Origin of the sequence: Stenotrophomonas sp. Pemsol (genome assembly GCF_003586545.1) — a bacterium.
GTDB classification, from domain to species: Bacteria; Pseudomonadota; Gammaproteobacteria; order Xanthomonadales; family Xanthomonadaceae; genus Stenotrophomonas; species Stenotrophomonas sepilia.
Window position 1 is genome coordinate 4268281 of sequence record NZ_CP025780.1, and the last position, 55440, is coordinate 4323720.

General features: G+C 66.0%; 59 protein-coding genes and 1 tRNA gene (1 of these 60 only partly in view). 45 read left to right on the forward strand and 15 right to left on the reverse strand.

Annotated features, from left to right (window positions below; all coding sequences use genetic code 11):
* Window positions 1-468, reverse strand: the 5' end (the start) of a protein-coding gene (locus PEM_RS19645; RefSeq protein WP_069138079.1) for a cation transporter. 489 nt of this gene lie to the left of the window's left edge; 468 of the gene's 957 nt are visible here — the first part of the coding sequence; the start codon lies at window positions 466-468; the stop codon falls past the left edge of the window.
* Between the two features lie 378 nt (window positions 469-846).
* Here PEM_RS19645 and PEM_RS19650 point away from each other — a divergent pair, with 378 nt between their 5' ends.
* From PEM_RS19650 to PEM_RS19785, 27 genes are all read left to right on the forward strand, one after another.
* A complete protein-coding gene (locus PEM_RS19650) occupies window positions 847-1359 on the forward strand; it encodes a head-tail connector protein (protein ID WP_111128876.1) in 513 nt (170 codons plus the stop codon).
* Window positions 1356-1706 (forward strand): head-tail adaptor protein, encoded by a 351-nt coding sequence (locus tag PEM_RS19655; protein ID WP_069138077.1) that lies wholly within the window; start codon window positions 1356-1358, stop codon window positions 1704-1706. Before PEM_RS19650 ends, PEM_RS19655 begins: the two co-directional genes overlap by 4 nt.
* A gap of 23 nt (window positions 1707-1729) precedes the next feature.
* On the forward strand, window positions 1730-2086 hold the full coding sequence (locus PEM_RS19660) for a DUF3168 domain-containing protein (protein WP_069138076.1): 357 nt from the start codon (window positions 1730-1732) through the stop codon (window positions 2084-2086).
* Between the two features lie 70 nt (window positions 2087-2156).
* Window positions 2157-2816, forward strand: coding sequence for a phage tail protein (locus PEM_RS19665; protein WP_069138075.1), 660 nt, complete (start codon window positions 2157-2159; stop codon window positions 2814-2816).
* On the forward strand, window positions 2816-3124 hold the full coding sequence (locus tag PEM_RS19670) for a phage tail assembly chaperone (RefSeq protein WP_069138074.1): 309 nt from the start codon (window positions 2816-2818) through the stop codon (window positions 3122-3124). Before PEM_RS19665 ends, PEM_RS19670 begins: the two co-directional genes overlap by 1 nt.
* 50 nt (window positions 3125-3174) lie before the next feature.
* Entirely contained in the window at window positions 3175-3432 is a 258-nt protein-coding gene (locus PEM_RS19675; protein ID WP_069138216.1) for a DUF1799 domain-containing protein, read from the forward strand.
* A gap of 222 nt (window positions 3433-3654) precedes the next feature.
* Entirely contained in the window at window positions 3655-4869 is a 1215-nt protein-coding gene (locus PEM_RS19680) for a phage tail tape measure C-terminal domain-containing protein (RefSeq protein ID WP_240431566.1), read from the forward strand.
* Window positions 4866-5195, forward strand: a complete 330-nt coding sequence (locus PEM_RS19685) for a phage tail protein (protein ID WP_069138072.1) — start codon at window positions 4866-4868, stop codon at window positions 5193-5195. Before PEM_RS19680 ends, PEM_RS19685 begins: the two co-directional genes overlap by 4 nt.
* Window positions 5196-5234: 39 nt before the next feature.
* The gene (locus PEM_RS19690) at window positions 5235-6386 is read left to right on the forward strand and encodes a hypothetical protein (protein WP_111174903.1); all 1152 of its coding nucleotides are present in this window, start codon (window positions 5235-5237) and stop codon (window positions 6384-6386) included.
* 33 nt (window positions 6387-6419) lie between these two features.
* On the forward strand, window positions 6420-7571 hold the full coding sequence (locus tag PEM_RS19695; protein WP_146256623.1) for a hypothetical protein: 1152 nt from the start codon (window positions 6420-6422) through the stop codon (window positions 7569-7571).
* Between the two features lies 1 nt (window position 7572).
* Window positions 7573-8025 (forward strand): hypothetical protein, encoded by a 453-nt coding sequence (locus tag PEM_RS19700; RefSeq protein ID WP_111128883.1) that lies wholly within the window; start codon window positions 7573-7575, stop codon window positions 8023-8025.
* A gap of 12 nt (window positions 8026-8037) precedes the next feature.
* Complete coding sequence (locus PEM_RS19705) at window positions 8038-9177, forward strand: hypothetical protein (RefSeq protein WP_111128884.1); 1140 nt, start codon at window positions 8038-8040, stop codon at window positions 9175-9177.
* Window positions 9178-9217: 40 nt separating this feature from the next.
* Entirely contained in the window at window positions 9218-10354 is a 1137-nt protein-coding gene (locus PEM_RS19710; RefSeq protein ID WP_111128886.1) for a hypothetical protein, read from the forward strand.
* Window positions 10355-10505: 151 nt separating this feature from the next.
* Window positions 10506-11201, forward strand: coding sequence for a phage minor tail protein L (locus PEM_RS19715; RefSeq protein ID WP_111128888.1), 696 nt, complete (start codon window positions 10506-10508; stop codon window positions 11199-11201).
* A gap of 62 nt (window positions 11202-11263) precedes the next feature.
* The gene (locus PEM_RS19720; RefSeq protein WP_111128890.1) at window positions 11264-12004 is read left to right on the forward strand and encodes a C40 family peptidase; all 741 of its coding nucleotides are present in this window, start codon (window positions 11264-11266) and stop codon (window positions 12002-12004) included.
* The gene (locus PEM_RS19725; protein WP_087921215.1) at window positions 11997-12599 is read left to right on the forward strand and encodes a tail assembly protein; all 603 of its coding nucleotides are present in this window, start codon (window positions 11997-11999) and stop codon (window positions 12597-12599) included. The genes PEM_RS19720 and PEM_RS19725 overlap by 8 nt, the downstream gene beginning before the upstream one ends.
* Window positions 12596-16084 carry a host specificity protein J gene (locus tag PEM_RS19730; RefSeq protein ID WP_111128892.1) on the forward strand — a complete coding sequence of 1163 codons (3489 nt, stop codon included), beginning with the start codon at window positions 12596-12598 and terminating at the stop codon, window positions 16082-16084. Before PEM_RS19725 ends, PEM_RS19730 begins: the two co-directional genes overlap by 4 nt.
* The gene (locus PEM_RS19735; protein WP_069138062.1) at window positions 16084-16413 is read left to right on the forward strand and encodes a hypothetical protein; all 330 of its coding nucleotides are present in this window, start codon (window positions 16084-16086) and stop codon (window positions 16411-16413) included. The genes PEM_RS19730 and PEM_RS19735 overlap by 1 nt, the downstream gene beginning before the upstream one ends.
* Window positions 16413-17123 carry a hypothetical protein gene (locus PEM_RS19740; RefSeq protein WP_111128894.1) on the forward strand — a complete coding sequence of 237 codons (711 nt, stop codon included), beginning with the start codon at window positions 16413-16415 and terminating at the stop codon, window positions 17121-17123. Before PEM_RS19735 ends, PEM_RS19740 begins: the two co-directional genes overlap by 1 nt.
* 209 nt (window positions 17124-17332) lie before the next feature.
* The gene (locus PEM_RS19750; RefSeq protein ID WP_111128896.1) at window positions 17333-18787 is read left to right on the forward strand and encodes a SulP family inorganic anion transporter; all 1455 of its coding nucleotides are present in this window, start codon (window positions 17333-17335) and stop codon (window positions 18785-18787) included.
* 421 nt (window positions 18788-19208) lie between these two features.
* Window positions 19209-19820 carry a lysozyme inhibitor LprI family protein gene (locus tag PEM_RS20385; RefSeq protein WP_162911608.1) on the forward strand — a complete coding sequence of 204 codons (612 nt, stop codon included), beginning with the start codon at window positions 19209-19211 and terminating at the stop codon, window positions 19818-19820.
* A 349-nt stretch (window positions 19821-20169) separates the two neighbouring features.
* On the forward strand, window positions 20170-20763 hold the full coding sequence (locus PEM_RS19760; RefSeq protein WP_095378616.1) for a lysozyme inhibitor LprI family protein: 594 nt from the start codon (window positions 20170-20172) through the stop codon (window positions 20761-20763).
* 28 nt (window positions 20764-20791) lie between these two features.
* Entirely contained in the window at window positions 20792-21115 is a 324-nt protein-coding gene (locus PEM_RS19765) for an XVIPCD domain-containing protein (RefSeq protein ID WP_240431567.1), read from the forward strand.
* Window positions 21116-21204: 89 nt separating this feature from the next.
* Window positions 21205-22236, forward strand: coding sequence for a tRNA dihydrouridine(20/20a) synthase DusA (gene dusA / locus PEM_RS19770; protein WP_111128900.1), 1032 nt, complete (start codon window positions 21205-21207; stop codon window positions 22234-22236).
* Between the two features lie 212 nt (window positions 22237-22448).
* The gene (locus PEM_RS19775; protein WP_005420623.1) at window positions 22449-22823 is read left to right on the forward strand and encodes a hypothetical protein; all 375 of its coding nucleotides are present in this window, start codon (window positions 22449-22451) and stop codon (window positions 22821-22823) included.
* A gap of 73 nt (window positions 22824-22896) precedes the next feature.
* Complete coding sequence (locus PEM_RS19780; protein WP_004136763.1) at window positions 22897-23580, forward strand: response regulator transcription factor; 684 nt, start codon at window positions 22897-22899, stop codon at window positions 23578-23580.
* A gap of 25 nt (window positions 23581-23605) precedes the next feature.
* A complete protein-coding gene (locus PEM_RS19785; protein WP_111128902.1) occupies window positions 23606-25030 on the forward strand; it encodes a sensor histidine kinase in 1425 nt (474 codons plus the stop codon).
* A 127-nt stretch (window positions 25031-25157) separates the two neighbouring features.
* On the opposite strand, the gene PEM_RS19795 is transcribed toward PEM_RS19785, so the two are convergent.
* Window positions 25158-25949: a M90 family metallopeptidase gene (locus PEM_RS19795; RefSeq protein ID WP_162911609.1), complete on the reverse strand. Its 792-nt coding sequence runs from the start codon at window positions 25947-25949 to the stop codon at window positions 25158-25160.
* Window positions 25916-26200 (reverse strand): hypothetical protein, encoded by a 285-nt coding sequence (locus PEM_RS19800; protein ID WP_014645622.1) that lies wholly within the window; start codon window positions 26198-26200, stop codon window positions 25916-25918. The genes PEM_RS19795 and PEM_RS19800 overlap by 34 nt, the downstream gene beginning before the upstream one ends.
* Window positions 26201-26344: 144 nt before the next feature.
* Between PEM_RS19800 and birA the strand changes: the two genes are divergently transcribed.
* The 4 genes from birA to PEM_RS19820 all read left to right on the forward strand — a co-directional run bounded on the left by birA (window position 26345) and on the right by PEM_RS19820 (window position 29015).
* A complete protein-coding gene (birA, locus tag PEM_RS19805) occupies window positions 26345-27313 on the forward strand; it encodes a bifunctional biotin--[acetyl-CoA-carboxylase] ligase/biotin operon repressor BirA (protein WP_111128906.1) in 969 nt (322 codons plus the stop codon).
* Window positions 27310-28041: a type III pantothenate kinase gene (locus PEM_RS19810; protein WP_111128908.1), complete on the forward strand. Its 732-nt coding sequence runs from the start codon at window positions 27310-27312 to the stop codon at window positions 28039-28041. The genes birA and PEM_RS19810 overlap by 4 nt, the downstream gene beginning before the upstream one ends.
* A 9-nt stretch (window positions 28042-28050) precedes the next feature.
* On the forward strand, window positions 28051-28899 hold the full coding sequence (locus PEM_RS19815; RefSeq protein WP_111174937.1) for an SPOR domain-containing protein: 849 nt from the start codon (window positions 28051-28053) through the stop codon (window positions 28897-28899).
* A 40-nt stretch (window positions 28900-28939) separates the two neighbouring features.
* Window positions 28940-29015, forward strand: a tRNA-Thr gene (locus tag PEM_RS19820).
* A gap of 84 nt (window positions 29016-29099) precedes the next feature.
* On the opposite strand, the gene PEM_RS19825 is transcribed toward PEM_RS19820, so the two are convergent.
* The 3 genes from PEM_RS19825 to PEM_RS19830 all read right to left on the reverse strand — a co-directional run bounded on the left by PEM_RS19825 (window position 29100) and on the right by PEM_RS19830 (window position 31536).
* On the reverse strand, window positions 29100-30224 hold the full coding sequence (locus tag PEM_RS19825) for an XVIPCD domain-containing protein (protein WP_111128912.1): 1125 nt from the start codon (window positions 30222-30224) through the stop codon (window positions 29100-29102).
* A 22-nt stretch (window positions 30225-30246) separates the two neighbouring features.
* Entirely contained in the window at window positions 30247-30846 is a 600-nt protein-coding gene (locus tag PEM_RS20390; protein WP_146256624.1) for a hypothetical protein, read from the reverse strand.
* A 288-nt stretch (window positions 30847-31134) separates the two neighbouring features.
* The gene (locus tag PEM_RS19830) at window positions 31135-31536 is read right to left on the reverse strand and encodes a hypothetical protein (protein WP_111128914.1); all 402 of its coding nucleotides are present in this window, start codon (window positions 31534-31536) and stop codon (window positions 31135-31137) included.
* A 596-nt stretch (window positions 31537-32132) separates the two neighbouring features.
* On the opposite strand from PEM_RS19830, the gene PEM_RS19835 reads away from it, so the two are divergent.
* On the forward strand, window positions 32133-32903 hold the full coding sequence (locus PEM_RS19835; protein ID WP_111128916.1) for a DUF3011 domain-containing protein: 771 nt from the start codon (window positions 32133-32135) through the stop codon (window positions 32901-32903).
* 55 nt (window positions 32904-32958) lie between these two features.
* Here the strand turns inward: PEM_RS19835 and PEM_RS19840 are convergent, their stop codons facing one another.
* The gene (locus PEM_RS19840) at window positions 32959-33408 is read right to left on the reverse strand and encodes a hypothetical protein (protein WP_005420595.1); all 450 of its coding nucleotides are present in this window, start codon (window positions 33406-33408) and stop codon (window positions 32959-32961) included.
* A 275-nt stretch (window positions 33409-33683) separates the two neighbouring features.
* On the opposite strand from PEM_RS19840, the gene rocF reads away from it, so the two are divergent.
* From rocF to PEM_RS19855, 3 genes are all read left to right on the forward strand, one after another.
* Window positions 33684-34604 (forward strand): arginase, encoded by a 921-nt coding sequence (rocF, locus tag PEM_RS19845; RefSeq protein WP_005420594.1) that lies wholly within the window; start codon window positions 33684-33686, stop codon window positions 34602-34604.
* A 163-nt stretch (window positions 34605-34767) separates the two neighbouring features.
* A complete protein-coding gene (locus tag PEM_RS19850; RefSeq protein WP_005407710.1) occupies window positions 34768-34905 on the forward strand; it encodes an entericidin A/B family lipoprotein in 138 nt (45 codons plus the stop codon).
* A gap of 207 nt (window positions 34906-35112) precedes the next feature.
* Complete coding sequence (locus PEM_RS19855; protein WP_004153772.1) at window positions 35113-35334, forward strand: CsbD family protein; 222 nt, start codon at window positions 35113-35115, stop codon at window positions 35332-35334.
* Window positions 35335-35407: 73 nt separating this feature from the next.
* Here PEM_RS19855 and PEM_RS19860 read toward each other — a convergent pair whose 3' ends face one another.
* Window positions 35408-36208, reverse strand: a complete 801-nt coding sequence (locus PEM_RS19860; RefSeq protein WP_065185634.1) for a hypothetical protein — start codon at window positions 36206-36208, stop codon at window positions 35408-35410.
* A gap of 108 nt (window positions 36209-36316) precedes the next feature.
* Between PEM_RS19860 and PEM_RS19865 the strand changes: the two genes are divergently transcribed.
* The 4 genes from PEM_RS19865 to PEM_RS19880 all read left to right on the forward strand — a co-directional run bounded on the left by PEM_RS19865 (window position 36317) and on the right by PEM_RS19880 (window position 40920).
* Window positions 36317-37612: a tryptophan--tRNA ligase gene (locus PEM_RS19865; RefSeq protein ID WP_111128918.1), complete on the forward strand. Its 1296-nt coding sequence runs from the start codon at window positions 36317-36319 to the stop codon at window positions 37610-37612.
* A 204-nt stretch (window positions 37613-37816) separates the two neighbouring features.
* Window positions 37817-38119 (forward strand): hypothetical protein, encoded by a 303-nt coding sequence (locus PEM_RS19870; RefSeq protein ID WP_032954673.1) that lies wholly within the window; start codon window positions 37817-37819, stop codon window positions 38117-38119.
* A 110-nt stretch (window positions 38120-38229) separates the two neighbouring features.
* Entirely contained in the window at window positions 38230-39162 is a 933-nt protein-coding gene (locus PEM_RS19875; RefSeq protein WP_111128921.1) for an MBL fold metallo-hydrolase, read from the forward strand.
* Window positions 39163-39267: 105 nt separating this feature from the next.
* The gene (locus PEM_RS19880) at window positions 39268-40920 is read left to right on the forward strand and encodes a M28 family metallopeptidase (protein WP_053498772.1); all 1653 of its coding nucleotides are present in this window, start codon (window positions 39268-39270) and stop codon (window positions 40918-40920) included.
* 127 nt (window positions 40921-41047) lie between these two features.
* On the opposite strand, the gene PEM_RS19885 is transcribed toward PEM_RS19880, so the two are convergent.
* Both PEM_RS19885 and PEM_RS19890 read right to left on the reverse strand, forming a co-directional pair.
* On the reverse strand, window positions 41048-41380 hold the full coding sequence (locus PEM_RS19885; protein ID WP_240431628.1) for a hypothetical protein: 333 nt from the start codon (window positions 41378-41380) through the stop codon (window positions 41048-41050).
* A 31-nt stretch (window positions 41381-41411) separates the two neighbouring features.
* Entirely contained in the window at window positions 41412-42746 is a 1335-nt protein-coding gene (locus PEM_RS19890; RefSeq protein WP_005420583.1) for an MFS transporter, read from the reverse strand.
* Between the two features lie 223 nt (window positions 42747-42969).
* Here PEM_RS19890 and yedA point away from each other — a divergent pair, with 223 nt between their 5' ends.
* Together yedA and rarD are read left to right on the forward strand one after the other, a co-directional pair.
* The gene (gene yedA / locus PEM_RS19895; RefSeq protein WP_005420582.1) at window positions 42970-43875 is read left to right on the forward strand and encodes a drug/metabolite exporter YedA; all 906 of its coding nucleotides are present in this window, start codon (window positions 42970-42972) and stop codon (window positions 43873-43875) included.
* Window positions 43872-44768, forward strand: coding sequence for an EamA family transporter RarD (gene rarD / locus PEM_RS19900; RefSeq protein WP_065178981.1), 897 nt, complete (start codon window positions 43872-43874; stop codon window positions 44766-44768). The genes yedA and rarD overlap by 4 nt, the downstream gene beginning before the upstream one ends.
* 120 nt (window positions 44769-44888) lie before the next feature.
* Here rarD and PEM_RS19905 read toward each other — a convergent pair whose 3' ends face one another.
* Window positions 44889-47714 (reverse strand): TonB-dependent receptor, encoded by a 2826-nt coding sequence (locus tag PEM_RS19905; protein WP_119706161.1) that lies wholly within the window; start codon window positions 47712-47714, stop codon window positions 44889-44891.
* Between the two features lie 358 nt (window positions 47715-48072).
* Between PEM_RS19905 and PEM_RS19910 the strand changes: the two genes are divergently transcribed.
* The gene (locus PEM_RS19910; protein ID WP_111128922.1) at window positions 48073-48372 is read left to right on the forward strand and encodes a YrhB domain-containing protein; all 300 of its coding nucleotides are present in this window, start codon (window positions 48073-48075) and stop codon (window positions 48370-48372) included.
* 74 nt (window positions 48373-48446) lie between these two features.
* On the opposite strand, the gene PEM_RS19915 is transcribed toward PEM_RS19910, so the two are convergent.
* The 4 genes from PEM_RS19915 to PEM_RS19930 form a co-directional block, all read right to left on the reverse strand.
* On the reverse strand, window positions 48447-49769 hold the full coding sequence (locus tag PEM_RS19915; protein ID WP_119706162.1) for an ABC transporter permease: 1323 nt from the start codon (window positions 49767-49769) through the stop codon (window positions 48447-48449).
* A gap of 13 nt (window positions 49770-49782) precedes the next feature.
* The gene (locus PEM_RS19920) at window positions 49783-50940 is read right to left on the reverse strand and encodes an ABC transporter permease (RefSeq protein WP_111128924.1); all 1158 of its coding nucleotides are present in this window, start codon (window positions 50938-50940) and stop codon (window positions 49783-49785) included.
* A 14-nt stretch (window positions 50941-50954) separates the two neighbouring features.
* A complete protein-coding gene (locus PEM_RS19925; protein ID WP_005420572.1) occupies window positions 50955-51644 on the reverse strand; it encodes an ABC transporter ATP-binding protein in 690 nt (229 codons plus the stop codon).
* A 102-nt stretch (window positions 51645-51746) separates the two neighbouring features.
* On the reverse strand, window positions 51747-52994 hold the full coding sequence (locus PEM_RS19930) for an efflux RND transporter periplasmic adaptor subunit (RefSeq protein ID WP_111174938.1): 1248 nt from the start codon (window positions 52992-52994) through the stop codon (window positions 51747-51749).
* Between the two features lie 202 nt (window positions 52995-53196).
* On the opposite strand from PEM_RS19930, the gene PEM_RS20570 reads away from it, so the two are divergent.
* The 3 genes from PEM_RS20570 to PEM_RS19940 are packed head-to-tail and all read left to right on the forward strand — an operon-like array spanning window position 53197 to window position 55144.
* Window positions 53197-53325 (forward strand): hypothetical protein, encoded by a 129-nt coding sequence (locus PEM_RS20570; RefSeq protein ID WP_255313029.1) that lies wholly within the window; start codon window positions 53197-53199, stop codon window positions 53323-53325.
* Entirely contained in the window at window positions 53322-54545 is a 1224-nt protein-coding gene (locus PEM_RS19935; protein ID WP_111128927.1) for a sensor histidine kinase, read from the forward strand. Before PEM_RS20570 ends, PEM_RS19935 begins: the two co-directional genes overlap by 4 nt.
* Complete coding sequence (locus PEM_RS19940) at window positions 54542-55144, forward strand: response regulator transcription factor (protein ID WP_005420563.1); 603 nt, start codon at window positions 54542-54544, stop codon at window positions 55142-55144. The genes PEM_RS19935 and PEM_RS19940 overlap by 4 nt, the downstream gene beginning before the upstream one ends.
* Window positions 55145-55440: the final 296 nt, after the last annotated feature.

The following is a 55440-nucleotide window of genomic DNA, read 5'->3' on the forward strand; positions in this document are numbered from 1 at the left end:
GATGCGCCGGTTGGCGCGCAGCACGAACCAGGCCAGCGCACCTTCGCCGACGATCGACAGCCCGGCGAAGGCGATGGCCGGGCCGAGCGCGATGTGGCGGCCGCCGGACATCAGCGCGTCGACCGCATTGACCAGCGCATACAGCGCCGCGCCGATCATCAGCGTGCCGCTCACCCCCAGCACGATCGGCTCCAGGTGCCAGAACCCCATGGTGAAGCGCTGGTTGAGCCGCGACTGCAGCGCGTCGGTGCTGGTGGACAGTGCGATCAGCCGCGCGACCAGCAGTGACAGCCAGGTCATCACCACATCGATCAGGCCGTAGATGCCGTCGAAGATGATCAGCGAGGAATTGGCCAGCAGGCCGAACACCACCGCTGCCGCGGCCAGCAGCAGTGAGCCTGCGATGGACAGGCGCAGCACGCCTTGTTCGGTACGCGCATCGAAGAAGCGTTCGGGGGTGGCAGGCATGCGGGAATCCAGCGGGAAATGGGCTGCGGAAGCAGCGCGTCGCCATTCTATCCAGCCCGCCGCACGTCGCCGTGACCACGCCCGCACAGCGCCTGGAAAAGTCACCAGACTGGTAACCGTTTGCGGATTGACGGGTGCACACCCGAAGCGTATCGTTTGTACCACGATGACATAGAAGCCCCCGGTGACCCCGGGGGCTTCTTTCGTTTGTGCCATCGCGCGCTGCGAGGCCATCGCCACCGGCCCTGACGTTCCCGTCGCGGCCGTTCTGTTTTCCGCCCCGATCCTGCTTTTCCTGCGCCGTCCTGGTGACCGCGTGGGGTGCCGCCGTGCGCGCAGGGTCGGGGCACTCCACATCCATCAACGAAGGAGGATTCGATGCCCCTGCTGACCCTTGAGCAGTGCCGCGCGCACTGCCGTATCGACGGCGATTTTGACGATGCCATCCTGGATGACCTGCTGGCCGCAGCCAGCGACGTAGCCGCGGCCTACCTGGGCCGCGAACTGTACGCCGACCAGGCCGCGCTGGACCAGGCGCTGGACCAGCTGCCGCAGGACATGGCGGCGGCGGTGACCGGGCATGAAGCCGCGGTTGCCGCCGCCAATGCCGAGACCAACGCGGCCAAGGCCAAGGCCATGCGTGATGTGGCCGATCGCCGCCTAGCCGTGGCGACCGCGCGCAGTGCACGCCTGCTGCTGGGCATGCCGGCCAACGACAGCATCCGTGCAGCGGTACGCCTGCTGCTGGGCCACCTGTACGCCCATCGCGAAGCCGTGGTCGTCTCTGCGCAGACGCTCGATGCACCGGCGGGTGCCACGGCCATCGCAATGGAACTGCCGTTCGGCGTGGCCGCGCTGCTGGATCCGTACCGACCGGCGGCAACGCCATGAACGCCGGCCACCTCAACCGCCGCATCCGCATCGAGCGCCAGGACGGCCAGCTCGATGCCTGGGGGCAGCCGCTGGACGCCTGGCAGCCGGTGGCAGAACTGTGGGCCGCCATCACTGCCGATCCCACTGACAGCGTGCAGCGGCTGACGCTGGAAAGCCGCCTGCCGGCAACGATCCGGCGCCAGCGCTTCCATGTCCGATTGGCGGCCGCGCGACAGGCCGGCATCCATGTCGGCATGCGCATCGTGCATGACGGTCGCGCTTTCAACATCACCGGCGTTGCTCCCGACTTCAGCCGGCGCCAGACCACGGTGCTGTTCACCGAACAGTCTTCAGGCATTGCCTGAGCGACGCCAACCAGGACACCGCGATGAGTTACGAAGCACAGCTGCACGCGCTGCTCGCCCCGCTGCTGCAGGGCCGGCTGTATCCCGAGGTACCGCCGGAACCGGTCATCTATCCGTGTGCCGTCTACCAGCAGATGGGTGGACAGTCCGTGTGGTTCAACGAAGGTTCCACTCCCGAACAGAAGCACGCCCGCGTGCAGCTGACCGTCTGGGCGGACAGCCGCGCCCAGGCCAACACCCTGATCCGCGACATCGAGGATCAGGTCTGCGCGGGACTACCGACTGCCGAATCGTTCGGCGCTGCAATCGCCGTGCATGAGCCGGTACTGCACAAGTACGGCGCGCGGCTCGATTTCGGCCTGTGGTACGTCGACCCGTAAACCGCATCACCCGTGCAACACCCAGCCCGGCACTCGCCGGGCATTTTTTTATCCAACGAGGAAATACACCATGGCACTCAAGCTTCCCAAGGGCACCCAGTTCGGCTTCGCACCGGTCGTCTCCACCGCGATCGCCACCAGCTCGATCTCCAAGGCTGCGCCGGCGCTGGCCAGCGTTGCCGCCAACAGCGTCGACACCGGCGATGTGGTGGTCATTGAACTGCCGGGCTGGCCGGCCCTGAACAACCGCGCCACCCGCGCCGGGGCTGAAGCCACCGGCACCGTTGAACTGCTGGGCATCGACACCACCGATACCGTGCTGTTCCCGGGCACCAGCGGCGCCGGCGTGCTGCGCAAGGCAGGCGCCTTCGTCGACCTGGACCAGCAGGGCGACCCGACCACCGCCGGTGGCGAGCAGCAGTACTGGAGCGGCACCCTGCTGGAAGACCCGACAGGTCGCCAGGTCCAGCTGCCAACCTTCAAGAACGCCAAGACCATCACCCTGCCGCTGTTCTACGACCCGAAGAAGCCGTGGTATTCGGCACTGAAGAACGTTGATGCCAAGGGCGAGCCGGTGATCCTGCGCGCCAAGCTGGTTGGCGGCGACGTGCTGTACTGGTACGGCTACCTGAGCTACAACGGCGACCCGACCATGGCCGCCAACGCCCCGATGGGCACCACCGCGACCTTCACCGCGCTGGCCGACTCCATCCTGGTCGAGGGCGCCTGATGTTCCAGGTAAAGGCGCCGGAGAACTTCAAGAGCACCCTGACCATCGTCGGTCACGGTCGCGAGCAGAAGCTCAACCTGACCTACCGGCACCTGTCGGTCGCCGACTACGCCAGCCTGCTGGAGCGTCTGGGCGATGACACGTTGAGCGTGGCCCAGGCCATCCTGGACATCGTGGTGGAGTGGGATGCCGACGTGGCGCTGGATACCGCCGGCGTCGAGCTTGCGCTGCAGCAGCAGGCCGGCCTCGATGGCGCCATCATCGGTGGCTACACCCAGGCCCTGCAGGTCGCACGTAAGGGAAACTGATCGAGGCGGTGGGGGCCCTGTACTGGCGGGCCCCCACCGAGTCCGAGCTGATGCAGCTTGGATTGAAGGCCAAGCATTTTCCGCCGCCGCAGGTCGAGCTGTGGCCGGAGTGCGTGCTTCCCATCGAACTTTTCTCGCGGGTTGCCACCCAGTGGCGCGTCGGCGCAGGTGGCCCGATCGGGCTGGATTACAACGTGGTCTACCGGGAGCTGGAGCGCGAAGCGCTCGACGGCGACCAGCATGACGAGGTGATGGCGGCCATCCGCATCATCGAACGCGCTGCCTTGGAGCAGATGCAACAGGAATGAGCCGGCCATCGCGGCAATGCCGATGGCCGATCCCGGCTCCGCCGAAGCGGAGCCGACTCTCCCGAGGAACACTCAATGAGCACTACATCGCCGGGCAGCACACGGACCACCGTGGAGGCCAGCAACGCATTGGAAACGGCCATGCAGGCAGCAAGGCGCAGCATGACCGAGATGACGGGCAGCACACAGGAGTTCCAGCGGCAGCTGGAAAAGATCAATACGGTGCAGCAGGCCTTCAACGCCGTGCTGACCACCAGCGCTTCATTGGTCACCGCCCTGTCCACGCAGCTGACTGCACTGAACACGCAGCTGCAGGCGGCGGCGAAGGCGAGCGCAACCGCAGCGGGTGCGGATGCCGGCAAGGCTGCAAAGAAGGAAGAGAAGGCCCAGCAGGACGACATGGGCCTAGCGGGCATCCGCAAGGGCCTGGGCGGCGCGCTCGGCGACTATATCGGCAAGACCGAAAACACCGCCACGGCTGCCAAGAAGGCGTTCGACAAGGCGTTCACCGGCGCCGACGAAGCCCTGCGCAGCTTCGTGACCACCGGCAAGTCCAAGTACAAGGAGCTGGCCCAGTCCATCCTGGCCGACCTGAAGATGATCGCTGCACAGCAGGCGCTGGTCTGGGGGGCGAGGAAGATCGCCGGCTTGATGGGGGTCGACCTGACGCCCAAGGATGCAGCGGCGGACGCGGCGGCGGCTGCAGCTGTATCGACTCCCAGGGATGCCAAGGCCGGTGATGCCAAGGCGGGCGAAACCAAAGACGCCAAGGACACCAAGGGCACCACGGGACTTTCGGGGTTCCGCAAGGGCTTCGGCAGCGCGCTCGGCGAGTACATGGAAAAGACCGAGAATTCCGCCAAGTCTACCCAGGATGCCTTTTTCAAGGCGTTCACCGGCGCCGAGGCGGCACTGCAGAGCTTCGTGAAGACGGGCAAGTCCAACTACAAGGATCTGGCCAAGTCGATCATCGCCGATCTCAAGATGATCGCCATCCAGCAGGCAATCGTCTGGGGCGTCAAAAAGATCGCGGGCCTGTTCGGCTATGGCACGGGGGTGGAGGCCAACGCGAACGGTGGCGTCTATCAGTCGCCCAGCTTGTCGGCCTACTCCGGCGGTGTCTACAACACCCCGCAGCTGTTCGCCTTCGCCAAGGGCGCCGGCGTATTCGGCGAAGCGGGACCGGAAGCAATCATGCCGCTGCGGCGCGGGCCGGACGGTCGTCTCGGTGTGGCCGCGCACGGCGGCGGTGGTGGTGGCGGAGTGGGAGTCAGCATCCGCATCGACAACAACGGTGGCAAGGAAGTCACCACCAACGAAAGCATGCTGCAGCAGTTCGGCAACGAGATCGGCCAGTTTGTGGAACGCAAGTACCGCGAGCTGCAGAGTCGTGACCTGAAGGCAGGTGGTGTGCTCAGCAGGAGTGCCATGCAATGACCGACACATTCACCTGGCCGGCAACCAGCCAGAGCACCGGTACCACCACTGCCGCCGTGAAGCGCGCGAAGTTCGGTGATGGCTATGCGCAGGCCGCTGCCGATGGCCTGAATGTCACCTCGCGCAGTTACCAACTGCAGTTCGTCGGCAACCGCAGGACGATCAACGAGATCGTGGCGTTCCTGGATGGTCATGCCGGCCGCAGCTTCCTGTGGAAGGGACCATTGGGGCAGGGGCTTTACATGTGTGATTCCTACACCGACAGCCATCTCGGCGGCCAGGTATCGACCATCACCGCCACGTTCGAGCAGACCTTCCAGGCGTAGGCATGAGCATGGATCTCGAACCACAAGGAAACAGCAGAAATGTCGCGACAGATCATCGACCTCGATTCCGTTCAACCGAACGGAAAGCGGGGTGAAACACAACGCCCGGCGTTCACCAAGATCAACGATAACTTCGCCGAGGTTTACGACGCGTTGACCGGGGTCGCGAAGATTCCGGAGATTGTAGGGAATGCCATCACCGAGCGCGTTCCAGGCAGGAATCTGCTTATCAATGGCGGCCTGCAGTTCTGGCAACGACGAACGTCCGGTCGCGTTGGTCAGGGAGCCGGCACATTGGGAGCGGAGACATTCTTCGCCGACCGCTTCACGAACTCGGCGCTGGTCTGCAACCACGACGTACAGCGCGTGGCGTACGACGGGCAGGCAGGCTTTCCGGAAGATACCCGGTCGATCATGGTCTGCACCGTATCCGAGGCGATTGCCAGAAGCGGCGCCTGGATGGGGCAGAAGATCGAGGGGGTGCGCAGCGCAAGCGGTGACATCACGATCTCTGTATGGGCCAACAGTGACGCGCCAGGCCGCAGCGTCGGCGTGCGTGTCGTCCAGGACTTCGGAACAGGCGGTTCACCTTCGCCGCAGGTGGCACTGGAGGCCGGTGTGCTCACGTTGGGTCCGACCGCCAAACGTCACAGCATCACGGTGACGCTGCCGAGTACCCGAGGAAAGGTGCTCGGCAGCAATGGCAACGACCACCTCTACGTGGTGTTCGACCTGTGCGGCACCGGCCAGCAGGGTGAGTTGGTGGCGCAGAACGGCTCGTTTGGATTCACCCAGTTCCAGGTCGAATCAGGACGCGCAGCGACCCGATTTGACTGGCGACCGCCGGGCATCGAGCTGGCACTGTGCCAGCGGTACTACGAGAAGAGCTACAACCTTGACGTGCCTCCCAACACGCAGACCAATGAGGGGCGCGAGGCATTCTCGGCCAACTCACCCGGAATCGCGCACTACCAGAGCGTTCGATTCCAGACGCCCAAGCGCGCGCACCCCTACGTGATGATCATTTCCGCGGATAACGTTCAGCAGAACGGGCATATCGCGGAAGACAACATCTCGCGTGTCGTGTGCATGGTGAACTACGCGTCACCCAGCAACTACGAAGTCAGCTGGTCCAACAATCCAGGTCGCTGGGGCGGCTGGTGGCATTGGTGGGCGGAAGCTGAGCTGTGATGATGCGCGCCCGGAACTTACAGGACGACAGAAATGACGAGAAAGATCATCGACCTCGATTCCGTTCAACCGAACGGAATGCGCGGTGAAACGCAGCGCCCGGCGTTTACCAAGATCAACGAAAACTTCGCCGAGGTCTACGGTGCGCTGGATGGGGTGACCGAGATTGGGAAGCGCGTGGATTCACTGGACCATGCTCTACAGACTGCAATTCCAGGCAGGAACCGCCTGATCAACGGCAACTTCGATTTCTGGCAGCGGGCCACCACCGGCACCACCCAGGGCGGCGAGATCTATGTGGCTGATCGCTGGACCGTGGCTGCGCTGGGTTGCACGCATACCGCAAATCGCGGAGCCAATCTGCCTGCCGGCGGTGCCGCACCGGAATCGCGCCGTTTCCTCAACAGCGTTGTCTCCAAGGTCAGTGCAGGCAGTAGCGCCTATGTTGCACAGAAGGTCGAAGGGGTGACCACGCTGTCCGATGGCGAAGTGACGGTTTCCGGCTTTGCCTACGGCCCGCAGGGAAAGCGCATCGGTGTTCGTCTCATCCAGCACTTTGGCACCGGCGGTTCGCCTTCCGCCGCGGTCAGTGTGGAGCTGGGAACGATAGCGGTCACCGCCGCGTCTTGGACCTATTTCCAGCTCAGTGGGCGACTGCCCTCGGTGAAAGGGAAGACGCTGGGCAGCAACGCCGACAGCGATTTCCTGTGGCTGGTGGTGGATCTGTGCGCGGATGCCTATGGCGGTGTCATCTCAGGCCAGAGCGGAGAGTTCGGCATCGCGATGATGCAGTTGGAGCGCGGTAGCCGGGCAACGGCATTCGACCTGCGCCCGCTGGCCCACGAGCTGCAGCTATGCCAGCGCTATTACGAGAAGAGTTACAACCTGGACGTGCCGCCTGGCACGGCCGATGGCATCGGCCGCGACAACCAGTTCTACGACCGCAGCGTCGGCGTTGGCAGTACCTCGCATATCCGCTGCCGCGTCCCCAAGCGTGCCATTCCTGCCTACACCGTCTACAGCGATGTTAACGGGCAGGCCGGGCGCATATCCGGCGCAAGCGGCGGCATCGGCACGGTGACATCCATCGTGTATGCCGGCCAGTCCGGCGCACAGGTCAACTACCAATCCGCCGCAGGCAACTGGGGCTCCTCCTTCCACTGGACCGCCGACGCGGAGCTATGACATGTATCAACTGACCGAAGAGATCGACATCATCAAGTGTCTGCAGACCGGCGCCTTCATTCCACGCGGCCATCGCTTGTGGAGCGACTATGAAGCCTGGTGTACCGCAGGCAACGAGCCAGAGCCGGTACCGCCGCTGTTCGCGCCTGGTTCGGCGCAGTTCCATCGCTTCATGCGCAGCATGGCGTGGGAGTGGATGGCCCAGTGCGCGCGCGATCGCGGCTATGACAGCATCGAGAGTTGCTGCAGCTACGCAGGCAGTGCAGTGCCACGCTACGCGCAGGACGCCATCGCCATGATCGCCTGGCGCGACGCGGTCAACCTCGCATTGGAAGCTATCGAGTCCACCGCCGAGGTGGCCGCTCCGGACTGGCAGCTGGTTCACGCGCAGTTGCCGCAGCCGGCTGCGTTCGGCTGGGCCGCCGAACCGGCGTCGGAAACGCTCGACTCATGAGGAGCACTACACATGGCACGACGCACAATCGACCTTGATACCGTGCAGCCGAACGGAAAACGGGGTGAGACGCAACGGCCGGCTTTCACCAAGGTCAACGAGAACTTCGTCGATCTCTACACGGGTTTGGATGCACTCGAAACCACGGTGCAGGATCTTCGACGCAGGCAGAACGGCCGGAACCGGCTGATCAACGGCGACTTCAGGTTCTGGCAACGCGGCAGCAGCCGCACCGTGGTGGCGCCTCTTGCGGTGTATGTTCCCGATCGCTTCCAGGTGGTATGCACCGGGGCCGGCCAGGTTGCGGTGTCACGCCGCAACTTCGATGCCCCAGCCTTCGGAGTCACGGGATTCATGAACTGCGATCTCACCGGATCGACGGCCGCGACCGAGGCGTTCGTCACCCAGCCCGTGGAAGGCGTGCAGACGCTGGCGGGAAGTACCGTGACGCTGAGCATGCAGGCATGGGCCGCGACGCCGGGCTGCCGCATCGGCGTCCGCTTCATCCAGACATTTGGTACCAACGGGTCACCGGATGTGACGGTGCGGGCGGGTGTCCAGGAAATCGGTACCGCAGCCGCGCTCAGGTATTTCACCGCCGAGTTGCCGTCCATCGCTGGCAAGACCGTCGGGCCCAACAGCAAGCTGCACGTCATCGTCGACTTTGCGACGCCCGCTGGTTATGGCGGACAACTTGTGGGCCAGTCCGGATCCTTCTCCCTGACCTGCATGCAGCTGGAAAACGGGGCGACGCCTATCGACTACGCCATGCGTGATGACGCGACCGAGTTGATGCTGTGCCAGCGGTATTACGAGAAGAGCTTCCCCCTGGAACAGGCACCGCAGCTTGGCATGCCGTCACCCCAGGGCGTCGCCGCTGCATTCCAGGCAGGCCTCGCGCGCACTGAGCAGATCTCCTTCAAGGTCACCAAACGCACTGTGCCTGCGCTCACGCTCTACTCCAACAGTGAAGTGGCGCCGGCCCTCGGGCACTGGTCGTTGTTCAACGGCACCGGGTGGTCACGCGGAATGGCTGTCCCGCTGTTCCTTCGTCCCGATGGATTCACCCTCCAGCTTGATTTCGGCTCCGGCCTGACGCCGTTCTACGCCTATCTGGTGGGCGGCAACTGGGCGGCTGACGCCGAGATCTGAACCTGGACGGCAACACCGAACCTCGCAGCGAGGACTGCACATGACACGAAGAATCATAGACCTTGACACCGTCCAGCCCAACGGCAAGCGAGGTGAAACCCAGCGGCCGGCATTCACCAAGATCAACGACAACTTCGCCGATATCTACGCTGGTCTGGATGACGCGCAATCGGCGCTCATGCATCTGGAAGGGCGCCTTGCCGGAAGGAACCCGCTCATCAACGGCGATTTCCGGCTCTGGCAGCGCGGTGCAGTGTTCCCTGCATCCACCGGCCCGCGCTACATCGCCGACCGCTGGCTGGCCAATGCCATCGGCACCAAAGTAGCCGTCACACGCGAGGACATACCCGCAGGCGGCGGTCAGGCAGGGCGCCTGCTGGCCGGATCGCGCCACCTGCTCCGGCTGGACGTGCAGAGCGTGGCCGGTGCCGGCAACATGGCACTGGTCCAACAGCGTATCGAAGACGTCCGGACCCTGGCCGGGCGCACTGTCACCATCAGCTTCAAGGCGCGCGCCTCGGTGGATGATTTCCGCATCGGCGTGGAGCTGCAGCAGTCCCATGGCACCGGCGGCTCCACCGCCCGCGACAGCATCGGCGCCCCGGTCGTACTCGATACCTTGTGGCGATGGCACCAGGTCACCGTGGATGTTCCCGGCCTTGCCGGCAAGACGCTGGGCCCGGACAGCTACCTGCAACTGAGCTTCTGGCTGGATGCAGGTGCTGATTTCGGCGGGCGCGCGTTCGCCGCCGGGCAGAAGAGTGGCAGCGTGCAGCTGGCCGAAGTGCAGATCGAAGAAGGCGATACCGCCACCGACTTTGATCGCCGGCCCGAGGCACTGGAACTGCTGCTGTGCCAGCGCTACTACGAGACGGTGGATGTGAACCGGATCATCGGCATCACCTACACCGCCAACGGCGACACGCGTGCGTGCATTCCGTTCAAGGTGCGCAAGCGGGTCGCACCCAGAATCTCTTCCCCGTCCACCGCGCTGAACCTGGTGGGCTTCGGCAATGCCGGCAACCTGATCAACTTCGACGGTGGAGCACCCAGCTGGCAGTCCACCGTTGACGCGGCCGTCATCGCCTCGATGCCGAACAACATGCAGCTCTCGGGCGCGGTGGTGGTGTGGTCGACCACCTCGCAGGTGCTGGTCCAGGCCGATGCAGAGCTCTAAGCCATGAAAACGGCCCTTCCGCAGGCGTCGGCGCACGCCTGTTTCACTACCACTACCTCGCTGCGCCCAGGCCATCACGTCACCGTGCCGTGCGGCCAGAACGGTATCCCGTACCACCCCCTCTTCCTATTGCCGCACAGGAGCACACCCCATGATCACCGCCGATGCCCAGCAGCTTGAGCCGGGTGGCCGCATCACCGTCTACGAACTGGACGCCAGCAGTTTTGGCGCCGACAAGCTGTTCTTCCATGCACACCTGCAGAGTGGTGTCATCTGGTGGCAGGGCCAGGAATATGGCCCCTGGCCGATCGAAGCCAGCGGCTTTGAACGCACCAGCGACCAACCGCCGAATCCACGCCTGCGCGTGAGCAACATCGATGGACGCATCACCGCCATGTGCCTGCTGTTCGATGACCTGGTGGGCGCCCGCATCATCCGCCGGCAGACGCTGGCCAAGTACCTGGACGCCTCCAACTTCGAGGAAGGCAATCCCAGCGCGGATCCTGGCGAGCATTTCCCTGATGAAGTCTGGTTCATCGAGCGCAAGATCGGTGAGGACAAGCAGATGGTCGAGTTCGAGCTGACCACCGCGATCGATCTCAATGGCCAGCAGCTGCCGGGCAGGCAGATCATCGCCGGCATGTGCGGCTGGCTGGTGCGTGGCGGCTATCGAGGCGCGTACTGCGGCTACAACGGTCCCGCAGTGGCCGACAGCGACGACGTCGCCACTGACGACCCGGCACGTGACCAATGCGGAGGCCGGGTACGCAGTTGCAAGCTGCGCTTCGGCCAGGACAAGCCGCTGCCCTATGGCGGCTTCCCCGCCGCGGGCCTGCTGCGCTCCTGATCGGCCCCTTCCCGATTCCACTTTCCAGGCCCGCCCGCGCGGGCCTTTTTCATGGGTGAAACATGCAACCGACAACCCTGCAGGCCATCCAGGCGCACGCCGTGGCCGAGTACCCGCGCGAATGCTGCGGGCTGATCGTGGCCATTGAAGGCCACGAACGCTATCTTCCCTGCCGCAACGTGGCAGCCACGCCCAGCGAGCATTTCCGCCTGCCGGCTGAGGACTATGCCGTGGCCGAGGACAAGGGCGAGGTGCTGGCCCTGGTCCACAGCCATCCCGATGCTGCCGCAACGCCATCGGATGCAGACCGGGTCATGTGCGAGCGCAGCGGGCTGACCTGGCACATCGTCAGCGTCGGCCAGGTGGCCGGCGAGGCGCCGCTGTGCGGTGACCTGCAGACGCTGCATCCCTCGGGCTATGCGGCACCGCTGGTCGGCCGCCAGTTTGCCCACGGCGTGCTGGACTGCTACAGCCTGGTCCGCGATTTCCATGCACGCGAACTGGGCATTCCGCTGTCCGAGTACGAACGCCAGGACGACTGGTGGAGCCACGGCCAGGACCTGTACAGCCTTGAACGGCTGCACGCCGAGGGTTTCGACCTGATCGAGGGCGAGCCGCAGCGGGGCGACATGATCCTGATGCAGATCCGCTCGCCGGTCACCAACCACGCGGGCATCTACCTCGGCGACGGGCAGATGCTGCATCACCTGCATGGCCGCCTGTCCGAGACCGTGCCGTACGGCGGCATGTGGGCCGAGCGCACCCGTTGCATCGTGCGCCATCGCGAGGTGCGCCATGACTGACCGTCTTCGTACGATCCGCTTGTACGGCAAGCTGGGTGCCCGCTTCGGGCGCAGGTTCCGGCTGGCGGTGAACAGCCCGGCCGAGGCCGTGCATGCGCTGTGCACGATGCTGCCTGGCTTCCAGCAGTACCTGATGGGCGCAAAGGCCAAGGGCATGGAATTTGCCGTGTTCAACGGCCGGCAGAACCTGTCGCGGGATCAGCTGCACGACCCGCCGGGACAGGATGACATCCGTATTGCGCCGGTGATGGTGGGGAGCAAGCGGGGCGGCGTACTGCAGACGATCATGGGCGTCGTGCTGATTGTCATCGGTGCCGTCATGAATGCTTACGCACCAGGGAGCGGCGCGGGAGTCATGACGTCGGGTATTGGCATGGTTGCTGGCGGTGTCGTGCAGATGCTCTCCCCCCAGCCAAAAGGCCTGGGCGCCAAGGACACGCCCGAAAACGCACCCAGCTACAGCATGAACGGCACCGTCAACACGCAGGCGCAAGGCAACCCCGTGCCGGTTGCCTATGGCGGCCATGACAGCAAGGGCATGTTCATCGGCTCGGCCGTGATCAGCGGCGGCATCCTGGCGGAGGACCAGTTTTGAATCAGATCACTCATTCCACGCCGCGCACGCGCGGTGCAGCTGCGCCAGTACTGGCGGGCGCCAAGAAGGGCGCGAGCAACGCCCGAACCCCGGTCGAAACCGCCGACAGCCTGCACTCGATGGCGGTGGCCCGCATCATCGACCTCGCCAGCGAAGGCGAGATCCGTGGCCTGGTCGCCGGCAAGCAGTCGATCTACCTGGACCAGGTGCCGATCGAGAATCCGGACGGCACGCTGAACTTCTCGGGCGTGGACGTGCAGACGCGTTCCGGTACCCAGGACCAGGAGCACATCAGTGGCTTCCCTTCCATCGAGAACGAAGTCGGCGTCAATGTCGAGCTGCGCAGCGATGCGCCGGTGGTACGCACCGTATCCGGTGCCGACCTGTCGGCCGTCCGTATCCGCTTCGCGGTGCCGGCATTGCAGAAGACCAACACTCAGAACGGTGACACTGAGGGCTACCGGATCATGTACGCGGTGGATCTGTCCACCGACGGCGGCCCGTTCAGCACGGTGCTGACCGATGCCTTCAGTGGCAAGACCACCACACAGTACGAGCGCAGCCGCCGCATCGATCTGCCTGCCGGCAACCAGTGGCAGGTGCGCATCCGCCGGCTGACCGCCAACGCCAACAGCAGCACCATCGCCGATACCATCAACGTGCTGTCGATGACCGAGATCATCGATGCCAAGCTGCGCTATCCGAACTGTGCGCTGGCGGCGGTGCAGGTCGACGCCAGCCAGTTCCAGAACATTCCCACCCGGTCCTACCAGCTGTGGGGGCGCATCGTGCGCATCCCCTCCAATTACGATCCACTCAGCCGTCTCTACAGCGGCGTCTGGGACGGCACCCTCAAGAGCGGGTGGACCAACAACCCGGCCTGGGTGTTCTTCGACATCGTCACCAACGATCGCTTCGGCCTGGGCCATCGTGTACCGCTGGACTGGGTGGACAAGTGGCGGCTCTACCAGATCGCGCGCTATTGCGATGAACTGGTCAGCGATGGCCAGGGCGGAAAGGAGCCGCGCTTCACCTGCAGCCTGTATCTGCAGACCCGCGCCGAGGCCTATCGCGTGTTGCAGGACATCGCCACCATGTTCCGCGGCATCAGCTTCTATGCGGCGGGGCAGGTGATGGCCTCGGCCGACATGCCCAAGGACCCGGTACTGACCTACAGCCAGGCCAACGTCATCGAAGGGCGCTTCCACTATGCCGGCAGCAGCCGCACGGCGCGGCACACGGTGGCGCTGGTGTCGTGGATCGATCCGGACGACTTCGGTCGCCAGAAGGTTGAAGTGGTGCAGCACTTGCCCGGCGTGGCCCGCTACGGCATCAACCAGACCGAAGTGACGGCGGTGGGCTGCCACTCGCGTTCGCAGGCGCAGCGCGTGGGCAACCACATCCTGCATACCGAGATGCTGGAAACCGAGACCATCAGCTTCTCGGTGGGCCTGGACGCGCTGGGCTGCATGCCTGGCGATGTGATCCAGGTGGCCGACCCGAACCGAGCCGGTCGCCGCAATGCGGGTCGCATCCGCAGTGCGGGTACGCGCAGCCTGGTGCTGGATCGCGTGCCGGAGCAGATCGCGGCCGGTGACACCCTGCGCGCCACCCTGCCCAGCGGGCAGACCGAAGCACGCACGGTGCAGTCGGTGGATGGCGAGACGGTGACCGTCACCGCGCCGTGGTCGGCAGTACCGGTGGCGCAGTCGGTATGGGCATTGGAATCGCCGGAGCTGGCCCTGCAGCACTATCGCGTGCTGTCGATCAGCGAAGGCGAGGACCTGACCTACCAGATCACGGCACTCAAGCACGTGCCGGGCAAGTACGCGGCCATCGACGATGGCACGCGCCTGGAGCAGGCGCCGATCAGCATCATTCCGCCCAGCGTGCAGCCGGCACCGGCCAACGTGCGGATGGCCTCGCATGTGGTGGTGGACCAGGGCATCGCCACCTCCGTGCTCACCATCGAGTGGGATGCGGCGGACAAGGCGATTGGTTACGACGTGGAATGGCGCCGTGGTGATCTCAACTGGGTGCGCGCCGGTCGCGTCGGCACGCAGAGCCTGGAAGTACGTGGCGTCTACGCGGGCGAGTACCTGGCCCGCGTAAGAGCGGTCAATGCGCTGGGCGCGGTGTCGCAGCCGACGCTCAGTGCGCTCACCACCATTGAAGGCAAGACGACGCCGCCCCCGTCGCTGGCATCGTTGACCAGCACTACCCGCCCCTTCGGCATCGCACTGTCCTGGGGCTTCCCCGCAGGTGCGACCGATACCGAACGGACCGAACTCTGGTACAGCACCGGCCCCAATCGCGAGAGCGCGATCAAGCTGGGCGACTTCGCCTACCCGCAGGCCCAGCACCAGATGAACGGCCTGGCCGCTGGCGCGCGCTTCTGGTTCTGGGGACGGCTGGTGGACCGAAGTGGCAATATCGGCCCGTGGTATCCGGCGCAAGCCGGGGTGATGGGTGAGTCGAGCAGCAACCCGGATGACTACGACGCCTACTTTGCCGGCCGCATCAACGAAAGCGCGTTGGGCCAACAGCTGAGGGGCAAGATCGAGCGCGTCACCCAAGTGCTGCCGCTGGTCTGGGATGCCGAGGCAACCTACAGCCCAGGGCAATCCGTCATCCACGACGGCAGGATCTGGAGCTGGCAGGGCGCTGCTGCAGGCAATGAAACGCCGCCGGGCAGCCACTGGAAGAACATCGGCGACGCCATCGCCGAGGCGGGCGCCATCGTCGGCCGTGTCGATCAGCTGGAAATGGACGTTACCGACGTTGATGGCAAGGTGGCCGCGCAGGGACAGAAGGTCGATGGCCTGTTCGCCCAGGTCAGCGACCACACTGCCGGTGAGGAGGACTACAACGTCGGCGAGAACGATGTCAGCGCCGGTGCCATCACCGTCTACAGCGTGATGGCTGAGAAGGACGCGGCACTGGCCAAACGTGTGGATACGGTCGAAGCGTCCATCGAGGGTGTACCCGGCAAGATCGAGGGTGTCAGTGCTGCGGTCCAGCAGGTCTCGCAGGCGGTGGTCAACCTGGATGGCAAGGTCAGCGCGACCTATACGGTCAAGGCGCAGATCAACAGTGCCGGACAGATCTACATGGCCGGCATGGGTCTGGGTGTCGAGCAGCAGCCTGATGGCAGCTATCAGAGTCAGATCCTGATGCAGGCTGATCGCTTCGCGTTGTTGAACACCAACAGCGGCCAGGTCAGTGCGCCCTTCGTGGTGCAGGGCGGGCAGACCTTCATCAGCCAGGCACTGATCGGCAACGGTTGGATCCAGAACGCCATGATCGGCGACGTGATCCAATCCAACGCGATCGGCGCCGGCGGGCAGCCGCGTTGGAGGCTCGACAAGAACGGCACGTTGACGATGAACGGCCCCGAGAACGGCGGCCGCCTGACCATCAATGACAGTGTCATCCAAGTTTACGACAGCAACGGCCGCGTCCGCGTCCGCATGGGGATCTGGTAATGGCAACCGGTATGCAGATATTCGGCCCGGACGGGCAGATGTGGTTCGACACCAATGATCGCGCCGGCAAAGTAATGGGTGAGATGCACGTCAGCAGCAGTTCCAGCATCTACGTGGGCATGGCGGGCATGGGACAGCCGTTTGCGATCCTGCCCAGCACGTTCTGGGACAGCTGGCAGGACATGAATGGAAACCAGTTCTCCGCACCGAACATGGCATTCATCACCTTCAACAAAGCGGGTGCCGCTGATGGGGACTATCTCACGCTCAGTTTCACCTTCATGACGACCACCAATCCCAATGCCTATCTCTTCTACGGGAGTTTCTGATGACCGTCGGCCTTGAAGTGACCAACGACAGTGGTGTTCCCGTTCTGGTCAACGCACATGCACTTGCCTTCTTTGCGGCAGGGAAGGGTGTGGAGACCATTGGCAGTAATACTTCGCCGCTGGGACAAAGCGGTTCTGTCAGCCTTCCGGCGCAGAGTGTGCCGTACCTGGTGTTCATCCGGTGCAATGGCGGCTCCACGCGGATTTCCACCGGCACTGCAGGTTTCAGCTGGAACATGGCCCAGGGCACCACCAGCTTCGAATGGTGGGCATGGGGACATGCGGTTCCCAGTAGCAATACTGGCATGCAGGTATACAACGCTGATGGCTCGCTGCAGTGGGACATGAGCAGTCGTCCACTGCGCATGGCAGGCCTGGTCGATACGACCGGGGCCCGGCCACCACTTCCCAGCGAAATGTCGAACGAGAACATTCTCACGGGCGATCTGATCAATGGTCCAGGGAGCAATCTTGCCTACCTGCTCTCGGACATCGGACTCTGTCACGACGTCTACGCGATGCCCAGCGGCAACCCCACCATCCGTACCAACATGCGCTACTCGGCAGCCATCAGTACGCCGAATGCATCGCAGATGCGAGTCAACTTCACCCGGCGGGCTGCCAATCGCCAGCGTTCTCTCAGTGGTGCGTCTTACCAGACGTTCGCCTCGCGTCTGCCAAGCTTCGTCCTTGCGGCTTACACTTACTGAGGGGAGATTACCGACGCGGCCGGCCATTTGAGCCGCCCGGCCGCTTCCCGTAGACTGCGCCCCTCTCAAGCTCCTCGACGCCCGCACTGCAGTGATCACGCCACCCTGACCCTTGCCGCCCATCGGTAGCCGGCCCGCCCGGCTCAGGAACCCGCGTCTTTCCACTGCAGCGCCATGCGGCCACGCCCGCGTGCGCGCGGAGTTTTTCCATGCAAACGTCCTACCCCCTGCGCCAGCAATGGCTCGGCAACATCCGTGGTGATCTGCTGTCCGGCATGGTCGTCGCCCTGGCCCTGATTCCCGAGGCCATCGCCTTCTCGCTCATCGCCGGCGTTGACCCCAAGGTCGGCCTGTACGCCGCGTTTTCCATCGCGGTGGTCACCGCCATCGCTGGCGGCCGGCCGGGCATGATCTCCGCCGCCACCGGTGCAATGGCGCTGGTGATGGTCGACCTGGTCAAGGACCATGGCCTGCAGTACCTGTTCGCCGCCAGCATCCTGGCCGGCCTGCTGCAGGTGCTGGCCGGTGTGTTCAAGCTTGGGTCGCTGATGCGATTCGTCTCGCGCTCGGTCATCACCGGCTTCGTCAACGCGCTGGCGATCCTGATCTTCCTGGCGCAGATGCCGGAACTGATCGGCCACGGCCCCACCGTCTACGTGCTGTGTGCCGCCGCGCTGGCGATCATCTACCTGCTGCCGCGCCTCACCCGCGCTGTGCCTTCGCCGCTGGTGGCAATCGTCGTGCTCACCGCCGTAGTGATCGGCTTTGGCGTGGACGTGCGCAGTGTTGGCGACATGGGCCAGCTGCCGGACAGCCTACCGCAGTTCCTCATCCCCGATGTACCGCTCAGCTGGGAAACGCTGCGCATCCTGCTGCCGGTGTCGGCCACGCTGGCCGTGGTCGGCTTGCTCGAATCGATGATGACCCTGCAGATCGTCGAGGACATCACCGAGACGCCCAGCGAGCGCAACCGCGAGTGCGTTGGCCAGGGCGTGGCCAACACGGTCACCGGTTTCCTCGGCGGCATGGCCGGCTGCGCGATGATCGGCCAGTCGGTCATCAACGTGACGTCTGGTGGCCGCGGCCGCCTGTCCTGCCTGGTGGCCGGCGTGCTGCTGCTGGTGCTGGTGGTGTACGGCAGCGACCTGGTGCGGCAGATCCCGATGGCCGCGCTGGTGGCGGTGATGATCATGGTCAGCATCGGCACTTTCAGCTGGCGCTCGCTGCGCGACCTGCGCACGCATCCGCGCAGTTCCTCGGCCGTGATGTTGCTGACCGTAGTGGTCACCTTGGCCACCCACGACCTGGCCAAGGGCGTGCTCAGTGGCGTGCTGCTGTCGGCGCTGTTCTTCGCCCGCAAGGTCGGCCGCATGCTGGATGTGCAGCGCGAGGATGCCGCAGACACGCAGGTCTACCGCGTACGCGGGCAGGTTTTCTTTGCGTCCGCTGGCCAGCTGGGCGCCGCCTTCGACTACCAGCACGTGGCGCCGAAGGTGCAGATCGACCTGCGTGACGCCCACCTCTGGGACCTGACCGCAGTGGCCGCGCTGGAACGTGCGCAGGAAAAGCTGGCTGCGCATGGGGCGGAGGTGACGGTGGTGGGACTCAATGCGGCCAGCCAGACGCTGGTCGAGCTGGTGGGCGGGCGCGCGGGCGGGCATTGAGGCTTACGCGTCCTGCTTCTGCGACGAGGTGCACGCATTCTGAATCCGGTCAGGCACCTGAAACCGGCGCCGTCGTAGCATTGCCCGCGTGATGGGGGTCGATGGACGGCCCCTTCCTGCCGGCACCCGCTGGCGACACGCAAGGGAGAAACAGGCAATGCAGGCAATGGACGCGCTCGGGCGCAACGAACGGGTCGGCGTCGGCCGTGGGTGCTGGAAGGTGTTGGCCCTGTGCCTGGCGCTCACCGCATGCCAAGCGCCTTCTTCCCAGGCAGCGGCCGATACGGCTGCGCCCGTGTCGATCGCCGCAGCATCGCCGGCAGCTCCTCCCGGCCCGGCATCCGCAGATTCTCCGCGGTACCCGGATACGTCCTATAGCGAAGGTACGCTGCGCCCCGCCTATGGCTGGTGTGTGGATGGGGTGGAAGATGCAGGCAAGCTCCAGGCCTGCGGCAAGGACGAACTCGCCTACCAGCAAGCGCGTCTCGAAGCGGCGGCCAGCAAGGCGCTGGCCGGGCTCGACGCCGCTGCCCAGACGGCGTTCCAGGCCAGCCAGGCGAGCTGGCGCAGCGATACAGACCGTTATTGCCGCGATGTTCCCAATGGCAGCGTGCAGCAGCTGCAGGGCGCGCAGGAATGCCGCCTGTACCGTGTTGCCAACCGTGCCGACCAGTTGCTGGCGCAGAGCGCGCCGCCGGATACCTCGTATACCCAGGCAACGCTGCGTCCGGAATACACCCGTTGCGTGCAAGACGCCCGCGGCATGGACGACCAGCTGGAAGCCTGCGATACGGCCGAGCTCGCCCACCACAAGGCGCTGCTGGAAGCACAGGTCGCGCGACTGATGGACGGCGCCGACGGCCCGGCCAAGGACCGCTGGATGGACGAGCAGGCCAACTGGGTCGCAGAGACGGACAAAAAGTGCAGCCAGGCCACTGACAGCGTGGGCCCGGCGTTGGATGCACAGTTGTGCTTCATCAATCGTTATGCCAACCGTGTGGCGGAACTGCAGAAGGGCGTGCTGGCGCGATGACGAGCCTCGATGCCGGCATTGCAGGGGGCCTCGACGCCGATCCGAAAGCCCGTCTGCTGGCAGCGCAACGGAATTGACTGCGATCAAGTCTTCAAGATGTTCTTGAGACGGCAGTTTCGTTGAGGTTCGTGAGTGTTGGGCATCATGTGAGCGACCTCAACATACGAATTCGCGAACGCGATCGCGAGGACGTTGCGCCGTGCAGATTGCAGTTGGGACAAGGTGCACGCATTCCGAATCCAGTCAGGCATCTGAAATCCACGCTCGCGTAGCATGCGTTTCCTGATGGGGCCGATGGACGGCCCCGCGTTGACCGGCCACGCGCCTGGATGCCAAGGAGATGCAAGCAATGCAGGGAACGAACCACCTTCCAGCGGCCCCCCGTGAAACGTTCGGCAAGGTTGGGGCCATCGCCCTTGCGCTGGTCTTTGGCCTCAGCCTGGCGGCATGCCAGGCCAAGAGCCCGGAGGCGTATACGGCAGCTGCCCCCGCGGCCGCCGCGCCGGCCACTGCATCGCCGCCCGCCACTGCAGAGCCTGCACGTGCCGCACCTGCCACGACGGCGGCCGATGCCGATGACCAGGACATGCCGCCGCGGCGCCCGGATGATTCCTACAACAAGGCGACGCTGCGGCCGCAGTACGCCACGTGCGTGAAGTCCAGCGGCGGCGAGACACCGGCACTGCAGGCGTGCGGCGATGAGGAGCTTGCCTGGCAGGAGCAGCGACTCGAGCAGGCCTTCATGAAGATCGTCGACGGCCCCGATGGCAAGGACAAGGACAGGCTGATGGACGAGCAGGCCGCCTACATGTCCGATACCAATCGCTACTGCTGCTGGAACCCTGCCGAAGACGGGCAGGGGCAGATGCTGGACGCGCAGTCCTGCCGGATCAATCGCACTGCCAACCGTGCCGATGTGCTGCAGGCACTGACCTCGAAGTAGTTCCGCGCAAAGGAGTACAGGACGATGGATGCAGCGCGCCCAAGCCGGCCTGAAGCCATTGTTCGCCAACCCGCAGGAAGCCGAGCGTGCGGCCGGCCAGTTGGCCTATGAAAGCAAGGTGTCCGGCATGCGCCAGATCGACCACGTCGTGGCCCGCCCCGACGGCACCGGCCTGTTCGCGGTGCAGGGTGAGCTGGGCGATCCGGCGGCGCAGCGGACCTACGTCGACCGCCAGCAGGCGGTATCGCACTCGGTCGAGGCCAGCAGCCGGCAGAGCGAGGCGCTGGACAGCCAGTTCAACCAGCGTGCGCAGGAACAGCAGCAGGAACAGGTGCGCAACCGCGGGTTGTAAGCCACGCGGCGTCCCGGGGCCGGTCGAACGGCCCCGGAGCCACCCGCCGCCATTCAGCCGTCCGGTGTAAACTATTGATCTCACTGGCAATGCCAGTCTCCGCGATCAACACCTCGATGACGTCCGCCACCGCCCGTTACGCCGATTCCCTGCGCCTGTCCGTTGCCCCCATGATGGACTGGACTGACCGCCATTGCCGCGTGTTCCATCGCGTGCTGGCACCGGGCGTGCGCCTGTACACGGAAATGGTGCACGCCAATGCGGTCATCCACGGTGATCGCGAGCGCCTGCTCGGCTTCGACCGCAGCGAGCAGCCGTTGGCGCTGCAGCTGGGGGGCAGCGACCCGGCGCTGCTGGCGCAGGCCGCGCGCATCGCCGCGGAGTGGGGCTACGACGAGGTCAACCTCAACTGCGGCTGTCCGTCCGACCGCGTGCAGGCGGGGCGTTTCGGCGCCTGCCTGATGCGCGAGCCGGCGCTGGTAGCCGACTGCGTGGCGGCGATGGTCGACGCGATCGGGATCCCGGTGACGGTGAAGTGCCGCTTGGGCGTGGACGAGGACAACGACTATGACGTGTTCGCCGCCTTCGTCGACCGCCAGGTCGCCGCCGGTGCCGCAATGGTGGTGGTGCATGCGCGCAACGCGTGGCTGAAGGGCCTGTCGCCGAAGGAGAACCGCGAGGTTCCGCCACTGAAGTACGACTGGGCCTACCGCCTGAAGCAGGAGCGCCCGGCGCTGCCGGTGGTGCTCAATGGCGGCCTGGCCACCATCGAGGCGGTACAGGCGCAGGCCGCGCACGTCGATGGCGTGATGCTGGGCCGCGCGGCCTACCACGACCCCTACCTGCTGCATCAGCTGGAGGCGCTGCAGACCGGCGCCCCGCTGCAGGCCCGTGGCGACCTGCTGCGCACGCTGCGTCCCTACGTGGAAGCGCGCCTGGGCGAAGGCCTGGCACTGAAGCACATCACCCGCCACCTGCTCGGCCTGTTCCACGGCCAGCCCGGTGGCCGCGCGTTCCGCCAGGTGCTGAGCGAGGGCGCGCACCGCCCGGGCGCCGACTGGAGCCTGGTCGAGCAGGCGCTGTCGGTCACTGAGCGCGAAGCTGATCGCGCCGCAGCGTGACCGCAGTCACATTCCTGACTTGACAAGGGACGGCGATTCGTCCCGAATGTTCACCTAGCTGAACATCACAGGGCTGCGGCCGGAAAAGTTCAGACCGGATTCACTGCCTCAAACCAAGAATTTGCAAAGGAATTGTAAAGGCCGGGTCCCGCACCCGGCTCCCGGATTTACGACTTTTGAACGAATCGCCGTGCTCGGCTAGGATCGCATCGATGTCTTCCGCTCCCTTCCATTGCCGCATTGCCCTGGCCACCTGCGTGGTGCTGTCGGCTGCGCCGCTGTCTTCGGCGCTGGCGCAACAGCCACCGCGCGGCGAGCAGGCACGGGCGGAAATGATGGATCGGGGAGAGCGTGGCAACCGTGGCGACGAGCGTTCGCTGTCCGACGCCGTGCGCCGCGTGCAGCGCAGCACCGGCGGCCACATCCTCGGCGCCGAGCGCGTGCCGTTCGATGGTCGTGATATCAACCGGGTGAAGTACATGGACGACCGGGGCCGGGTCCGCTACATGGACGACCCCGCCCCGTCGCGTTCACAGCCGCGCACGCCGCGGTCGGATATGTCATCACTACGCGGCGATAACCCCTGAACAGGGATAGTCGTCGCTATCAACCCGTACCCCACAGGCCTCCGGGCCACACCCAGGACACTAGGGAGAGTTCATGCGTATCCTTCTGGTCGAAGACGAAGCCCCGCTGCGTGAGACCCTGGCAGCCCGGCTCAAGCGCGAAGGCTTTGCCGTCGATGCTGCGCAGGACGGCGAGGAAGGCCTCTACATGGGGCGCGAAGTCCCGTTCGATGTCGGCATCATCGACCTCGGCCTGCCCAAGATGTCGGGCATGGAGCTGATCAAGGCCCTGCGTGACGAAGGCAAGAAGTTCCCGGTACTGATCCTGACCGCGCGTTCGAGCTGGCAGGACAAGGTCGAGGGCCTGAAGCAGGGCGCCGACGATTACCTGGTCAAGCCGTTCCACGTCGAAGAGCTGCTGGCCCGCGTCAACGCGCTGCTGCGCCGCGCCGCCGGCTGGAGCAAGCCGACCCTGGAATGCGGCCCGGTCGCCCTGGACCTTGCTGCGCAGACGGTCAGCGTGGCCGGCAGCAATGTCGACCTGACCAGCTACGAGTACAAGGTGCTGGAGTATCTGATGATGCATGCCGGTGAACTGGTCTCCAAGGCCGACCTCACCGAACACATCTACCAGCAGGACTTCGACCGCGACTCCAACGTGCTGGAGGTCTTCATCGGCCGCCTGCGCAAGAAGCTGGACCCGGATGGCGAACTGAAGCCGATCGAGACCGTGCGCGGTCGCGGCTACCGTTTCGCGATCCCGCGCAACGAGGGCTGAGCCGGCTCACCCTGGCGATAACACGATGTCCGGCCGTCTGTGGTTCTTCCGACGCTGGCGGCCGCGCTCACTGCAGGCGCGCCAGATGCTCGCCGCGTCCGTGGGCCTGGTGGCGTTCCTGGCGCTGGCCGGCTACGCGCTCGACGCCGCCTTCGCCGATACGGCGAAGGCGAACCTGCGTGAGCGCCTGAAGAACTACGCCACCTCCTACGCGGCCGGCATCGACTTCACCCGCGACCGCTCGCTGTACATCCGCGAGCAGCCGCCGGATTCACGCTTCGACGTACCCGGCAGTGGCCTGTACCTGCAGGTGGTGATGCCGCACGGCAAGGGCAATTCGATGTCCGCCGAAGGGCCCATGCTGCCCACCGTGGGCGGCGGCCTGCTGGCGCCGCGCCAGGAAGTGTTCGAAGGCCCGCTGCCGATGATCCAGATCGATGGCAGCCAGGGCTCGGTGTACCGCTATGGCCTGGGCCTGGTGTGGGGCGCCGACGCCGACCCCGCCACTGAATTCCCGTACACCATCTACGTGATGGAAGACTCGCGCGCGCTGGGTGCGCAGCTGCGCGTGTTCCGTGGCCGCGTCTGGTTCTACCTGGGCGGCATCGGCCTGATCCTGCTGCTGCTGCAGACCGTCATCCTGCAGTGGAGCCTGCGCCCCTTGCGCCGGGTGATCACCGAGCTGACCAAGGTGCAGCGCGGCGAGACCGAGCGCATGAGCGAGCGCCACCCGCGCGAGCTGGAACCGCTGACCGACAGCATCAACGCCTTCATCGAAAGCGAGCGCGAGAACCTCGAGCGCCAGCGCAATACGCTTGCCGATCTGGCGCACAGCCTGAAAACGCCAATCGCGGTACTGCGCACGCAGATGGACAGCGGCGCCGGCGACGGTGCGCTGCGCGAAGAACTGGACGTGCAGCTGCAGCGCATGAACAACCTGGTTTCGTACCAGCTGGCACGCGCGGCCTCGTCGGGCCACAAGCTGTTCTCCGCACCGCTGCCGATCGAGTCCAACGCCGAGGAAATCGTGCGTGGCCTGGAAAAGGTCTACGCCTCCAAGGGCGTGCTGTGCGAATTCGATATCGACCCGGTCGCACGCTTCCACGGCGAACCGGGCGACCTGCAGGAACTGCTCGGCAACCTGCTGGAGAACGCCTTCAAGTGGGCCAACCGCCGCGTGCTGTTGACCGCGCAGCCGCTGCCGGCGCCGAACGCACGCCGTGCCGGCCTGTTGCTGGCGGTGGACGACGATGGCCCGGGCATCGCCCCGGACGACATCGGCAAGGTGCTGCAGCGTGGCGTGCGTGGCGACGAGCGCGTGCAGGGCCACGGCATCGGCCTGTCGATCGTGCAGGACCTGATCAAGGACTACCGCGGCGAACTGACCGTGGGCCGTTCAGCCGAACTGGGTGGCGCCCGCTTCGAAGTGCGCTTGCCGCCGGGGCCGTAAGCCGCGCATTCCCGTCCGCCGGGCATTGCCTGGCGCAACAACGCAGGGTGTTCCGGTAGTGCCGGCCGCTGGCCGGCAACCTCATGATCTTCGGTAGCCTTGCTTGGTTGCCGGCCAGCGGCCGGCACTACCGAAATTCGATCTTCGGCGGCTCGCCATAGAACCGCCGCAGCTGCGCGGCGACCTCGGGCAACGCCTGCTGCAGCAGATCCGGTGCCGAGAAGTGGTACTCGCTGGCTACCGCGAAGAACTCTTCCGGCGCCTCGGCCGCATACGGATCGATCAGCGTCTCTTCATCTGCGTCCACCTGCGCACAGAAGGCGTCGTAGGCGCGCTGGAACGTGGCCGCCCACTCGCGCTGCCATTGCCGCGGCAGCGGCGGTGTGCCGTCCATCGCACCATCCAGTGCATCGAGCTTGTGCACCATCTCATGTACCGCCACGCAGTAGCCGTCGTGCGGCGCGGCCAGGTCGGCCTGCACATCGGCCCAGGACAGGATCAACGGACCACTGTCCCACGACTCGCCGATCAGCTCGTCATCCCACTCGTGCAACACGCCGGCCGCATCCATGTGGCTGCGGTGCACGCGGAACGCATCCGGGTAAACGATCAGCTGCGACCAGCCTTCCAGCCCCACTTCACCGAATTCCAGCAGCGGCAGGCAGCACAGCGCCGCCAGCAGCACGCCATCGCCAGCCTGCAGTTGCAGTTCACCGACAGGGGTAATGGTCTTCTCATGCAGGAAGCGCGTGGCCAGCACGCGCAGTCGCGCGCGGCGTTCGTCGTCCAGGCCGTGCAGCCAGGCCGCACGGCGGCAGGCGTCTTCCCAAAGCGCATCGTCGATCGGCCGCGGCGAGGGCCGCAGCCACTGCAGCAACGACTTGATCAGCGGAACATTCCCGGCAGGTAGCTGTGCCACTTCGGCGCACGGATGCGCTGCAGCACGTCGTCGTCGCTGCCGCCGCCCCCGGTGCTGGTGGCACTGCTGGCCGCAGGGCGTACCGGTGCCGGCTTGGTGGTCGCAGCCGAGGCGGTCGCGGTCGGCGCGCGCTGCGAGGCGGCATCACCGTTGGAGGACACGCAGGCGCCCCGGCTGTCGTCCAGCGCTGCCGTTGCAGACGCCGCGAAGGGCATCATCAGCAGGATCAGGCAATGGGCATAACGGCGCATTGACGACATCCACGTTAAGGGAGGGTGAGTTCCCGATTCTAGCCCGAACCCGGCGCCCCGTTGGAAGCCCCTGCGGAACCCAGCGTGGCAGGCGTCGCTGGCGGCTTTCCCGCATAATTCCTTCCTGACTTCGTGGAAGCTGCCGTGGACGATCGCCAATTGCTGGCCAAACTCGCTGCCGGTCGCCTGTCCGGCGACGCCCTGGCCCGAGAGCTGGGCCAGACCCGGGCGGCTGTTTGGAAGCGTATTCAAGGGCTTAGGGCCGCAGGTGTGGACATCGAGGGCCGTGCTGGCGAGGGCTATGGCCTGACCCGCCCGGTCGACCTGCTGGACCCGGCGGCGATCCGCGCCGGCCTGCCCGCCGATGCCCAGGCCCTGCTGCACGACCTGCAGGTGGCCTGGACGGTGGACTCCACCAACGCTGAATTGCTGCGGTGCAGCGCGCCCCAGCGCGGGGTCAGCGTGCTGCTGGCCGAACGCCAGACCGGTGGCCGCGGTCGTCGTGGCCGCACCTGGGCCTCGCCGCTGGCCGCGCATATCTACCTGTCGGTGATGCGCCTGTACTCCGGCGGCCTGGGCCGCCTGGCCGGGTTGAGCCTGGTGGCCGGCATCGCCGTGGCCGAAGCGCTGCACGACCTGGGCTACACCCAAGCGCAGTTGAAGTGGCCGAACGACCTGATCGTCGATGGCAAGCGCAAGCTGGTCGGCCTGCTTGCCGAGGGCGGTGGCGAATACGCCGGCCCGGCGCGCGCGGTGATCGGCATCGGCATCAACACCCACATGCCGCCGTCGTTCGGCGAGCAGATCACCCAGCCGTGGGTGGACCTGGACACGTTGGCCGGCAAGCCGGTGGACCGCAATGGGGTGGTTGCTGCCGTGCTGGCGCGCCTGCTGCCGGCGCTGGAAGAATTCGATCGCGAAGGCCTCGCTCCGTTCCTGCCGCGCTACGCTGCCTTCGACATGCTGGCCGGCCGCGAAGTGCGCGTGGAACTGGACGGGCAGTGGCAGCACGGTACTGCGCTTGGCCTGGCTGATGACGGCGCATTGCGCGTGCGCATCGATGGCCAGGAACGCCTGCTGCACGCCGGAGAAGTCAGCGTGAGGGCGGCATGAGCGATTGGTTGTTCGACCTCGGCAACTCGCGCTTCAAGTTCGCGCCGTTGCAGGGTGACCGTGCCGGTGACGTACAGGCCTGGGCGCATGGCGCCGAAGGCATGGCCGGGCAGCCGCCGCACAGCCTGCCCAGCGGCCGCACCGCGTTCGTGGCCAGCGTGGCGGCACCGTCGCTGACCAGCGCGATGCTGGACCAGCTGCAGCGCCGCTTCGAGCATGTGCATGTGGTGCGCACCAGCGCCGAATGCGCCGGCGTGCGCATTGCCTATGCCAGGCCGGAAAAGTTCGGCGTCGACCGCTTCCTCGCCCTGCTGGCTGCGGCCAAGGCGCAGCGCCCGGTGCTGGTGGTCGGCGTGGGCACCGCACTGACGATTGATCTGCTCGATGCCGACGGCCAGCACCACGGTGGCCGCATCTCCGCATCGCCCACCACCATGCGCGAAGCACTGCACGCGCGTGCCGTGCAGCTGCCCGCGACCGGTGGCGGCTACAGCGAGTTCGCCAACGACACCGCCGACGCGCTGGCTTCCGGCTGCGATGGCGCTGCGGTGGCGCTGATTGAACGCAGCGCACAGCACGCGCACACGCTGCTGGGCGTGGCACCGTCGCTGCTGGTGCACGGTGGCGGCGCAGCGGCGCTGATGCCGTTGCTGCCCGCTGCCGATTACCACCCCTCGCTGGTGCTGGATGGCCTCGCCCGCTGGGCGGTGCACCAGCGCGCGCGCTAGTATCCGCGCATGCTCACCCGTGCCCTGATCGTCGTACTGGCCATTCTCAATCTCGGCGTCGCCTGCTGGTGGCTGCTGCGCGATGCGCCGCAGAAGCCTGCGCCTGCGCCGCAACCGGCTGGCGTCGCCGAGCTGCGCTGGGTGCCCGGTGGCGTGGATGCCAATGCCGCAGCCGAGGCCACCGCCGCCGCCCCGACTGCACCGCTGATGGAGCGCGAACCGGCGGCGAAGACCGCGGTGGCTGCGACACCCGCGCCGGCCGTGCCGGCCAAGCCGGAATCTGCCAAGCCGCAGGTGGCTGAGGCTGCGCCGGTTGCTGACGCTGCCAAGCCGGGAACACCGCCTGCACCCGTTCCGGCAGCGGAAAAGCCCGTAACCCCGCCCGCGGCCGCCGAGCCGCCGCGCTGCGTCGCGCTGGGCCCGTTCGCCGACCGCGCCGCCGCGACCAGTGCACAGGGCAAGGCCGGTACGCTGCTCAGCCAGGTGCGCCTGCGCGAACAGCCCGCTGCCAGCGGCAGTGCCCGCTACCGGGTGATGCTGCCGGCCGCCGCCAACCGTGACGAAGCCCAGGCCACCGTGAAGCGCATCGTCGCCGCCGGCCTGAGCGACTACTACATCATCAGCCAGGGCGAGGAGGCCAACGCCGTGGCGCTGGGCCAGTACCGCAACCGCGAAGGCGCCGAACGGCGCATGGCGGCGGTGCAGGCCGCCGGCTTCCAGCCGCGCCTGGTCGCCAGCGGCGACACCGGCCAATGGTGGCTGGAAGGGCAGCTGGCGGCAGGCACGCAGCCGGCCCAGGCCCAGCAGCGCAGCGGCGCAGCCCAGAGCCGGTCGCTGGAATGCACGCGGTTGCGCTAGAATCCCCTGACCGCGGCGCTGCCGCCGGTGCACCAACCATGCCGCTTTAGCTCAGTTGGTAGAGCAACTGTCTTGTAAACAGTAGGTCATCCGTTCGATTCGGATAAGCGGCACCACCCCAAAGATTCAGCGCCTCTTTGCGCTGCTCCAGGTACCTGCCCGGTGGTTCGAAGGGCGGCAGAGCTGTTTTCTCGACAGCCTCACCTTGAAAACGATGGCCCGTCCTGCGCATGAACCTGCTGCGCCGGCTGCTGTTCAAGATTTGCGGCCAACGCTTCAGCGCGATGAAGGGACTCTGCTTCAGGCACGCGAAGCGCGTCCATCGTACTCATGGTTCCACGGCGTTGGGCAGGATCGTCCATCGCCCCCTCGACGATGAATACTTTCTCGCCACGTGCAAGGGACTCCGTCGGGTTGTTCAATACAACGTGGTCAACTCTTGAAAACCCTTGCTCCTTCGCGAGCACCAACAGACTCGCGGACATGCGCTGGCTCGACTCATCCCACTGCTTCCCGCTCTCGGCGTCCAAGCGTTCCACACCCGCTCTTATCTGCATGTAGAGAGAGCGGTCAGCGTCGCCGAGTTCAGCTACTGAGGAAGCTGTTCGCTGCACTGAGAGTGAGTCGTCGGCGACCACGGCGACTCTTTCCCCAGCCGAAGTGCGCTCGGCGTCAAATTCTGGCTCGGGCCTACGTCGACGCTGCGTGGGTGCTATGTGCTGATCGTAGTGCGCGCCATAGTAAAGCTCGTATGTCGCATGAGGACCAACAGAAGGAGTCTCCGTTTTGAACACCTCAGCGATCTGTCCAAGTGCCTGGTTTCGATTGATCCGCCCGGCCTGGAGTTCAACGGCAATGGCTCCATACTGTTGCGGTCGATTACCCGTACCCGACACGCCAATGTCCGGTCCACCGGCCGCAATGAGTTCACGCTGGACCTGGACATTACTGAGCGTCGCAGCGGCTTCTCCGCGTAGCAGGGTGTTTACATAGGTTTGCTTGGACGTCGGATCGGGACGTTCGGTGAAGAGATGGTGCCCCACCTCGTGTGAAAGAGAGCGCGCGATTCTGGAGCCTTGTCCAACCGCGTTCTCGTCAATAACGATCTTCTCACCGGGAACAAGATAGGTGCCCCTACCGGCTTGTCCCCAGACAACCTCCAGATCGTCGCGCTCGGCCTGTGCGAGACCCGCCCGAAGTGTTGGGGATTTCGCTAGAAGCGGCGCCAGCGAGGGGTCAGCTAACGGGGAGTCCGGCCGACGTTCGGGTCCTGGGCGAGGCCCCCCCTGCGGCTGCGGCAGTACAGAGTCTTCAGTACGTTCCATGTTGGAGCTCCTGCCCTGGGGGTCAACGCTGACTGATCAATACGTGGGTCAATGTCGCATTGTCAGGGGCCAGAGTGAGTACAACCTCAGCACCGTTCACTGGCGCGGTCCAGTAAGGGCGTGAGTCAGGGGCATCAGGCCGAGGTGGATATTGCGCGGTTCCCTCCCAGATGACTTCTTTGAGCGCGACGCTCGGTGGCGCGACATCGAAGGTCAGCTTCGCCTGCGCAGGATTATCGACAGCACTTCTCAGTGAGATGTTCCGAACTTCAAGGCCGCCCAACATTCCACGTTCTGCGGTTCGCTCGTCTCTCAGGCCCTGCCGGGTCGGTTTTCCAAAATGCGTGTGAAGCTGTTCGTTCAACGCATCGATATCGCCAAAACGCACATTGGACAATCGCTCGATGCTGTTCTTGAATCGCTCCATACCAGCTTCACTCCCTGATTTGATGGCCTGTCTTTGATTCACATGATCTGATGGGGGCGGCGGCGCGGCGCTCGTACATGCTGCCAGCACAAGCGCCGGAACAGCGATCGCGAGGCGACGACGCACTGCTATCCAGAGGTGGCGCCGAAGTTCACGTTCTGATGAAGAAGCGCATTTCTCGACCCATGCATCCATGAAAGCGTCTCTCGTGCCAATGTCACGCTCTTGAATCTAGCACAGCATCTTTTGACTGCGGATTGGTCCGTGATCCGTGCCTTGGGTGTGCGATTGCACGCCAGCGCAGCATAAGCACATGCGCCGATCATGATGCGTCGGCGCGGCGCCGGTCGCAAAGGCGATGGAACGAAGATGAAGAAACCGCCATTCGCTGGTTTTCTCGTCCCAACCCGGTGAGTCAACTCACTGTATGGCGCGGGCAGATCCTTCGATCAATGCCGCACATACACTGCGACCGCAGCAGCCTCAGCTACGCACCTGCAACGCCACATACTCCGCCAGTCCCCGGCAGGCCAGCATCAGTCCTTCGCGCGTGCCGTCGCCGATGTCGTCTTTCTTTTCCCCGTCCACGCGCACGCGCTCGGCGGCGTGGTACAGCTCCAACAGCGACACCAAACCCACCGCAGCGCGATCCCGGCGTGCGGCGGCCACGGCCTGGCCGGGTGTGCTGGCGGGCCCCGTCCACGGCTGTCCATCGGCGGCATCACCGGCGCGGATGCGCTGCAGGCAGCTGGGCAGGTTGATGGACGCAGGCGCTTCGTTCGCAGCGGCGAAAGCGGCTTCCAATGGCTGCGCCAGTTCGGGCGGCAGGCGCAGGGCGGCCTCGCCCAGGGTGGCGGTCAGGTATGGGTGGTTGGTTCTGGACATGCGGGCATCCTCGTCAGGAACAGAGGTGCCGCCACGATAGGGTGGCGGGCGATGCGTGGCTTCCAAGACCGGAGATCGATGAGCCGGCGGGCACAGGGCCCCCACGCACCGCCCGCCGTCGATCGGCGAACGGATTGCCAGCCGGCGCCGCACCTGGAAGGACGACGCCGGCTGGCAAGCGTATACAGCTTCAATCAAACGGGCTTGGAAGACCCGGCCACCTCTGCAGGTGGCGATTCATCATGCGCAGGCGAAATCCCCGTCTGCCAGTCGATTGTTTCGATGGCATCGGGAGATCTGAAAGGAAAAATGAATTATCGCGATTGGCCTGTTTCGAGCAGTGCAATGCCAGAAGCGACAGTTCGCGCAGTGCCGCGAACCACGATACATCCGGCTGTGCCATTGCTGTCGCACGGCCCATCGCGGCCCACGACGTAAAGCTGGCTTAACCGCCCCGGCAGGGCTCCAGGAACACCCTATCAGACCTGAATCCCCACGCGCGCCGCCGGGTTCTTGATATTCCTCACGGACAGGCCGCAGCGCCCCACCGCATACTGCCGCCACACGCCCACCCTGGGCCCCTTCGGGATCTGCACATGCGTCGCCATGCCCTGTCGCTCACCGTCGCACTGGTGTCCACCGCTTTCGTGGCCCCGGCCATGGCCGCCGTGCCGTTCTTCAACGCCAGCTGCCCGGGCGGTATCGATGTGCACGCCGACGAAGGCGGCCCCGTCTACGTGCAGGGCCGCGAGGCGGCGCTGAAACGCTTCAACGACCGCTACTTCGAAGCGCGCGATGCCAACAGTGGTATCACGTTGTCGATCAGCCGCAGCGATGACGGCACGCCGCAGATCAGCTACACCGGCCGTGGCGGCGCCAATGGCATTTGCCAGGTCAGTAGCAGTGGTGCACCTGCGCCTGCCGCAAACAGCGTTCGCCCTCGCGACGCTGCCGCCGGGGATGCCGCGCTACCCCGCGAAGTCACCTGCGAATCCACCGGCCAGCAGCAGGTGTCGTGCGATCTGAATACCCGCGGCAATGTGGAAATCGTGCGCCAGCTCAGCCGCACCCGATGCGAGGAAGGCAAGAACTGGGGCCTGTCCCGGCACTCGGTGTGGGTCAATGGCGGCTGCCGCGCGGTGTTCCGCAATGTGTCTTCGGTGACCACCCCGGCGCCGGCAGGCGATACCGCGTTGGGCGCCTGCAACATGCGCAAGGGCGCTCAGGGCGCGCTGGTCACCCAGATGCCGGTGGGCAGCGATTACCAGGAACTGATCATCGATTATCCCGATGGCCGTTTCCTGTGCATGATGCGCAACAACGGTCAGGTGCAGAGCCTGACGCCGGTTCGCCGCCGCGGCGGTTGAGGCGCGGCGGCGGCGTGTCTAAGGGGGCAGCGCGGTGCGCGTTGCCCCCGTTCCGCTACTGCTGGTTCACCGGGTCATTTCCCTTCTTGTAGGTGTAGCCAGTTACGTTCCAGCCGCCTCCATGGCCGGAAGAGGGTTCCACCCAGGTGAATTCCCACGTCTGGATGGAACCGTCGGGAAGCAGGTTTTCCACCCGGTAGATCTCACCGGGAATGCCCTGGTCCGGCAGTTTTCCAGGTATCGATTCATCCGAGCGTGCAGACGCGCGGCCTACGGAGACTGCCTGTCGTTCCACCTGTACGTTGCCGTAGCCCTGGGGAGCGAACGACGGCTTTACCCGCTGCGCCACCCAGTCGAGTACCTGGCGTGCGCCTGCCGTCTGCATGGGATACGCGTCGGTGGTCACCGTATGCGTGATGCGTTGCGAGGGTGCACTGGCAGCGGCGGGAAACAGTCCGCCCAGGGCAATTGCCAGTACCGCAAGTCCATTGAGTACATGTTTCATGCGCGTGGTGCTCCATGATTGAGGAAGTGAGGCGGCACCTTCAGGGTGCCTGCGCAGCGTGGACACAACAACAGCCTTGCGTAAGAGGCGAAACCGACCGGGATGTGAGGTGGATCGCGGAAGGTCCAATTCCTGACGACCCAGCGCTGGAATGCCTGACCGGATACGGCTGCCAGGCCGCGGCGATCTGACCCATGCCCTGCTGCACCGCCGCGAGTGGTGTCACACAGCTCTGGCTAGACTGTGCTTCTTTTTCCGCACCGCAGGAGGCACCCATGGCCCATCCCATTTCCGTATCCCTGATTGGCGTTCCCACCGATGTCGGTGCGGGCCATCGCGGTGCACGGCTGGGGCCGGAGGCGCTGCGCGTGGCGGGCCTGCCGGAGGCGCTGGAAGCGCGCGGCGTGGACGTGCGCGACGTGGGCAACCTGGATGGCCCGCGCAACCCGTGGACTGCGCCGGTGGAGGGCTACCGCCACCTGGATGAGGTGGTGGCCTGGAACCGCGCACTGATGGAAGCCAGCTACGCCGAGCTGCAGGCCGGGCGCATGCCGATCATGCTCGGTGGCGACCATTGCCTGGGCATCGGTTCGATCACCGCCGTCGCGCGCTGGTGCCGCGAGCAGGGGAAGAATCTGCGCGTGCTGTGGCTGGACGCGCATTCGGACTTCAACACCAGCGATGTCACGCCGTCGGGCAACATCCACGGCATGCCGGTGGCCTGCCTGTGCGGCCTCGGCCCGGACGCGCTGACCCGTCTGGGCGGCAGCGCACCGGCGATCACCCCGGCGCAGATGCACCAGATCGGCATCCGCTCGGTGGACCCGGAAGAGAAGCGCCTGATCAAGACCCACAAGGTGGATGTCTATGACATGCGCTACATCGACGAGAACGGCATGAAGCGTGCCGTGGAAGCGGCGCTGGCCGGCATTGATGAGAACACCCACCTGCACGTCAGCTTCGATGTGGATTTCCTCGACCCCAGCATCGCGCCGGGCGTGGGCACCACGGTGCCGGGCGGGGTGAACTACCGCGAGGCGCAGTTGGTGATGGAAATGATCGCCGACACCGGGCGCATGGGTTCGTTGGACATCGTCGAGCTCAACCCCTTGCTGGACAAGCAGAATGCCACCGCCGAACTGGCCGTGGACCTGGTGGAAAGCCTGTTCGGCAAGTCCACCCTGATGCGCGACTGACCGCCCCCTGCTGAACGGATCGCCGAACCGTTCACGCCCGCTCCACGCCCCTGCCGCCAGATTGCACTTCACGCGGCGGCAGTGGGCATTGGTGCCCTCCCGCCGAGCGAAAGAATCCCATCCGCGAATGAAGCGGTATAGCGGCGAACCCAAGGAGAAGCCCATGAAGCGCGTAGTTGCCCTGATGCTGTTGTCGATGTTCTCGGTGGCCCTGCTGGCCGGTTGCAACACCGTGGCCGGTGCCGGCAAGGACGTGCAGAAGGCCGGTGAAAAGGTTGAGGATGCCGCCAAGGGCCGTTGAGCCTGAAGTGGAACGGAAAGCAAAAAGGCCGGGGGGATCTCCCCGGCCTTTTTGCTTGCGCGTTTCTCTGCAGCGTACGTGTCGAAGCGTAGTGAACCATTCAAGCAGGTGAGCGTGCATTTCATTGCCGGTTGACCGGTACTCAACAACGACTGCGCGAAGCTGGAGCCACGGTAAGAACGCCGTTGCAACCAAGGACTCCCAGCAATGAACAAAGACATCATTTCCGGCAAGTGGTCGCAGCTGAAGGGCAAGGCCCAGGCCAAGTGGGGCGATCTGACCAACGACGACTTCGATGTGGCCGAAGGCAATGCCGAGTATCTGGCCGGCCGCCTGCAGGAACGTTATGGCTGGGCCAAGGACCGCGCGGAGAAGGAAGTGCGTGAGTTCCAGGACGCGGTGAGCAAGGACTACCCGGACTACAAGTAAGCGCTTCGGTTTCCCCCGCATCATGACGCCCGCACCGTGAGGTTGCGGGCGTCGTGTTGTCTGCGCGGGACGATCAGCGGGCCGGAGGGTCCGGCACGTAGCGGTTGGGGAACGCCTGCGGTTCGCGCGGCAGGCGCGAGGGCGCATCGACCAGGATGCCGCGCGCACGCAGGTTGCGGGCACTGTCGTAGCGCAGCTGCAATACCTGTGCAGGGCTGCGGCTGGCACGTTCGAAGTCGGTGTCGCGTACCGAGGATTGCTCGCGTGCGCCATGGCCGGTACCCAGCGCCGGGGCCTGCGACTTGCTGGCGTAACCCTCGATGCGGCTGGCACTGGCGTCGGCCGCCGCTTCGGCCTGTGCGGCTGGAGCCGGCGGCGGCAGGCCACGGCGCAGGATCGGCTCGGGGCGCCAGCGACGCGCTTCCTCGAACACGGCCACGCCGACCACACCGATGTTGTCCGGGCGGCCGGTGCGGCTGGCATAGCTGCCGCTGGGGCTGCTGAACACGAACTGCGCCACTTCGTCCTGGCTCTTGCGCCAGCCGGTGATGTCGGCGCGCTGGCCGGGATTGAGCACGTAGCCGGTCTGCGAGGGATCGGCATCCTCGCCGGAGATGGCGTTGACGCCGTCCACCGACAGCACTACCAGTACCCGGCGAGGGCTGTCGTTGTACAGGCGCACGGCGTAGCGGTGGCCGCGCTCGCCGGCCACCCAGCGCTGGCCGTCGGCAGGGTAGCTGCGCAGTTCGGTGCCGCGGTCGCGGTCGACCAGGGCCATGCGCACGGGGCCGCCGTCGTACACCGGCGGCGGCAGGGGAGCCGGGCGGAAACCGGCCAGGGGCAGGATCAGCAGCAGGGGCAGCAGGCGTTTCATCGGGCGTCTCCAGCGGGGTTGCGTGAATGAACGCGCCGCAGGCCCTGACGGGGTTGGTGGCGTGCAAGGTAAACTGGCCCCGTTCATCGAAGGTTACCCCACGCAGTCATGACGACCCGAGTCCTTACTGGCATCACCCCCTCCGGCACGCCCCACCTGGGCAACTACGTTGGCGCCATCCGTCCGGCGATCGCGGCCAGCCGCGCGCCGGGGATCGAGAGCTTCTTCTTCCTGGCCGACCTGCACAGCCTGATCAAGTCGCAGGACCCGCAGCGCACCCAGCGCGCGACCCTGGAGATCGCGGCCAGCTGGCTGGCCTGCGGCCTGGACCCGGAACACGTGTGGTTCTACCGCCAGAGCGACATCCGCGAGACCACCGAGCTGATGTGGTTCCTGACCGCCATCGCCAGCAAGGGCATCCTCAACCGCGCGCACGCCTACAAGGCGGCAGTGGACAAGAACCGCGAGGAAGGCGTGGACGAGGACGCAGGCGTCAGCGCCGGTCTGTTCATGTACCCGGTGCTGATGGCCGCCGACATCCTGATCTTCAAGGCCAACCAGGTACCGGTGGGCCGTGACCAGATCCAGCACATCGAGATGGCGCGCGATTTCGCCCAGCGCTTCAACCACGTGTACGGCAAGGAGTACTTCCCGCTGCCGGACGTGGTGATCGATGAGCAGGTGGCAACGCTGGCGGGCCTGGATGGCCGCAAGATGAGCAAGAGCTACCACAACACCATTCCGCTGTTCGTGCCGCGCGAGGAGCTGAAGAAGCTGGTGTTCTCGATCCTGACCGACTCGCGCGCGCCGGGTGAGCCGAAGGACACCGAAGGCTCGGCGCTGTTCCAGATGTACCAGGCGTTCGCCACGCCGGAACAGACCGCGGAATTCGCCAGGGCCTTCGCCGCCGGCATCAGTTGGGGCGACGCCAAGCAGCAGCTGTTCGAGCGTATCGACAGCGAGCTGTCGCCGCTGCGCGAGCGCTACAACGCGCTGATGGCCGAGCCGGAGAAGATCGAAGCGCTGCTCAAGCGCCGTGGCCAGCAGCTGCGCGAGCAGCTGGCGGCACCGCTGCTGGACGAGCTGCGCCATGCGGTGGGCCTGCGTGACCTGTCCGGTGCCGGTGACATCGCCAGCGAAGATGCCGGCGTGGCCCGCGTGGCGCCGCCGCAGTTCAAGCAGTACCGCGAAAAGGACGGCCGCTTCTACTTCAAGCTGACCGCCGGTGACGGCACGCTGCTGATCCAGAGCGAAGGCTTCGATTCGCCACGCGATGCCGGCCAGTTGATTGCGGTGATCAAGCAGGCCGAGCAGGGCGACCAGTTGCAGAGCGAGCTGTTCAAGCTGGAAACCGAGGTGGACGCCGTGCTGGCCGCCCTGGCTGCGTTGCGCGAAGCGGCCTGATCGCCGGGCCTGCCTGCCCTTTGTAGAGTCGAGCCATGCTCGACCCGGCTCCGCCTCTGTAGAGCCGAGCCCACGCTCGGCTGCTTTGCTACCCAGCCGAGCATGGGCTCGGCTCTACAGGGAAGACCCCCGCCGGCACGACCGTGGCACAGCACCCATGGCATGATGTCCGCGCGCCTCTGGCGCGATGACATGGAGTCTGCGATGGCCTGGTTGTCGCTGCTGCTGTTCCTGCCCTGGTTCCTGCTGCTGGGCAGCCTGTACTGGCTGTTTCCGCGCCAGCCGCGCAGCGCGCGGCGGCGCCTGTTCGATGGCACCACCCTGGTCGTGGCGTTCGCGCTGAGCATCGTGTCGATGCTGTGGGGCTACCGCATTGGCGTGGTGCAGCCCGGCGCCGGCCCGATCTGGCCGCAGGTGCTGGCGGTGCTGTATGCCTATGGCGCGTTCCTGGCGGTGCTGGTGCTGGCGTTGCTGCTGCGGCCGCGGTTCGGATTGCGCTCTGGCTGATCGGTAGTGCCGGCCGCTGGCCGGCACTACCCGACCAAAGCCGCATCGAACCCGGACCGCCTGCGCGCCTACCATGGGCGTCTGTTTCCGAGACTGCCAGGTGCGTGCCGATGACCGCCGATCCCAGCATCCACACCATCGATACCGGCTTCCAGCGCCCGGACTTCGACGCGGCCTACCTGATCGTTGAAAACGGCCGCGCGGCCTTCGTCGACTGCGGCACCGGCCTGTCTGTGCCGGCGATGCTGCAGGCGCTGGTGGACGCTGGCCTGGGCGTGGATGCCGTGGACTGGCTGCTGCTCACGCACGTGCACCTGGACCACGCCGGCGGCGCCGGACTGCTGATGCAGCAGCTGCCCAACGCAAAGGCGGTGCTGCATCCGCGCGGTGCGCCGCACATGATCGACCCGACCCGGCTGATTGCGGGTGCGACGGCGGTGTACGGCGCCGAGGAGATCGCGCGCAGCTACGGCCGCATCGAGCCGATTCCCGAACACCGCGTGGTGGTGGCCGAAGACGGCCACCGCATCGATCTCGCTGGCCGCGAACTGGTGCTGCTGCACACGCCGGGCCACGCACTGCACCATTATTGCGTGTGGGATGCGCGCAGCCGCAGCTGGTTCACTGGCGATACGTTCGGCATCTCCTACCGCGAGCTGGACAGCGCGCAGGGCGCTTTCATCTTCCCGACTTCCTCGCCGGTGCAGTTCGACCCGGAGGCGATGAAGGCCTCGATCCGACGCATGCTGGGCTACGCCCCGCAGGCGATGTACCTGACCCACTATGGGCGCGTGCAGCAGGTGGAAAAACTGGCTGCGGACCTGTTCGAGCAGATCGATGCGATGGCCGCGATCGGCCGCCAGTGCGATGGCCGCCCGGACCGCCACCGCTGCCTGCTGGCGGCACTGCAGGCGCTGTACCTGGAACGGGCGCAGCAGCATGGTTGTGCGCTGGACGATGCGGCGGTGATTGCCGTGCTGGCGATGGACATCGAACTCAACGCACAGGGCCTGGCCTGCTGGCTGGACCGCATCAGCAGGTAGAGTCACGCCCTGCGTGGATGACGTGGGCCCAGGCTGCGCCGTGATGTCACGACCACGTTACACTCTGGTGACTTCCAAGCTAGCCGTGGTACTGCCGTGAATCCGATGCGCGTGTTGCTGCTGTCGTCCTGCCTGTTTGTCGGTGGCCTGGCCCATGCGGCCAACGACCTGCCGGGTGGCGGCATCGATCCGCAGGCACTGTCGCGGCATGTGCGTGTGCTGGCGTCGGATGAGTTCGAGGGCCGCGCACCGGCGACCGAGGGCGAAGAGCGCACGGTGCAGTACCTGATCGAGCAGTTCCGCAGCTATGGCCTGCAGCCGGGCGGCGTGGACGGCAGCTGGGTGCAGCCAGTGCCGCTGGTGCGCGCGCAGCTGGAGGGTGAGGCCAAGGCCAGCCTGTCGCTGAAGCAGGGCAAGCGTGCGCTGGCCAATGGCGTGGACGTGACCCTGCAGAGCCTGCAGCCGCGCAAGCGCGTGCAGATCAAGGATGCACCGTTGGTGTTCGTCGGCTACGGCATCGACGCACCGGAACGCCACTGGAACGACTACAAGGACGTGGACCTGCACGGCAAGATCGCCGTGGTGCTGATCAACGACGCCGACTTCGAGGCCGACGCGCCGGGCGCGTTCGATGGCAAGGCGGTGACCTACTACGGCCGGTGGACCTACAAGTTCGAGGAAGCCGCACGCCGGGGTGCCGAAGGCGTGCTGATCGTGCACGAGACCGCGCCGGCCGCGTATGGCTGGGCCACGGTAAAGAGCTCGGGCACTTCGCCGCTGTTCGACATCGAGCGCGGCCACGCCGAAGCGATGGCGCAGCACACCCCGCTGCGCGGCTGGATGCAGCGCGAGCTGGCCGAGGCGATCTTCGCCGACGCCGGCCTCGACTTCGATGCGGAGAAGCGCAAGGCGATGCGTGCCGACTTCCGCCCGGTGGCACTGGACAACGCGAAACTGAGCGTGGATTTCGCGCTCAAGCGCGAGCAGGTGGTGACCCGCAACGTGGTCGCCAAGCTGCCCGGTGGTGAACATGCTGACGAGGCCGTGATCTTCTCCGCGCACTGGGATGCGTTCGGCATCGGTCAGCCCGACGCCAAGGGGGACCGCATCCGCCGCGGTGCGATCGACAACGCCACCGGCGTGGCCACGGTGCTGGAGCTGGGTCGGGTGTTCGCTGCCGGCCCGCAGCCACAGCGCACGCTGTACTTCGTGGCGCTGACCGCTGAAGAGAAGGGCCTGCTGGGGGCCAGCTACTATGCTGCGCACCCGCTGGCGCCGCTGGACAAGACCGCTGCGGTGCTGAACATCGAGATGTTCAGCCCGGATGGCCCGACCCGCGACATTGCTTCATGGGGTAAGGGCCGGGTGTCGTTGGAAGGCGATCTGGAGCGCGTGGCCAAGGCCCGTGGCCGCAGCTACAGTCCGGACCCGAACCTGGAAGCCGGCTTCTTCTACCGTGCCGATCATTTTGCCTTCGCCCGCCTGGGCGTGCCGGCGATCACCATCGGCCCGGGCCTGGACAAGCTGGACGGTGGCGTTGAAGGCGGCCGCGCGCTGCGCGAAAAGTACTTCGCCGACTGCTACCACCAGGCCTGTGATGCCTGGACGCCGAGCTGGGACCCGAGCGGCCACGCTGCCGACACGCTGCTGGTCTACGACCTGGGTGCCGAGCTGGCCAACAGCCGCCGCTGGCCGACGTGGGAAAAGGAATCGGAGTTCCGCGGCGCGCGCGACAAGAGCGAAGCGGCCCGCCGCTGAGGTAGTGCCGGCCGCTGGCCGGCAACTCCCTGCTCTTTCCGGAGGTTCATGAGGTTGCCGGCCAGCGGCCGGCACTACCAAAGGAATGTTGAGTTGCCGGCCAGCGGCCGGCACGACCGGGTGTTCGTCAGCGCCGGCGCAGCAGCTTCCACGCGCCCCAGCCGCCGGCGACGAGCGCTGCCAGATAGCACGCCACCATCGTGCGCAGGCCAACCAGGGGTGCCGGACTGACACCGCGATGCAGCCGCAGGTGCAGCGAGCTGTGGCCGCTGCCCAGGTCCATCGCCAGCTGCAGCGCCAGCGCGGCGCAGAACACCAGCAGGGCGACCCCGAACCCCGTGCGCGGCCACGTGGCCTGCGCGTTGGGGCGGCGCAGCACCCAGGCCAATGCCGTGGCTGCGGCCAGCGTCACCGCGATCCACATCAGCGCGGTGGCGGGAGACGTAGCGGCCACCGGCATTGCACCAGTGGCCGCGATCACGGCAACGCGCTTACTTGCGGGTGCCGTCGAGCCAGTTCGGGCCCTTGTTGGTAAGGAAGAACACATAGACCACCAACGATACCGCGATCGTGGCGGTCACGTAGATGGCGAACCAGTCGACGTGGCCGGTCTTCAGCGCGCCCTGGTACAGCAGCGGGGCGGTGCCGCCGAACAGCGAGTTGGCCAGCGCATAGCCCAGGCCCACGCCCAGTGCACGCACGTGGGTGGGGAACAGCTCGGCCTTCACCACCGCGTTGATCGAGGTGTAGCCGGTGAGGATGACGAACGCCAGCGCCAGGGTCAGGAAGGCCAGGGTGGCGTCATGCTGGTGCGGCAGCTGGGTGATCAGGTACCAGCTGTACAGCACGCCGCCGACGCCGAAGAACACCAGCAGGGTCTTGCGGCCGATGATGTCCGACAGCCAGCCGCCGACCGGTTGCAGCACCATCAGGAAGGCCAGCACGCCCAGGTTGATCAGGGTGCCGGTCATCGGGTCGTTGCCGGCGAAGGCGCTCTGGATCATCTTCGGGCCGTTCACCGAGTAGGTGTAGAAGGCCACGGTGCCGCCAGCGGTGATCAGGAAGCACAGCAGCAGCGGCCGCCACTGGTGCACGAACAACTCATACATCGAACCGGACTTCTTTGCCTTGCCCTCGCGCGCGGCCTCGATCGACGACTCCGACAGCGATTCGTCCATGCCCCGGCGCAGCCAGAACACCACCACCGCAGCGATGCCACCGATACCGAAGGCGATGCGCCAGCCCCACTCGGAGATCTCCGGCTTGCCCCAGAAGGTCAGCATCAGCAGCAGGGTCAGCTGGGCCAGCACGTGGCCGCCGACCAGGGTGACGTAGTGGAACGAGGACAGGAAGCCGCGACGGCCCGGAATGGCGGCCTCGGACATGTAAGTGGCGCTGGCACCATACTCGCCGCCAGTGGCGAAGCCCTGCAGCAGGCGTGCGAACAACAGGATCACGGCGGCCCAGATGCCGATGCTGGCGGCGGTGGGGGTGATGGCGATGAGGAACGAGCACAGCGCCATCAACGTGACCGAGACGGTCAGCGCCAGGCGGCGGCCGTGGCGGTCGGCGAAGCGGCCGAAGAACCAGGCGCCGATCGGGCGCATCAGGAAGGTCGCCGCGAAGATCGCCCACACGTACAGGGTGGAGTTCTTGTCGTCCGGCGAGAAGAACTGCGATTCGAAGTACACGGCAAACACCGAGTACACGTAGACGTCATACCACTCCACCAGGTTGCCGGCGGAGCCTTTGAGGGTGTTGGAGATCGACCGCCGCAAAGCGGCACGGTCGTTCGCGGGGACAACAGGTTGGGACGTGGTGCTCATCTGGGTGGAAATCCTCGATGCGGCGCGTCCGTGCGCAGGGAAAACGGCGTCCGGCCTTGGGGCGGCGCGGCCGGGCAGCCCTCTTGGTACTGCATCGGCCGTCAATACGGGGTAGCAGACCAGAGCAGGGTGCATGGATGGATGACAGCGTGCCACCGTATGGGGTCCCGGACCATACTCAAAACGTCCTAGAATCCGCCTTCCCCCGGCTCCCTGGTGTGTCATGTCGGCTCCCCCCTCTTCGTCTGCGGCTGCCCCCCGGGGTGGCCTTGTCGCGCTGGCACTGCTGCTGGTCTACGTGGTCTGGGGCTCGACCTATCTGGGCATCGCCAAGGCCCTGCACGGCGGCGCACTGCCGCTGACGATGGTCTCCGGCAGCCGCTTCATCATTGCCGGCGGCCTGATGTTCCTGGCCTTGCGCCTGTTCTGGAAGCTGCCGAACCCGACGCTGCGGCAGTGGCGCAACCTGGTCATCATGGGCGTGACCATGCTGGTGCTGGGCAACGGCATGGTGGTGCTGGCCGAGCGCGAGGTGTCCTCCGGCCTGGCCGCCACGGCGGTGGCCTCGGTGCCGCTGTGGATGGCGCTGTTCTCGGCGCTGCGCGGGCAACATGCCAGCCGTGGTGAGTGGCTGGGCATCGCCATCGGCTTCCTCGGCGTGGTCTGGCTCAACGCCGGCAGCAGCCTGACCGGCTCGCCGACCGGGCTGGTGCTGCTGCTGATCGCGCCGATCGGCTGGGCGTTCGGTTCTGTGTGGGCACGCGGCCTGGACCTGCCGGGTCCGTTCATGACCGCGGCCGGGCAGATGATCTGCGGCGGCGTGCTGCTGGTGCTGATCGGCCTGGCGGTGGGCGAGCGCCCGACCACGCTGCCCGATACCGGTGGCCTGCTGGCGATGGCCTATCTGTGCGTGTTCGGCTCCATCGTCGCGTTCACTGCCTACGTATGGCTGCTGCAGAACGTGCGCCCGGCACTCGCGGGCAGCTACGCGTATGTCAATCCGGTGATCGCGGTGCTGCTGGGCGCGCTGCTCAACGGTGAGCGCTTCGGTTGGCGCGACCTGCTGGCGATGGCGGTGATTCTTCTGGGTGTGGTGGTGCTGACAATGGCAAGGACGAGAAAGAAGTGAGCATGGACGAGAAAGAACAACGCCGGGGCCTGCTGGTCACTGCATCCACCTTCGTGATCTGGGGCCTGGTGCCGGTCTATTGGCACCTGCTCAACGAGGTGCCCTCGTTCCAGATCATCGCCCACCGCATCATCTGGAGCACGGTGCTGGTGCTGGGTTGGCTGTTGATCAGTGCGCGCCTGGGCTGGTGGCGGAAGATCGCCGCGCAGCCGCGCGCGCTGCCGATCCTGCTGGTGTCGAGCCTGACCATCGCGTTCAACTGGGGCCTGTACATCTGGGCGGTCAACGCCGGTCATGTCATCGAGACCAGCCTGGGCTACTTCATCAACCCGCTGGTGAACGTGCTGCTGGGCGTGCTGGTGCTGAAGGAACGGCTGCGCCGGCTGCAGTGGGTAGCGGTGGCAATGGCGGCGGTGGGCGTGGCCTGGCTGACCATCGATGCAGGTACGCCACCGTGGATCGCGCTGGGCCTGGCCTGTTCGTTCGGCTTGTATGGCCTGCTGCGCAAGCTGGTCTCGGTCGACCCGGTGGCCGGCCTCGGCGTGGAGAGCATGTACCTGTTCCTGCCGGCGCTGGCGTTTGCGATCTGGGCCGAGAACGGCCACGGCGGTGCGTTCTTCCATGGTTGGGGCTGGCGCAACGACCTGCTGCTGATCTTCGGCGGCGCGGTCACCGCAGTACCGCTGATCGGCTTCGCCTACGGCGTGAAGCGCATTCCGCTGTCGCTGGTCGGCATCCTGCAGTACATCGCGCCGAGCCTGCAGCTGCTGCTGGGTGTGTTCTTCTTCCATGAGGCATTCGACACTGCCAAGGCGATCGGGTTTGCAGCGATCTGGGCTGGCCTGGTGCTGTTCGTCGGCGACAACATCCGCACGATGCGCGCCAAGCGCTAGCGCCGGCGGGGATCCGACCCTGCTTCCACGCAAAAAAGAACGGCGCCCCGAGGGGCGCCGTTCTGCTTCCATCCACGGCCAGGAGAGAGGGATGGCCGTGGCGGGAACGCGGTTGCAGGCTTAGAAGCGCTGCTGGTACTTCATGTACATGAAGCGGCCGATGTCGAAGCCACCGTAGTAGGTGAAGCTGCTGTTCGGCTGGCTGTACATGATCGGGCCCTGGTGGTTGAACACGTTGTTCACGCCCAGCGACACGGTGCCATCCCACGGCAGGCTGTAGCGCACCTGCAGGTCGTGGAAGGTGTTGGAGCCCACCTTGTTGGTCGGCGAGGCGCTGGTGTACGACGAGTTGAAGCCCGGCATGTTGCACTCGTCCATGTACGAGCACTTCTCCTTCATGCTGGAGTAGTAGCGCGCGGTCCAGCCGATGCCGAGGTCGCCATACTGCCAATCCAGGTTGAAGGTGGAGCGCACGCGGAAGTCGCCCGCCCAACCGGTACGCTGTTCCACCGGGGTGGTGGCGGCGCTGTCGTTGCGCTGCTCCAGATAATCGGTGTAGGTGGTGTTCCAGTTGACGGCGAACTTGCCGAACGCGGTTTCCGGCAGGCGGTAACGCACGTTGATGTCATAGCCGGCAGTTTCGCGGTAGCCCGCGTTGACCAGCGAGCGGTCCAGCGAGTTGACCTGGCCGTTGCTGCCACGGGTGAAGCGGCCACAGGCAGCATCCGAACCCTGCACGTAGCACTGTTCCAGGATGTTGGTGGCCGACTCACCGACGATGGCGTTGTCGATGCGGATCTTCCACCAGTCCAGGCTGACGTCCAGGCCCTGCACGAAGTCCGGGCTGTAGACCAGGCCCACGGTCCAGGTCTTGGCGGTTTCCGGCTTCAGGTCCGGGTTGGAACCCGAGCTGAAATCGGTGGTGGCCTGCTGGCCGGGCTTGGTGGCCACGCTGCCATCGCTGTTGAGCTGGCGGAAGTTGGCCGGCACCTTCAGCGCCTGGCAACGGGCAGCGACGGCCGGGCTGCTGGCGGCGGTGCCGAAGGAGGTATCGCACGGGTCGGTGAACGAGTCGCGACTGCTGACGGTGCCGCCATACAGGTCATCCACGGTCGGCGCACGGAAGCCGGTGCCGTAGGTGGCGCGCACCAGCAGGCTGTCGATCGGCTTCCACTTCAGGCCGAACTTGCTGTTGGTGGTGGAACCGAAGTTGTTGTAGTCCGAGTAGCGACCGGCCACGTCCAGCGACAGTTCGCGGGCGAACGGCAGGTCGGCCAGCAACGGCACCTGCAGTTCCAGGTAGGCCTCGTTGAGCGAGTAGTTGCCGCGGGTCGGCTGGCCGCTGGTGCCGGCGATCTCGCCCTTCTGCACCTTCATGTCCGGCGTGTAGCTGGCCTCCTCGCTGCGGTGCTCGAAGCCCATCGCGGCCAGGATGTCGCCGGCCGGCAGGGTGAACAGCGAACCGGAGATGTTGCCGCTGGCGACCTTGGTGGTGCTCTGCATCTTGTCGACGAAGCGGGTGAACAGGTAGTCCTGCACGTCCTGGTTGCTCAGCGAGCCCGGGCCGGTGTAACCCATCGGGGCAGCCGGGTTCCACGGCACGCAGCCGGCGATCACCGCGCCCGGCGCACCGCAACGGGCCACGTTGCCGTCCATGAAGGACGGGCCGACGGCCAGGTTGACGTGCGGCTGGTACATGCTGCCGGTACCGATGCGCTCGCCTTCGTTGCGGTTGTACATGTAGTTGATGTTCCAGTCCCAGTACCGCGAACCGGTTTCGAAGCTGCCTTCCAGGCCGATGCTGGCGCGCTTGGTTTCCAGGTTGTTCTCGGTGCCGCGCGGCAGCTCCTCGGTGCGGTGCGCGAACAGCGCATCCTGGCCCCACAGGTTGAACGCGCTGTCCTTGGACAGGGCGGCACGGCTGCCATTGCGGGCCTGCGCGGCGCTGACCGAGTACGGGTAGCCGGCCAGGTGCTTGGTCGACTCGCGCTTGCTGTACAGCGCGTCGGCGACGATGCGCAGGTTGTCGGTGATCGAGAAGCCACCGTTGGCGAACACCGAGGTGCGCTCCAGGCCGGTCAGCAGGCTCATGTTCGACTTGGTGTTGGCACCATCGGCCGGGTCCGGCGCATGGAAGTTGCCGGCCTTGCTCGGGTCGCCGCCCGGACCCACGGTCAGGTTCTTGCCACCGACGGTGACGTAGCCCCACGGCGTGTTGCCGTTGAGGCCATCGTTCGGGTGGCGCGGGCCGTTGGTGTAACGGCTGAACTCGCGGTCCTTGCCCAGCACCTCGTCTTCCTTGGTGCGCTCGGCGCCCACGCTGAACCAGCCGCGCTCGAAGGTCTTGCCGAAGGTTGCACTGTATGCGCGCTTCTGGCCGTCACCCTGGCCGTACTGGCCGACATAGACGCTGGCCTCGCCACCATCGAAATTCTTGCGGGTGATGATGTTGACCACACCGGCGATGGCATCGGAGCCGTACAGCGCGGAGGCGCCGTCGGTCAGTACTTCCACGCGCTCGACGATGGACGACGGGATCGAGGCCAGGTCGGAGTAGCCGCCGGCGCTGACGCCCATGCGGCGGCCGTCGATCAGCACCAGGCTGCGTTCCGGGCCAAGGTTGCGCAGGCTGACGTACATGCCGCCGAAATCGCGCGAAGAAGTCAGCGACGAGGCGCGGCTCATGCTCGGCGCACCGGCGGCAGGAATGTCCTGCAGGATGTCGGCGACGTTGACGTAACCCTTCTTCTCGATCTCGGCGCGGTTGAGCGCGACCACCGGCTGTGCGGTTTCGACACTGGCCTGGCGGATGCGCGAGCCGGTGATTTCGATGCGGTCGAGGTTGGTCGGGGTATCGCCGGCGCTCTGTGCGAAGGCGGGGGTGGTGCAGCTGGCGGCCAGCGCGATGACGATCGCGTTGCGCAGCGGATTGGTTTTCAGGGACATCCGTGAAATCTCGTGTTTCAGTAAAAACATGCGCCCGTTCTATGGGCGCGTGGGGTGCTGCAAACCAACGTGGGGGGCGCGATTCTAGAATGTTTCCATTCGTGACTGTTTGTCTCGACGCCGCTGGAAGTGCGCGAAGATGAATCGCAACCAACAATCCACAGATGCACTGTGCGCAGCGTCACGCGCGCTGCGTTTGCGATGAGTAGAGGCATCGATAGCGGCACAGAACCGCCACGCTTGAGCGGTTGTGACAACACGCCGCAGTGCGCACTTGTACGCAGGTGCCTATCCGTTGCGATGCATCCACCCGCATGAAATGCTCTTCGCGCTGTCATCGAAAACAAGAGGCGAAGGAATGATCCAGCTCGACGAAGCACGCCGTCGCGTGCAGGCTGCACTTGCCAGCGACGATGAGTCGGTTGCCATCACGCACGAGCATGAGATGGTCGAAGGCTGGCTGTTCTGCTTCCAGTCGCTGCGCTACCTGCAATCCGGCGAGATCTCGGACGCACTGGCCGGCAATGGCCCGATCTTCGTCGACAGGCATACGGGTGAGCAGCACGCGCTGGGCACGGCGTACGCGCCGGAGGAGGCTGTTCGCCGGCATTTGGCCCTGCGGCACCCACCATCCGATGTTGCGGCGATGGATGCCTGAGTTCAGCAACGAAAAAGGGACGGAGCCTTCGCTCCGTCCCCCTGCGTGATGCGCAGTCCACCGCTGCATGACGCTCAGGTTTCGCGCAGCGCCGTAGTGATCGGCAAACGCGCCGCGCGCAGCGCCGGGAACAGGCCGCCGACCAGGCCGATGCCCAGTGCCCATTTCAGGCCGGTCCACAGCAGTTCCGGTGATACGTGGAACTTGAACACCACCGCGCTGAAGTTGCTGCCGATGGTGGACACGCTGTAGCCATTGAACAGCAGCCATGCAACCGCACAGCCGAGCAGGCCACCGAGCAGCGCCAGCAGCATCGTTTCCAGCATCACGGCCGTCACCACCGGCAGGCCGCGGAAGCCGATCGCACGCATGGTGGCGATTTCGCGGGCGCGCGTGGCCACGGCCGCATACATGGTGTTGAGCGCGCCGAACACCGCACCGACCGCCATGATCGTGCCGATCACCTTGCCCAGAATGTCGATCAGCTTGGTCAGCCCGCCGCCCTGCTTGCTGTAGTAGACGCGGGTGGTTTCCACGTCCAGCTTCAGGCGTGGGTCGGCAGCGACGGCCGCCTTGAACTGATCGAAGCCGGCCTTGCCATCGGTACGCACGCTGATCGACTGCCAGGCGCTGCGCTGGTAGGTGGTGGCCAGCGTATCGGCGTCGGTCCACAGTTCCGAATCATGCGCATCGCCAGTGGCGAACACGCCCACAACGGTCCAGGCCTGGTTGCCCAGGGTCAGCGTCCTGCCGACCTCCATGTCGCGGAACTGGCCCTTGGCGCCCTGGCCGACCACGATCTCGCGCAGCCCGGTGGCGAACTTGCGGCCCTCAACGATCTTGACCTTGTCATGCACGGCCCATGCCTGCGGGCCGACGCCGCGGAACTGCGCGTTGACGTCGGTGCCATCGGACTTGGACACCAGGTTGACCACCTGCGACAGTTCCGGTGACAGCAACGGCCGGCCCTGCGCATCGCGGCTGATGCCGGGCAGGGTGGACAGCATCGGTACCTGTTCGCGGGTGATCACCGAGTTGGTCTCGGCCTGCGAGCCACCGCGCAGCACGATGGCAGTGGTGTCATCGCCGGTGTTGTTGAGCGTGGCCTGGAAGCCTTCGCCCATCGCCAGCATCGCCACCAGCACGCCGACCACGCCAGCGATGCCGACCACGATCACCGAGGACGCGCCCCAGCGCTGCGGCAGGCTGGCAACGCCGATGCGGGTGGCGGCCAACGCCAGCCGTCCACCGCGGGTCAGCAGCAACCACAGGGCCACCAGCACGGCCACGGCCAGCACGCCGATCCACGGCAGGCTGATCCACAGCACCAGGCCGACCGCCAGCAGCAGCACCGTCACGCCGTTGCCCAGCCACTTCTTGAGTTTGCTCTTGAACATGTCTGTGTTCTCCTCAGCGACCGGCCAGTGCGTCGACGATCTTCAGGCGCTTGGCACGCAGCGCTGGCAACAGGCCGACGATGATGCCGATCACCACGATCAGGCCCAGCCCCATCAGCCAGGTTGGCGTCGGCACGTGCGGCGGCAGCATGCCCATGCTCTTCGGGCCGATGGCCGGCAGGATCAGGGCGGCCAGGCCCATGCCGATCAGGCCGCCCAGGCCGATCAGCAGCACCGACTCCACCATCACCAGGGTCAGCACAGTGCTGTCCTTGAAGCCCAGCGTTTTCAGCGTGGCCAGCTCCGGCACGCGCTCGCGCACGGCCTGCGCCATGGTGTTGCCGGTCAACAGCAGCAGGGTGAAGAACACCGCGCCCATGATCGAGGTGACGATCATGCCGATATCCGCGAACTGCTTGACGAAGGCCTGCTGGAACGCCGATTCGGTCTGGGTCTTGGTCTCGTGGTCGGAGTTGGCCGAGATCGCATCGATCGCCTGTGCCACCCGCGAGGAATGGTCCGGGTTGTCCAGCGTCACCGTGTACCAGCTCACCTGGTTCTTGATGTAGTCGTTGGATTCATCGAAGTACTTCCAGTTCATCATCAACTGGCGTTCTTCGTTGGCGGCCAGCGCACGGTCCTTGGAACGGTAGATGCCCTTGAGCACCAGCGGCCAGTCGTTGCTGCCGCCACGCGGGAAGATCGTCGCCTGCAGCGGGATGGTGTCGCCGATCTTCCAGCCGAACTGCTTGGCCAGGGTTTCGCCGACGATGGCGCCGGTGCGGGTCTGCTTCCAGTCCTCCAGTTGTGCCGGATCGATCTGCAGCTCGCGGTAGACATCGAAGTAGTTGGGTGACACCGAGAAGTTGGGGAAGAAGTTCTTCGGGTCCTGGTAGATGCCGCCGAACCACATGCCATAGGCCACGTCGCGCACTCCGGCGACCTGGCGGATCTGGGTTTCCAGGCGGATCGGCAGCGACTGGGTGATCGACAGCCGCGACGCCACCACCAGGCGGTTGGCGCCTTCCACGCTGCCACCCGACGAGAACGCCACCCGCACCGAATCGAGCATGCCGAACAGCAGGAACGCGGCCACCACCGACAGCAGGGTCAGCAGGGTGCGGGTACGGCTGCGGAACAGCTGTGCCCACACCAACGAGAAGTATTTCATCGCTGTGGCCTCCGTCAGTGGGCCAGCGGCGCGTCGGCCAGCTCGCCCTTGTCCAGGTGCACCGTGTGCGTGGCGTACTCGGCGGCCTTCGGGTCATGGGTGACCATGATGATGGTCTTGCCGTGCTCGCGGTTGAGCTGCTGCAGCAGGCCGAGGATCTCCTCGGCCGATTGGCGGTCGAGGTCGCCGGTTGGTTCGTCGCAGATCAGGAAGGTCGGATCGGAGACGATCGCGCGGGCGATCGCCACGCGCTGCTGCTGGCCGCCGGACAGTTCATTCGGGCGGTGGCTGCGGCGGTCGGCCAGGCCGACCAGGGTGAGCGCGATCTCGGCATTGCGGCGGCGCTGCGCCGCGCTGAGGTGGGTCAGCAGCAGCGGCAGTTCCACGTTCTTCTGCGCGGTCAGCATCGGCATCAGGTTGTAGAACTGGAACACGAAGCCGACATGGTGACTGCGCCAGGTCGACAGCTGGCCGCCACTCATCTGGTCGATGCGCTCGCCCTCGATGCTGATCTCGCCGCCAGTGGGGCTGTCCAGGCCGCCGATCAGGTTGAGCAGGGTGGTCTTGCCCGAACCGGACGGGCCCATCAGCGCAACGAAGTCGCCGCTGGCGATGTCCAGGTCGATGCCGTGCAGCACCTGCACTTGCTCGGGGCCACGCTGGTAGGTCTTGGTGATGTTGCGCAGTGAAACCAGGGTCGACATGGGTGGTTCTCCACGGGAAGCGGGAAACGGGGAAGCGCACCTGCGGTGGCCGCAGGCGTGCGTCGAGCGATGCTGCCGGCCGCGCCCACGGGCGCCAGGCCGTTACTGCGCTTGTTTCTGTTGCACCTTGGCGCCATCGCGCAGCGTGTCGGGTGGGTTCACCACCACCGGCTCACCTGCGCTCACGCCCTTGAGGATCTGGCGGTCCTTGCCCATCGCCTGGCCGGCCTCGACCGTGCGCTGCTGAACGCGGTTCCCGTCACCCAGCACGAAGGCCACCGAGGCACCGTCGCGCTGGACCACGGCGCCGCCCGGCACGCGCACGCCCTGCGGCTTGGCGGCCGCCTGCGGCTGCGCCTGTTCCAGGAAGCTGACCCGCACGCCCATCTCCGGCACGATGCGCGGGTCTTTCACCTTCAGCGCCACGCGCACCTTCACCGTGGCCTTGCCGCGGTCGGCGGTGGGGATGATGGCGATCACCTCGCCGGGAATCTTCCATTCCGGGTAGGCGTTGAGCGTGGCTTCCACCGGCATCTTTGGCTGCACGCGGCCGATGAAGGCCTCGCCGACCTCCACTTCGATCTCCAGCGAGTCCATGTCCACGATGGTGCCGATGCCGGTACGGGTGAAGCCACCACCCGCCGACAGCGGCGAAACGATCTCGCCGGGCTGCGCCGCCTTGGCGGTGACCACGCCGGAGAACGGCGCGCGCACGATGTTGTTGTCCACGCCCAGATCGGCGATGGCCAGCTGATCGTTGGCAACCTTGACGTTGCGCTGCGCGGTATCCAGCTGCGCACGCAGGCTGTCGCGCTGGGCCACGGCCTGGTCGTACTGCGAGCGCGAGACCAGCTGCTGGCCAACCAGCGCCTGCAGGCGGCTGGCTTCGGCGGCGGCCTGCCTCTGCTGCGCCTCCAGCCCGGCGACCTGGCTGCGTGCGGCCTGCAGCTGCGAGGCGTACAGGCTGCGCTGCGCGTCGGCATCGATCGGGTCGAGCGTGGCCATCACCTGGCCAGCCTCGACCCGCATGCCTTCTTCGATCATCACCTCGCGCACCTTGCCGGTGATCTTGGCCGATACCGTGGCCATGCGCCGGGCGACCACGTAGCCACTGGCGTCGAGCACCGAGCTGCTGGCGCTGCCCTGCTGGATGGCCACGGCGGGAGCGGTTTCCACCTCTACGGCCGGTGCGCGGCCGAACAGGTAGGCCACGGCCGCGGCGACCAGCAGCACGACCACGATGATCGCGATCCACAACCAGCGGCGACCACCGCCATTGCCTCCGGAGGCCGGCGGCGGCGACTTGCGGTCGATACGGAGTTCCTTCAACAGCTCGGCAGAAGCGTTCATTCGTTCCATCACAGGCGTTCGGGCGGGTGTGGCCGGAAGCGCGGACGACGGCGGTTCCGGCGGTGGAGCGTGCGGCACAGCATGAAGGCAGGCACAGCGATGACGGCAGTGACAGCTGTCATCCGATGACACTGACGGCGGCAACTGCGAAATGTGACCACGACGGCACAGGATGGCAACGTCTCCGCTACCGGTACCGCCCATGGATCCGATCGCCCTATTGCCGGCCCGCCGCAGCGGCGCCGCCAAGCGTACCGTGATCTGCGCTCGGCTGCGCCAGTGCCGCCCAGCCGACGGTGGCGCCTGCGCGCAGGCGGCTGAACTGGCATGATCGGCGGCGATCGTCCCCGCCTGGAACCGCCCGTGCCGTCCATCTGGCTTGCCTCGCTGCTGCGCCCCGCGCCCGACTCGGCGGTGGCCGATACGCTGCGCCGGGGAAAGTCCCCCTGGGGCGAGGCAATCCACCTGCTGTGGTCAGTGTGGATCTTCCTGACGCCCTTGCTTGGCCATGGCTTCACCCTGCGCTGGCTGCTGCTGACGCTGGCCAGCTATCCGGTGTTCCTGCTGCTGTACGCCAAGGTGATGGTGGCGCCGCGCCATCACGCCCCGCGCTATGCCCTGGGCCTGATCGCGATGTCGCTGGTGCTGCTGCCCTGGTACCCGTCCGGGCTGACCTACTTCGTGTTCGGCTGCGTGCTGCTGCGGGTGAGCGGTCGCGGCGGCTGGTGGCAGTATCTGCTGCAGCTCACTGGTCTGAACCTCCTGTTCTGCAGCCTCGCCCTGCTGTTCCAGTACCCGTGGCAGAGCCTGGTCTGGATCCCCGCCGTGTCCTATATCGTCGGCCTGGTCGTGAACGTGGAGGCACTCAACCAGCAGAAGGATGCGGCACTGCAGCTTTCGCAGGACGAGGTGCGGCGGCTCGCAGCCACCGCCGAGCGCGAACGCATCGGCCGCGATCTGCACGACCTGCTCGGCCACACCCTGTCGTTGATCACGTTGAAGCTGGAACTGGCGCGCAAGCTGCACGACCGCGGTGATGGACGCGCGCGACAGGAGATCGGCGAGGCCGAGGCCATCGCCCGCGAGGCGCTGGCGCAGGTCCGCAGCGCGGTCACCGGCATCCGCGCCAGTGACCTGGCCGGTGAGCTGGCGTCGGCGCGGCTGCTGCTGGAGTGCCAGCAGGTCCACCTTCAATACGCACCCCCACCGGCGATGCCGGTGGATGTCGAACGTGGGCTGGCGCTGGTGCTGCGCGAGGCCGCGACCAATATCGTGCGCCACGCACAGGCGACGCAGGCACGGGTGGAGTTCATGCTGGAGGGACGCATGCTGGCGATGCAGATCCGCGACGATGGTCGTGGCGGCGTGCAGGCCGAGGGCAATGGGTTGTGCGGCATGCGCGAACGCGTGGCCGCCCTGGGTGGAAGCCTGCAGGTGCAGTCCGCAAGGGGTGAGGGTACGGTGCTGACCGTGCGCGTGCCACTGGCCGCCGCGACCACACCGCTGCCGCCAGGCGTGCCGCCGTCGCTGGTGCAGGACGGTGCCGCATGATCCGCATCCTGCTGGCCGAAGACCAGGCGATGGTACGCGGCGCACTGTCGGCGTTGCTGGGCCTGGAAGCGGATATCGAAGTGCTGGGCAGCGCCGCCGACGGCGAAACCGCGTGGCGCATGCTGCAGCAGCTGCAGCCGGACATCCTGGTGACCGACATCGAGATGCCGGGCTTGTCCGGGTTGGAGCTTGCACAGCGCATCGCGCGTCACGAGCTGCCGATCAAGGTGGTGATCGTGACCACCTTTGCCCGCGCCGGTTTCCTGCGCCGTGCGTTGGAAGCGGGCGTGCTGGGCTATCTGCTGAAGGACGCACCGGCCGAGAACCTGGCCGAGGCACTGCGCAAGGTGAAGCAGGGCATCCGCGCGATCGACCCGCAGCTGGCACTGGATGCGTGGTCGCAGGCCGATCCGCTGACCGACCGCGAGCGTCGCGTGCTGCGGCTGGCGGGCGAGGGCCGCACCGCGAGCGAGATCGCCGAACAGCTGGGGTTGTCGCACGGCACAGTGCGCAACTATCTGTCCGAGTGCATCGGCAAGCTGGGCGTGGCCAACCGGATCGAGGCGTACCGGCTGGCGCGGCAGAAGGGGTGGCTGTAGGGGCGGCCTGCCTTTCCTGGTGATGTCGTTTCCGCGACCGCGGGTGGGTGTTACTTTCTTTGCGCGCAAAGAAAGTAACCAAAGAAACGCTCCGCCGGCCGCGAGCCGGCGCGCTTCGCACGCCGGTGCCCTGCGCTCCTCGGTCCGTCGAGGGACGGTGCGGGAACTCGCTGCGCTCAGACACCCGCACCTCTTCGCCCTCGCCGGACCTGCGGTGCTCGGCTCGCTCAAGGCGGACTTGAAGGTCAAGATCAACAGCAAGAGCATCCACGCATGGCGTGGATCTACTGGGTGCA

Bases quoted from the DNA above. Each gene is read 5' to 3' on its own strand.
- PEM_RS19690 (WP_111174903.1), top strand. From the start codon at position 5,235: ATGTCGCGACAGATCATCGACCTCGATTCCGTTCAACCGAACGGAAAG.
- PEM_RS19875 (WP_111128921.1), top strand. From the start codon at position 38,230: ATGACCGCCGATCCCAGCATCCACACCATCGATACCGGCTTCCAGCGC.
- PEM_RS19890 (WP_005420583.1), bottom strand. From the start codon at position 42,746: ATGAGCACCACGTCCCAACCTGTTGTCCCCGCGAACGACCGTGCCGCT.
- PEM_RS19910 (WP_111128922.1), top strand. From the start codon at position 48,073: ATGATCCAGCTCGACGAAGCACGCCGTCGCGTGCAGGCTGCACTTGCC.
- rocF (WP_005420594.1), top strand. From the start codon at position 33,684: ATGGCCCATCCCATTTCCGTATCCCTGATTGGCGTTCCCACCGATGTC.
- PEM_RS19885 (WP_240431628.1), bottom strand. From the start codon at position 41,380: ATGCCGGTGGCCGCTACGTCTCCCGCCACCGCGCTGATGTGGATCGCG.
- PEM_RS19860 (WP_065185634.1), bottom strand. From the start codon at position 36,208: ATGAAACGCCTGCTGCCCCTGCTGCTGATCCTGCCCCTGGCCGGTTTC.
- dusA (WP_111128900.1), top strand. From the start codon at position 21,205: ATGCCAGTCTCCGCGATCAACACCTCGATGACGTCCGCCACCGCCCGT.
- PEM_RS19855 (WP_004153772.1), top strand. From the start codon at position 35,113: ATGAACAAAGACATCATTTCCGGCAAGTGGTCGCAGCTGAAGGGCAAG.
- PEM_RS19685 (WP_069138072.1), top strand. From the start codon at position 4,866: ATGACCGACACATTCACCTGGCCGGCAACCAGCCAGAGCACCGGTACC.
- PEM_RS20570 (WP_255313029.1), top strand. From the start codon at position 53,197: ATGGATCCGATCGCCCTATTGCCGGCCCGCCGCAGCGGCGCCGCCAAG.
- PEM_RS19675 (WP_069138216.1), top strand. From the start codon at position 3,175: ATGCAGCTTGGATTGAAGGCCAAGCATTTTCCGCCGCCGCAGGTCGAG.
- PEM_RS19930 (WP_111174938.1), bottom strand. From the start codon at position 52,994: ATGAACGCTTCTGCCGAGCTGTTGAAGGAACTCCGTATCGACCGCAAG.
- PEM_RS19935 (WP_111128927.1), top strand. From the start codon at position 53,322: ATGATCGGCGGCGATCGTCCCCGCCTGGAACCGCCCGTGCCGTCCATC.
- PEM_RS19750 (WP_111128896.1), top strand. From the start codon at position 17,333: ATGCAAACGTCCTACCCCCTGCGCCAGCAATGGCTCGGCAACATCCGT.
- PEM_RS19775 (WP_005420623.1), top strand. From the start codon at position 22,449: ATGTCTTCCGCTCCCTTCCATTGCCGCATTGCCCTGGCCACCTGCGTG.
- PEM_RS19740 (WP_111128894.1), top strand. From the start codon at position 16,413: ATGACCGTCGGCCTTGAAGTGACCAACGACAGTGGTGTTCCCGTTCTG.
- PEM_RS19715 (WP_111128888.1), top strand. From the start codon at position 10,506: ATGATCACCGCCGATGCCCAGCAGCTTGAGCCGGGTGGCCGCATCACC.
- PEM_RS19720 (WP_111128890.1), top strand. From the start codon at position 11,264: ATGCAACCGACAACCCTGCAGGCCATCCAGGCGCACGCCGTGGCCGAG.
- PEM_RS19880 (WP_053498772.1), top strand. From the start codon at position 39,268: ATGCGCGTGTTGCTGCTGTCGTCCTGCCTGTTTGTCGGTGGCCTGGCC.
- yedA (WP_005420582.1), top strand. From the start codon at position 42,970: ATGTCGGCTCCCCCCTCTTCGTCTGCGGCTGCCCCCCGGGGTGGCCTT.
- PEM_RS19695 (WP_146256623.1), top strand. From the start codon at position 6,420: ATGACGAGAAAGATCATCGACCTCGATTCCGTTCAACCGAACGGAATG.
- PEM_RS19735 (WP_069138062.1), top strand. From the start codon at position 16,084: ATGGCAACCGGTATGCAGATATTCGGCCCGGACGGGCAGATGTGGTTC.
- PEM_RS19660 (WP_069138076.1), top strand. From the start codon at position 1,730: ATGAGTTACGAAGCACAGCTGCACGCGCTGCTCGCCCCGCTGCTGCAG.
- PEM_RS19670 (WP_069138074.1), top strand. From the start codon at position 2,816: ATGTTCCAGGTAAAGGCGCCGGAGAACTTCAAGAGCACCCTGACCATC.
- PEM_RS19940 (WP_005420563.1), top strand. From the start codon at position 54,542: ATGATCCGCATCCTGCTGGCCGAAGACCAGGCGATGGTACGCGGCGCA.
- PEM_RS19840 (WP_005420595.1), bottom strand. From the start codon at position 33,408: ATGAAACATGTACTCAATGGACTTGCGGTACTGGCAATTGCCCTGGGC.
- PEM_RS19925 (WP_005420572.1), bottom strand. From the start codon at position 51,644: ATGTCGACCCTGGTTTCACTGCGCAACATCACCAAGACCTACCAGCGT.
- PEM_RS19870 (WP_032954673.1), top strand. From the start codon at position 37,817: ATGGCCTGGTTGTCGCTGCTGCTGTTCCTGCCCTGGTTCCTGCTGCTG.
- PEM_RS19865 (WP_111128918.1), top strand. From the start codon at position 36,317: ATGACGACCCGAGTCCTTACTGGCATCACCCCCTCCGGCACGCCCCAC.
- PEM_RS19765 (WP_240431567.1), top strand. From the start codon at position 20,792: ATGCAGCGCGCCCAAGCCGGCCTGAAGCCATTGTTCGCCAACCCGCAG.
- PEM_RS19665 (WP_069138075.1), top strand. From the start codon at position 2,157: ATGGCACTCAAGCTTCCCAAGGGCACCCAGTTCGGCTTCGCACCGGTC.
- PEM_RS19725 (WP_087921215.1), top strand. From the start codon at position 11,997: ATGACTGACCGTCTTCGTACGATCCGCTTGTACGGCAAGCTGGGTGCC.
- PEM_RS19835 (WP_111128916.1), top strand. From the start codon at position 32,133: ATGCGTCGCCATGCCCTGTCGCTCACCGTCGCACTGGTGTCCACCGCT.
- PEM_RS19705 (WP_111128884.1), top strand. From the start codon at position 8,038: ATGGCACGACGCACAATCGACCTTGATACCGTGCAGCCGAACGGAAAA.
- PEM_RS19920 (WP_111128924.1), bottom strand. From the start codon at position 50,940: ATGAAATACTTCTCGTTGGTGTGGGCACAGCTGTTCCGCAGCCGTACC.
- PEM_RS19815 (WP_111174937.1), top strand. From the start codon at position 28,051: ATGCTCACCCGTGCCCTGATCGTCGTACTGGCCATTCTCAATCTCGGC.
- PEM_RS19700 (WP_111128883.1), top strand. From the start codon at position 7,573: ATGTATCAACTGACCGAAGAGATCGACATCATCAAGTGTCTGCAGACC.
- PEM_RS19915 (WP_119706162.1), bottom strand. From the start codon at position 49,769: ATGTTCAAGAGCAAACTCAAGAAGTGGCTGGGCAACGGCGTGACGGTG.
- PEM_RS19655 (WP_069138077.1), top strand. From the start codon at position 1,356: ATGAACGCCGGCCACCTCAACCGCCGCATCCGCATCGAGCGCCAGGAC.
- PEM_RS19850 (WP_005407710.1), top strand. From the start codon at position 34,768: ATGAAGCGCGTAGTTGCCCTGATGCTGTTGTCGATGTTCTCGGTGGCC.
- PEM_RS19810 (WP_111128908.1), top strand. From the start codon at position 27,310: ATGAGCGATTGGTTGTTCGACCTCGGCAACTCGCGCTTCAAGTTCGCG.
- PEM_RS19760 (WP_095378616.1), top strand. From the start codon at position 20,170: ATGCAGGGAACGAACCACCTTCCAGCGGCCCCCCGTGAAACGTTCGGC.
- PEM_RS19650 (WP_111128876.1), top strand. From the start codon at position 847: ATGCCCCTGCTGACCCTTGAGCAGTGCCGCGCGCACTGCCGTATCGAC.
- PEM_RS19785 (WP_111128902.1), top strand. From the start codon at position 23,606: ATGTCCGGCCGTCTGTGGTTCTTCCGACGCTGGCGGCCGCGCTCACTG.
- PEM_RS19905 (WP_119706161.1), bottom strand. From the start codon at position 47,714: ATGTCCCTGAAAACCAATCCGCTGCGCAACGCGATCGTCATCGCGCTG.
- PEM_RS19780 (WP_004136763.1), top strand. From the start codon at position 22,897: ATGCGTATCCTTCTGGTCGAAGACGAAGCCCCGCTGCGTGAGACCCTG.
- PEM_RS20390 (WP_146256624.1), bottom strand. From the start codon at position 30,846: ATGGATGCATGGGTCGAGAAATGCGCTTCTTCATCAGAACGTGAACTT.
- PEM_RS19800 (WP_014645622.1), bottom strand. From the start codon at position 26,200: ATGCGCCGTTATGCCCATTGCCTGATCCTGCTGATGATGCCCTTCGCG.
- PEM_RS19830 (WP_111128914.1), bottom strand. From the start codon at position 31,536: ATGTCCAGAACCAACCACCCATACCTGACCGCCACCCTGGGCGAGGCC.
- PEM_RS19710 (WP_111128886.1), top strand. From the start codon at position 9,218: ATGACACGAAGAATCATAGACCTTGACACCGTCCAGCCCAACGGCAAG.
- PEM_RS19825 (WP_111128912.1), bottom strand. From the start codon at position 30,224: ATGGAACGTACTGAAGACTCTGTACTGCCGCAGCCGCAGGGGGGGCCT.